This window comes from Sphingomonas taxi (genome assembly GCF_000764535.1).
GTDB classification, from domain to species: domain Bacteria; phylum Pseudomonadota; class Alphaproteobacteria; order Sphingomonadales; family Sphingomonadaceae; genus Sphingomonas; species Sphingomonas taxi.
Window position 1 is genome coordinate 3,410,001 of the sequence record NZ_CP009571.1, and the last position, 55,408, is coordinate 3,465,408.

The window sequence follows — 55,408 nt, forward strand, 5'->3', positions numbered from 1 at the left end:
CTCCGTACCTTCGGAAGAAGGAGGCCCAACATAGGCGCAAGCTCTTGTTGGGGGCACAGGCCAGGGGGTAGCGACTGTTTAGCAAAAACACAGGGCTCTGCTAAGTCGGCTTCAAGACGACGTATAGGGCCTGACGCCTGCCCGGTGCCTGAAGGTTAAGTGGAGGGGTGCAAGCTCTGAAATGAAGCCCAGGTAAACGGCGGCCGTAACTATAACGGTCCTAAGGTAGCGAAATTCCTTGTCGGGTAAGTTCCGACCTGCACGAATGGCGTAACGACTTCCCCACTGTCTCCAGGACATGCTCAGCGAAATTGAATTCTCCGTGAAGATGCGGAGTACCCGCGGTTAGACGGAAAGACCCCGTGCACCTTTACTGCAGCTTCAGAGTGGCATTAGGAAAGAACTGTGTAGCATAGGTGGGAGGCTTTGAAGCGTCGGCGCCAGCTGACGTGGAGCCATAGGTGAAATACCACCCTGTTGTTTTCTGATGTCTAACCTCGTTCCGTAAGCCGGAACAGGGACCCTCTGTGGCGGGTAGTTTGACTGGGGCGGTCGCCTCCTAAAGAGTAACGGAGGCGCGCGATGGTGGGCTCAGGCCGGTTGGAAACCGGCTGTTAGAGTGCAATGGCATAAGCCCGCCTGACTGCGAGACTGACAAGTCGAGCAGAGACGAAAGTCGGTCATAGTGATCCGGTGGTCCCTCGTGGAAGGGCCATCGCTCAACGGATAAAAGGTACGCCGGGGATAACAGGCTGATAACCCCCAAGAGCTCATATCGACGGGGTTGTTTGGCACCTCGATGTCGACTCATCACATCCTGGGGCTGGAGCAGGTCCCAAGGGTTTGGCTGTTCGCCAATTAAAGTGGTACGTGAGTTGGGTTCAGAACGTCGCGAGACAGTTTGGTCCCTATCTGCCGTGGGCGTCGAAATTTGAGAGGAGTTGACCCTAGTACGAGAGGACCGGGTTGAACGTACCTCTGGTGTACCTGTCGTCGTGCCAACGGCGCAGCAGGGTAGCTATGTACGGACGGGATAACCGCTGAAAGCATCTAAGCGGGAAGCCTCCCTCAAGATAAGATTTCATAGGACGGTCGGAGACCACGACCTTGATAGATCGGATGTGGAAGTGCGGTAACGCATGGAGCTAACCGATACTAATTGTCCTATTCGCGCTTGAGAGTCTCACACCATCAATGACAATCCTGGGTCACCAGCGAAACGTCAGCGACGGCGTGGATGATACAAGTCGAACGCCAGAACATACCTTCACAAAGGTGCATCGATTTTGAAAACCCGTCACAATGCAAATTGCGACGGGTTACCCCCAAGCCCGCTTCGCATCCGCCCGCTTCATTGCCTGGTGGCTATAGCGTCGGTGTCCCACCCGATCCCATCCCGAACTCGGCCGTGAAACCCGACTGCGCCGATGGTACTATCGCTCAAGCGATGGAAGAGTAGGTCGTCGCCAGGCATTGCAGCCGGCGGATACGAAGCAACACGCTTAGGGCAAAGAACCCATACACAATTCATCATCCGGTGACGGATGCCAACACCCCCGCCCAAACAGCGGGGGCGTTCGCGTCACAACCCTGTCGCGGGGTGGAGCAGCCCGGTAGCTCGTCAGGCTCATAACCTGAAGGTCACAGGTTCAAATCCTGTCCCCGCAACCAAATTCCACGAAAGCCCCGGCCGATAAGCCGGGGCTTTCTGCATTTCGGGCACATCACCGTGGTCATCTCCGCCGATGGGCTCGTACGGCGCTCGCGCCGAACAGACGCAGCGGGACTGCTTCTCCCATCGTACGATAGCCCGCTTCGTTGGGATGAAGGTGATCGCCGCTGTCATAGGCCGGCAACAGCCGATCCGGATGCGCCGGGTCGCGGATCGCCGCATCGAAGTCGATGACCGCGTCGAACACGGCCGACCGGCGGATCATCGCGTTGATCGCCTGCCGAGTGGCTTCGGTTTGCGCCGAGGCGTGGTAATAGTCGTTGCCGACGAGCGGGGTTATTGTCGCGCCGATCAACCGGATGCCATGTGAGCGCGTACGGGCGGCGAGTTCGTGGTGGGATGCGGTGATTTCGGCGATCAATGCACGCTGCGTGGCGGCGTTTGCGGGGGCGTCGCGGGTCAGGACGCCGAGGTCGTTCACGCCCTCCAGCACGATCGCATAGCGGACGTTCGGCCGCGCGATGACGTCACGATCGAAGCGCGCCATGAGGCTGGGACCGTTGCCGTCGAGCAGGATGCGGTTGCCGCCGATCCCGGCATTGACCACCGAGAGGCCCGCCGTCCCCGGGTTCGCAGCGAGGCGGCGGGCAAAGACGTCGGTCCAACGCGCGTTACCGTCGTCGCGAACGCCGCGGCCGTCGGTGATCGAATCGCCGATCGCGACGATCGCGCCTGCCGTGCCGCCGCCGGCGACCTCGACGTCGGCGAGATCCCACCAGCCGCCAATCTTTTCGGGCGCCGCCAGCGTCGCGGCCGCACTCTGGTCGCCGCGCACGAGGAAGGTCGTCGCGCGCGCGCCGGGGTGGCCGGTATGACGCGTCGCCGGCTTGGGCAGGAACAGGCTGATCGCCAGATCATCACCGGCCTGCGTCGCCAGCAGCACCGGATCCGAATAGATTTCCGCGCCAGCGGGGATGGTGGTCGCGGTGGCGCCGTTGAAGGTCAGCGCGCGATTGCCGGTGACCTGCGGCTGACCCGGTACGCCCCGCGCCAGCCATGCCGCACCAATCCGCAGCGGCGTGTCGCCCATCACGTTGGAAAGGCGGACGCGGACCATCGTGCCGCCGGCGGAGAGATGGACGATCTGGCGGATCGTCACCGGACCGATCGCTGCGATCCGCTCGGCATCCGCCGCTGTGGCCAGCATCTGCGCCGACCCCCAGGCGGGGACCCAGCGTAACGACGGCATCGCGCGCGCCGCGGGCCGCGGATGGAGCGACTGCGACGATCCGCCGGTTGCCAGTCCAGCCAGGACGATCGTCATCGTCGCAAAGCGCCACCGTTTCGTCATTCGCCGCTCCTGATCGCCATCCTCTTGTCCGAGGCTTCGTGTTAGCGTTATCACCAAGTGGCGTACCGCGACAACCGGCGGACGGGGAGAGGATATGCAGCTGCAGCGGATCATGATGGCGATGCTCGCCGCGGCCAGTCCGGCTGCGGCCGCCGCGGCGACGCCGGATTGTGCAGGGCTAGTGACGGCGTGCATGCGCGCGGCACCGGGTGCGGTTGCGCTGCTCGCGCCGGGGCGGCCGACGCTGATTGCGGTCGATGCCGGTGAGGATGCCGGGGTGCGGCGCGCGGCGGATGACCTGGTCGGCGATCTCGTCGCGGTCGGGGGCGGCACCGTGCGGCTGGTGGGCAAGGCGGACGCCGGCACCACGGTCATCGCCGGGACGCTCGGCAGCCCGCTGGTCGGAGCGCTGATCCGCGCCGGTAAGATCGACGTCCGCGGTCTCGACGGGCAATGGGAGGGCTATGTCGAGCAGGTGGTGGAGCGGCCGCTGCCGGGTGTCGATCGCGCGCTGGTGATCGTCGGTGCCGATCGGCGCGGCACGATCTTCGGCCTCTACGACATCAGCGCCAAGGCGGGCGTCAGCCCGTGGACCTGGTGGGCCGACGTGCCCGCGCAACGGCATCCGACGCTCTATCTCACCGCCGGCCGCGTCGCCGACCATCCGGTGGTCAAATATCGCGGCATCTTCATCAACGACGAGGAGCCGGCGTTCGGCGGCTGGGCACGCGCACGGTTCGGCGGGGTCAACCATCTCGCCTATGAGAAACTGTTCACGCTGCTGCTGCGCACCAAGGCCAATTTCCTGTGGCCGGCGATGTGGGGCAAGTCGCTGTGGCAGGACGATCCCGCCTCGGCGCCGCTTGCGCGCGAGATGGGCGTGATCCTCGGCACCTCGCATCACGAACCGATGGAGCGCGCCAATATCGAATGGCAGCGGCAGGGTGGCGGCCCATGGGATTACACCCGCAACGGCGAGCGGCTGCGCGCCTTCTGGCGGGCGGGAATCGCGCGGCGCGGCGTGTCGGAGGACCCGGTGACGATCGGCATGCGCGGCGACGGCGACGAGCCGATGACGCAGGGCACCGCGATCGGCCTGTTGCAGCGGATCATCGCCGACCAGCGCCGTACCATCGCCGAGGTGACCGGCAAGCCCGCCGCCGCCACGCCGCAGGTCTGGGCGCTCTACAAGGAAGTGCAGGATTATTACGATCAGGGGATGCGCGTTCCCGACGACGTCACCCTGCTGTTTGCCGACGACAATTGGGGCAACATCCGCCGACTGCCGGTGCCGGGCGAACAGCGCGCGGGCGGGGCCGGCGTCTATTATCATTTCGATTACGTCGGCGGCCCGCGCAACTACAAATGGCTCGACACCAATGCGGTGCCGCGGGTCTGGCAACAGATGGCGATGGCGCACCAGTTCGGCGCCGACCGCCTGTGGATCGTCAACGTCGGTGATCTCAAGCCGATGGAATATGCGACCAGCTTCTTCCTGGCGATGGCGTGGGACCCCAATCGGATGACCGAGGCGGCGATGCAGGCCTATCCGGCGCGCTGGGCGGCGCAGCAATTCGGTGCGGCGCAGGGACCGGCGATCGGCGCGCTGATCGTCGAATACGGCCGGCTCGCCAGCCGCCGCAAGCCCGAGCTGATCGATGCCGATACCTATGCCGGGACCGCGGGCGGCTGGGCGCGCGTGCTCGGCGAATGGACTGGGCTGGCGGCGCGCGCGGGGCGGCTGGCTGCGGCGATCCCGACGGAGCGGCGCGATGCCTATGACGAACTGGTGCTGCACCGGATCGATGCGATGACCAACCTGCATCGGCTTTATGCGGCGGTCGCCGCCAATCGCCGTGCGGCGCAGACCGGCGATGCCGCGGCGACGGCGCGCTGGGCGACGGCGGCGCGCGGCTATTTCGCCGAGGATGCCGCGCTGCGCCGCCGCTACGAAGGCCTGGCCGGCGGCAAATGGCCGGAGATGATGGCGCAGACGCATGTCGGCTATACCGGCTGGCAGCAGCCCGACGTGGACGTGATGCCGGCGCTGGCGACGGTGGCGGCGCCGCTGCCGGTGCCTGCGATGGCAACGCCGCCGCTGCGGAGCATCGCCGCGGATGCGGGCCGGGCGATCGACGGCGCCGGCGTCCGCTGGCAGCGCGTGGCGGGCTTTACCGCCGCGGGCGCGGCGATGATCGCGACGCCGGCGACCGCGCCGGCGATCGAGCGACCGGGCGGGGCCGGGCCGCAGCTCGCTTATGCGATCGACCTGCCGGCGGGGGCACGCCGCTTCGACGTGGTCGCCGCGCCGGGGCTCGACGTGCGCGGCACCGGGCGTCATCGGGTGGCGCTCTCGCTGGACGGCGGTGCGCCGGTGATCGTCGACCTGCTCGCCGGCGAAACCGAGGCGCGCTGGGGCAAGGCGGTCGCCGACAATCGCCGCGTCGCCGGCGCGACGCTGCCGGTGACGCGTGCGGGGCGGCACGTGCTGCATGTCTGGCTGGTCGACCCGCAAGTGGTGATCGAGGGGATCGAGGTGGCGGGCTAGGAGGGGTCGAGAGTGACGATCCGGTCCGTCGACGCTTCGGCCTGTTTGTCAGCCCGGCTTTGACTCGGGGGGCCGCTTTCCCGGTCGGCCTTTGTCGAGAACGTAGCGAGACCTTGGATCGAGTCGAGACCTTAGCAAGACTACCCCAGTGCTCCTGCGAAAGCAGGAGCCCAGGATCCAAATCGGTACAAGACGTTGCTTTGCTTGGCCCTAGGCTCCTGCTTTCGCAGGAGCACTGTGTCGTTCGCACCGGCGATGAGGACTCTTGCAAGGGATGAATCCAAGGCCGAGTAACGGCCGGACGTGTCGCGGTTGCGGCGCCGATCGGTGCGGGCGCGGGGTCACCGCATCGGTGCGGCCGCCAGTGCCGCGGCGATCGCGGCGCGCATCGGTTTGGGGTGGAGTGCGACGTCATAGGGGGTCGGGCGGCGCTTGACGCCGTCGGGGCGCGGTTCGAAGCCTTCGATCCAGCTGTGCGCGTCGCTCAAGCCCCAGCACAGCACGTCGCGCAGCTTGGGATAGGACAAAGTGATGTCGAGATAGGCGCGGGTGAAGTCCGCGACCGCGCGGTCGCGCGAGGGAATCGCGGCGGGCAGATGGTTGTCGCGGACGTCGAGTTCGGTGATCAGCAGGCCATAGCCCATCGCCGTCACCGCATCGAGGAAGCGTCGCCAGTCGCCCTCCAGCCGCGCGACCGCGGCGCCGGTATCGATCCCCTGGGTGACGAGGTGCGACTGGACGCCGAGCGCGTCGACCGGCACGCCCCGCCGCCGGAAGCCTTCGAGCAGGCGCAGCACCCCGTCGCGATGCGCGGCGTTGCCCGGCTCCCAGCTCATATAATCGTTGTAGACGAGCTGCGCCTGCGGCGCCGCCGACCGCGCGGTGTGGAAGGCGAGATCGAGCGTCGCCTCCGGGCCGCCCAGCGCCTTCGACAGGCTCGTGTCGTAGAGCTTGCCGTCTTCCGGCCGCACCGCTTCGTTGACGACGTCGTAGCTGGCGATGCGCCGGCCGTAGCGGTCGAGGACGGTGCGGATATGGGTGGTCAGCAGCGCTTCGGCGGCGGCATGCGGCTGCGCGCCGAAATCATAATCGTTGAGCCAGCGCGGAAACCATTTCGGCTGGTGCCACAGCAGGTTGTGGCCGCGCACCGCGAGATGCTCGCGTTCGGCCCAAGCCATGATCGCGTCGAAATGCGCGAAGGCGAAGGTGGTCGGCGTCGGGCGGAGATGCTGCCACTTCATCTCGTTCTCGGCGACGATCAGGCCGCATTGCGCCGCGATCAGCCGCGCATAGGCAGGATCGGCGACGGGCACGCCGTCGCGCCCGCCCGCCTGCCACGGCACCGCCGTGCCGAAGCGCAGTCCACGCCGCGCCGCAATGCCCTGCAGGCTGGCGGGGGCCGCGGCGGCGGCGAGCGGCGCGGCGGCGGCGAGCGGCGCGGCGGCAGTGACCGCCGCGGTCGCGACGGCACCGGCGAGCAGCTCGCGGCGTGACGGGGGCATAAGCAATCCTCTCGATCGTTGTTAGCGCGATCATTCGCGCTGGCGGTGCTTTGGTCAAGTCACCGTGGCGCAGAGGAAAACCGTGTTCTGCCCGTATCTTGCGGCGCGGATTGGGGCGGCGGGCGGATCAGGGGGCGAGGCGGCAGGCGGCGATGCGTACCGGGTTGCAGCGGGCCATCGCACCACCGGGCAAGGTGACGCGGAAGGCGAGGTGGGCGGGATCGGGCGCGCCGGGGTAATAATCGGTGCTCACCGCCTGCGCGCCGCTCGCCGCGGCGGCGGCGGCCTTGCCGAGGTCGTGCGCGCGCGCCTCGACGGTGTTGGCGTCGGTGCGGGTGCGGACGATCAGCCCCTGCGCGACCCAATGGCGGATCGCGGCGCCATCGACCAGCGGGTCCTGCACGATCTCGACCGCCGCCTCGGGCTGATCGTCGGAATACCAGCCGAACATCGCGCGGCCGGCGAGCGAGGGATGGCCGGCGCGATAGACGGCGGAGACCGCGTCGCGGACGTCGAGCAGCACGTAGACGCGGCCGCGCGCCGATTCGAGCGACGGCCAGCCGCGGGTGGTGACCGCGACGTGCAGCGTGGCGGCGGTCCCGCGCACCTCGTCGGGCGTGATCAGGCGCTTGCCGGGCAATGCGGCGCGGATTTCGGCGTCGAGCGCGTCGAGCAGTCCCGCGTCGTCGAGCGGCAGCGGCGGGCTGATCCGCGCATCCCTGCCCGGCGTGTCGGCGGCGTTGATCGTGACCATGATCGGCAGGTGGCGCGGATGTGCGCGCGACCAGGCGTCGATCTCGCCGAGGCAACGGCGCAGCGTGACGCAGGTCGAGAGATAGTCGACGTCGGGGATGTGGAAAACCTTGAAGCCCGGGCGCAGCATTGCCGGGCGGTCGAAACCGGTCGCCTCACCCGCGGCGCGGGCGATGCCCTCGCCCTTGGGATCGGCGTAGCGGCCGCCCTCGGGATCGGCGAAGACGTCGATCTCGAGCTGGCGCACGCCCGCGTCGAGCTGGCGCGCGAGCGGCAGGTGGTAATAATCGAGCGCCTCGGCAAGCTTCGGGTCGGCGGCGCGCAGCCGGGCCATCACCGCCGCCGGGATGCGCGCCTTGAAGCTGTTGTGCGAGCCGACGACCTGGATGTCGTTCATCGCCTGCGGCCGCCGTTCGGCGGCGCTGCCCAACGCGGCGAGTGCCAGCAACGGCAAAGCGAGGGTGCGGAGCCGCATCGATCAGAACTCCGCACGCGCGCCGAACAGGATCGTCCGGCCGTAATAATTGATCTCGCCGAAGCGCAGCGTGTCGTCATTGTAGGTATAGGCGCGGGCACCGGCGAGGTTGATGCCCTCGACGCTGAACATCAGCTGCGGGGTGACGCGCAGCGACAGATTGCCGTCGAGTGACCCGAACGGCGCGGTGAAGGTCGGTGCCTGGCTGGTGCTGCCGGTGCCCGACAGATATTTGTCGCGCCAGACGTAGGACAGGCGGGCGGACACCGGACCGTAATCGTAGAAGCCGACGAGATTGTAGCTCTGCTTCGACAGGCCGAGCATCTCGTTGCGCAACACGCGATTGCCGGCGGTGTAGTTCGCCTCCACCGACGTGTGCGTATAGGACGCCTGAATACCGAGGCCGTCGAGCGGCTTGGGCAGGAAGGTGAAGACCTGATTATAAGCGGCCTCGAAGCCGTAGACCTTCGCCTTGCCGCCGTTGACCGAGGTGCTGAGCAGCACGGTGCCGCGGTTGGGAATGTCGATATTGACGTTCTGCGCCGTGATATAGTCGTCGAGGTTCTTGTAGAAAAGGGCGCCGGTGAGCGCGCCGCGACGGTTGAAATACCATTCGAGCGAGCCGTCGAACTGGGTCGCGAGGAACGGGTTGAGCTGCGGGTTGCCGCCGCTCGCGGTCGCCGCATCGGTCGAGACGGTGATGCGCGGTGCGGAATCGGTGATGTTGGGGCGGGTCAGCACGCGGCTCGCGGCGAGGCGGGCGACGAGCTTCGGCGTCAGCTCGGCACGCAGGTTGAAGCTCGGCAGTATGTTGTCGAACGTCTTGGGATAGCTGACCGCCTGGGGGGTGCTGCCGGTGGTCAGGGTGCCGCTCGCGACCTGATCGGTGTGGACGTAGCGCGCGCCGATATTGCCCGTCACCTCGACCGAACCGAGCATCACGCCGTAATCGGCGCGGACATAAGCGGCGGCGATCTTCTCGCTGGTGACGAACGACGACCGCCGGTCCGCCGGGGTCAGCGCCGCATTGGCGATCGCCGGGGTGAACAGCGCGTCGTAATAGGCCTTGGTGACGGGCACCAGCCAGGTGCGCGGGCTGTTGCCGGTGACGCCGGCGAGGAAGTCGTCATAGGGCAGTTGCTGATAGGCGCCCGAGCCGAGCACCGACAGCGGCTGGCCGGTGACGGTGTTGATGAGAAAGTCGCGGCGGCGATAGTCGCGCTTGCGCCAGTGATATTCGCCGCCCGCCGCGATCTTGCGGAGCAGGCCGTCGCCGACGTCATAGCTTAGGTCGGCGCGGCCATAGGCGTCCCAATCCTTGCTGTTCTTGGGCGCGATGTTGAAGGTGGTGACGGCATAGTTCGCCGGATTGGTCAGGTCGCGGGTGGTGGTGAGCGTCGGCAGCACCTTGTAGCCGCCCGAGGCGTCATAGGTCAGCGGCGCGATGAACTGCGCGCGGCTGCGCACCGTGCCCTCGGCGTTGCTCGGGTGGTAGCTGTGCGCGGTCGACCAGCTGCCGTCGGCCGAGGCGTGCCAGCGACCCTGGTCGAAGCTCTGGCGCAGCGCGACGGTGAGCAGGTCGTGGCGGTTGAGGCTGTATTCGCGCGACGCCATGAAGCGCGCGTTGTTGATCGTCGCGCCGACCACGGTGTTGCCGCTGATCTTGGTCGAGCCGGGAACGATGGCGGCCGGATTTTTCTTGTCGCCGGAATCGTCGGGATAGATGTCGATGCCGAATTCGTCATAGGCGACGTCGAGCCGCGTCGCGATCACGTCGAGCGTGGTGCGCAGGGCGGGCGTCGGCTGCCATTGCGCGGAGACGATGCCCGACAGGCGCTTGCGATCCTCCGTTTCGATCGTCGGGCGCGTCCGCGTCGGCGTGTACAGGCCGCTCGCGCTGCCGAGCAGATTGGTGTTCCAGCCGAAGTTCATGAAGCGGTCGTTGCGGACCTGCTTGCCCCAATATTGCGCGCCGGCGAGGATGCCGACCGTCTCGTCCGGGCTGCGGTAGCTGGTCAGCAGCGTGGCATTGGGCTCGACGCGGTGCGTCTGCGCGGTGAAGGTGTAGCGCGAATTGAGCGTCGTGCGCGTGCCGATATCGAGCGGGTGGAAGGTCTTGACGTCGATATTGCCGCCGAGCGCGCCCTCGTTCATGTCCGGCGTCGGCGTCTTGACGACGTCGATGCTCGAGACGAACTCGGCGGGCAGCATCTCGAAGCGGAACTGGCGGCCGTTGGCGCCGCCGTTCTCGATCAGGTCGTTGAGCGCGACGGTGCGGCCGTTGACCAGGGTGTTCTGGAACTGCGGGCCGAGGCCGCGAACGCTGACGTACAGCCCCTCGCCGCGTGGCCGGGTGATCGCGACACCGGGCACCACCTGCAACGCCTCGGCGACGTTCTGCGCCGGGAATTTGCCGATGTCGGTCGAGGCGATCGAATCGAGGCCGTAGGCGGCCTTGCGTTTGGCCTCGGTGGCGGTGGCGATGCTGCGCGCATAGCTGCCGGTGACGACGATCTCGCCGTCCTGCTCCGCATCGCCCGTCGGCGCGTCGGTGGTGCTGGCCGGATTGGTCTGTGCGAGCGCGGCCGGCGTGGCGAGCAGCGCCGCGAGCGTGAGCGGCAGCGTGGCGCCGATCAGGCGCGAAGTACGAAGCATGTGTAGTCCCCCTGGCGTTATGCCGTTCGCCACGCCGCTAGGTGGCTAAGGTTACAGGCCAAAGTAATACCAATTTCATTTTGATGACGGAGGCGGCTTTGGGTACTTCGCTGCGCCGCACAATTATCGTGATTAAAATATAGTCCGAGACAGACATAATTCTTGAGCTTGCGCTCGACATCGCAACAACGGCGGCTGGCGTATTGATCGACATCTATACGACCAAACAGTTTGGGGCCGATGCGATAATGCTGGAACGGAACCGGCGATTGAATGTTGCTGCTCTCAACACAAAGGGGAGTTCTCAGCGTGAGTCACGATGTCAGTCCGATCGACGCGCTTGCGGCGCATGCCGAACAGCGCAAGGACCGAAGGGCCTTTTTCAAGGCGGCAGTAGGGGCGGCGGCCGTCGGGGCCGGCGCCTTTTTGGTAAGCAATCCCGCGCAGGCGCAGACCCTGACCGATGCGGACATTCTCAACTTCGCGTTGAACCTCGAATATCTCGAGGCGAACTTCTATTATTATGCCGTCTACGGTCGTGGCATCCCGGCGACGTCGATCACCGGCGTCGGTACGCCGGTCGCGGCGACGGGCGGCAAGCAGGTCATTTTCCAGGATTCGCTGCTCGCTGAAATGGCACGCGAGATCGCCGAAGACGAACTCGCCCACGTCAATTTCCTCCGCACCGCGTTGGGATCCGCCGCGGTCGCTCAGCCCGCGATCGACATCGGCGTTTCGGCGACCAGCGCGTTCAGCGTCGCGGCACAGGCGGCGACGCTCGTCCCGGCCGGCGGCGTCTTCGATCCCTATGCGTCGGATCTCGCCTTCCTCTATGGCGCGTTCCTGTTCGAGGACGTCGGCGTCACCGCCTATAAGGGCGCCTCGTCGCTGCTGACCAACAAGACCTATCTCGATGCCGCGGCGGGCATCCTTGCCGCCGAAGCCTATCACGCCAGCATGATCCGCACGACGATCGATCAACTCGGCGGCAACGCCGGGCTGAAGGCATCGACGATCCGCGGCGATACCGAGCTCGTCTCGAACGCGCGCGACAGCCTCGACGGCACCAGCGACCTCGACCAGGGCATCGCCTATGTCAGCTCGGGTGCCGGGGATACCTCGAACATCGCGCCTACCGACGGCAACGGCATCGCTTTCGGCCGTACGACCGGGCAGGTCCTCAACATCGTCTACCTGAACAAGGCTCAGGTCACCGCCGGCGGCTTCTTCCCGTCCGGTGTCAACGGCACCATCCGCAGCAGCGCCAACAACGCCTGAGCCTCGGGTTCAAAGGGGATATCCTATGATCGATCGTGAAACGCTTCTCGAAGTGTTCGACATCGCCGAGCGCCGGCGGAACGAACGCCGCCGCTTTATCAAGATGGCGGGCACCGCCGTCGCCGCGACCGCCGGAGCTTCGATGCTCGCCGCCTGTGGCAACGATGACGACCAATATGCACCGCCGGTCACGCCGACGCCCACGCCGACGTCGACCGCGGGTCTTCCCGCAGGCGATGTCGACGTGCTGAACTTCGCGCTGAACCTCGAATATCTCGAAGCGAATTATTATACCTTCGCGGCGTTTGGCAGCGGCATCAACTCGACGGTACAGACCGGAACCGGCACTCAGGGTACGGTAACCGGTGGCGCTAAAGTGCCGTTCGCCGATGCATCGGTCGCGGCCTATGCCCGCGAGATCGCCGCGGACGAGAATCAGCACGTCGCGTTCCTGCGCCAGCAGCTCGGTTCGTCGGCGGTGGCGATGCCCGCGATCAACATCGATGGCGGCGCCAATGGCGCATTCACTGCCGCGGCGCGCGCCGCCGGCGTGGTCGGCGCGACGGGGACGTTCAATCCCTATGCGTCGGACGAGAACTGGCTGCTCGGCGGCATGCTGCTGTCCGACGTCGGCGTCACCGCCTATAAGGGATCGGCGTCGCTGATCTCGAACAAGGTCATTCTCGACGCGGCGGCCGGCATCCTTGCGGTGGAGGCCTATCATTCGGGCCTGCTGCGCACGTTGCTGTACCGCAAGGGGCTGGCGATGCCGGCGCTGCGCACCAACGCAGACCTGATCTCCAATGCCCGCGACACCGTCGACAACGGCTTCGACGACGATCAGGGGATCAGCCCGACGACGATCAACGGCGGCGCGGCATCGAACATCGTGCCCGCGGACAGCAACGGCATCGTATTCGGCCGGACGGCGGGCGACGTGCTCAACGTCGCCTACCTCAACGCCGGTGCGGTGAGCAGCGGCGGCTTCTTCCCGGCCGGCGTCAACGGCAACATCAAGACCTCGACCGCCGCATAACGGCAGGGGTCAGGTCGCCGGCACGCGCATCGCCTGCGCGTGCCGGTCGACCAGCACCGCGCTCGCCGCGTTGAGGCCGACCACCTCCACGGCGATGCCGTGGCGGCGCATTCTGGTCACCACCTCTTCGAGCGCACCGACCGCGGTCACGTCCCACAGGTGCGCCTGCGTCAGGTCGATGCGGACGTGCCGGGCGGTATCCGCCAGATCGAACCGGTCAGCGAAGATCTCCGCACTGGCGAAGAAGATCTGCCCGGCGACGCGATAGTCGCGCGTATCCGTCGCCGCATCATAGGCGACCGTCACCTGCATCAGCCGGGTGACCTTGAAGGCGAAGAAGACGCCGCTCAGCAGCACGCCGACCGCCACCCCCGCCGACAGGTCGTGTGTCGTCACGGTCACCGCGACGGTGGCGAGCATTACCGCGCCCGACGTCTTGGGATGGCGGACGAGGTCGCGCAGCGATCCCCAGGAGAAGGTGCTGATCGACACCATGATCATGATCGCGACCAGCGCTGCGACCGGCACCTGCGCGACCCAAGGGCGCAGCGGCACCATGACGACGAGCAGGAACACGCCGGCGACCAGCGTCGACAGCCGGCCGCGCCCGCCATAGCGGACGTTGCCGACGGTCTGGCCGACCATGCCGCAGCCGGCGATGCCGCCGAACAGTCCGGCGGCGATATTGGCAAGGCCGAGACCGCTGCATTCGCGCGCCTTCGAACTGGTCGTCTCGGTAAGGTCGTCGACGACGCTGGCGGTCATCATCGATTCGAGCAGGCCGACCGCGGCCATCGCCAGCGCGTAGGGCGCGACGATCGTTAGCGTCTGCCAGTCGAGGGGCACCGACGGCCAGCCGAACTGCGGCAGCGAGGCGGGCAGGCGGCCGAGGTCGGCGATCGTGCGCAGCGGCATCGGCAGCGCGGTGCTGATCGCGGTCAGCACGACGATGCAGATCAGCGGCGACGGGACGATATTGGTCACGCGCGGCGCCAGATAGATGATCGCGAGGCCAAGGCCGATCATCGCATAGGTGTGCCAGTCGACGCCGATCAGCTGCGGCAGCTGCGCCGAGAAGATCAGGATCGCCAGCGCGTTGACGAAGCCGGTGCGCACCGAGCGCGAGACGAAGCGCATCAACACGTCGAGCTTGAGCAGCCCGAATGCGACCTGGAACAGGCCGGCGAGCAGGGTCGCGGCGAGGAGATAGTGGAGGCCGTGCGCGTGGACGAGCGCGGCGGCGACGAGCGCGACCGAGCCGGCGGCACCCGAGATCATCGCCGGGCGGCCGCCGGCGATCGCGATGACGATGCCGATGACGAAGGAGGCGAACAGGCCGACTTCGGGATCGATGCCGGCGACGAAGGAGAAAGCGATGACCTCCGGGATCAGTGCGAAGGTGCCGACCATGCCGGCGAGCACGTCGCGGCGCGCGCCGGCGGGGCTCGAAAACCATTCGGCGCGGTAACGGGACAGGGAAAGACTAATCATGACTTAGAAATCCGCATGACCGCTCCGGCGCCGCCGGCGGCGACGCGTCAATGTTCGGGAGCGGTTGCGTTGTCCGGCGGATCGGCGGCCGGAATAGCCACCCGGATTTGCACCGGGTCCAGGCGAATGCCGGCCGCCTAGCCCGATCCGTGCTGCAGCGCAATAGGCGGGCTCAGTCGACCAGGCCGGGCCCCTCGACGATCAGCGCCAGCCCGATGGCGTGGCGTGCGGCGGCGGGCAATCGTACCTCCAGTGCGTCGCCGGTGCGGGTGAAGGGCAGCGGCGCGCCGTTGCCGGGCAACGACACGCGGCGCACCTCGCCGCGACCGACCGGATTGTCGCGGCCGAGCAGGGTCAGCCGCGCGACGCCGTCCGCGGGCCAGCCGAGCACCAGCGCGTGCAGCGCCTTGCCGCGGGTGACGTAGCGGATGTCGCGCGCGGTATAACCGGTGTCGCGGCCGCCCTCCGAGAAGCTGCCCGCGCCGGCGCCGCCTGGCCCCTCGCCGTGGATGCGCCACGGGCGGGTGGCATAGATCGCCGCGCCGTTGATCCGCATCCACGCACCGATCTCCCCGACGATCTGGCGTTCGCGCGCATCGATCGTGCCGTCGCCCTTGATCGGCACGCTGAGCATCATGTTGCCGTTCTTGGACACGACGTCGCACAATGTGTGCAGCACCTTGGCGGGGGTTTTGTAGAGGTTCTCGCGCTCATATTGCGCGCCGTAGAACCAATTGCCGAGGCAGGTTTCGGTCTGCCACGGATAGGGGTCGATGAAGCTCTTCTGCCCACGCTCGACGACGTCGACGAGGCCCATACGGCGCTGCGGCGGCGTCTCCTTGGCGGTGACGACGCCCTCCAGCCGGCCGCCGTGGCGCGCCATGTTGCGGTTGTAGAAATAGGCGGTGATGTCGAGCCCGGCCTGTTGCAACGGCAGATCGTGATTGTCGAAATAGAGCATGTCGGGCTCGTATCTGTCGATCAGCTCGCGGCAGCGCAGGGTCCAGCGGCGGACATAGTCGGGATCGGGCGGCACGCCCTCGTTCCACAATCCGTCGGTGGCGGCATGCCACGCACCGGCTTCGGCGAGCGAGCCGATGCCGTCGAGCATCGCCATCGACGCGCCTGTGTAGAGCTGTTGCGGGTCGAGCCCGTCCCACCATGCGCCGCGGCCCTGCGCGCGGGTCAGCGTCGCGGCGTCGTAGCGCTGGCCGCGACGCGGGCCGACGGGATCGTAGCCATAGGCGGGCTGGTTCCAGTGCCAGGCGTGGGCGCTGTGGTTGGAGACGGCGAAGCGCAGCCCGCGCTCACGCGCCAGCTTCGCCCAGATGCCGACGATGTCCTTCTTCGGGCCGACGCGCGTCGAATTCCACGGCTGGTGCGTCGAGGCGAAACAGTCGAGATTGTCGTGATGGTTGGCGAGCGCCATGAAATAGCGCGCGCCTGCGCCCTTGTAGAGGTCGAGCAGCTCGGCCGGGTCCCAATGTTCGGCGCGCCACCGGTTCTGGATCTGCATGAAGCCGATGTCGGCGGGATGGCCGTAGGTCTTCAGATGATGGTCGTAGGTGGGGTGGCCCTGAAGGTACATGTTGCGCGCGTACCAATCGTCGCCGATGCCGGGGACCGAAGGCGCCGCCCAATGCGCCCAGATGCCGAACTTGGCGTCGCGGAACCAGTCGGGGGCGGAATAGCCGGCGGCGAGCGACCCCCAGTCGGCGGTGAAGCGTGGCGGCGGCGCGACCTTGGCCGGGCGCAGCGCCGCGTGCGGCGGCGCGGCGGCGGCGATGCCCGGTGCCGCCTGGGCGAGGCCGAGCGCGGCGCTGCCGGCGAGGAAGCTGCGGCGATCGACGCTCATCGACCGCCCCCCAGCGTCTTGGCGACCGCGGCGAGCGCGAGCGGACGCATCACCGCATAGCCCGCCGGGGTCGGATGGACGCCGTCGCTGGCGAGGCCGGGCTTCATCCCGCCCTCCGCCGTGGTCAGCGCGGCGTGATAGTCGACGTAGGTATAGCCATGCGCCGTGGCATAGCCGCGCAGCCAGCGGTTGAAGGCGAGGATCTGCGGCGCCGGGTGCTTCTCCGGGCTCCACGGAAAGGCGGCGGCGGGCGGGATCGAGGCGAGGATCACCTTGATGCCGTGCGCGTGCGCCAACTCCGCCATCGTCTCGATATTGCCCTGCACCGTCTCCACCGTCGCGGCGCCGGTGTTGCCGGCGATGTCGTTGGTGCCGGCCATGATGTGCACCGCCTTGGGGCGGAGCGCGATCACGTCCTGGCGGAAGCGCAGCAGCATCTGCGGCGTGGTCTGGCCGCTGATGCCGCGATCGACGAGGCCGTGCGTGAACAGCGACGGATCGGCGCCGATCCAATTGTCGGTGATCGAGTCGCCCATGAAGACGACGCGCGCCGGCTCGGTGAGCGCGGCATTCTGTGCGCGATAGCGGCAGAGCTGGCCGTGGTCGCGCGTCAGCATGTGGAGGTTCCACATCTGCCAGCCCTGGCCGTCGGCGGGTTTGGAGTGCGCGGGGCACGGATCGGCGACGATGCCGACGGGGTCGCCGGCATAGGGATCGCCGGGCACGTTGGTCTGCGCCGAGACGGCGGAGGCCGTCAGGCACAGGCCGGCGGCGAGAAGCTTGGGATAGCGCATCAGAGGGTCCTCTTCGTCTTGCTGGCCAGCGCGGCCGCGATTGCGGCGCGGGCGACCGGCGCCATGCGGGCGTAGCCGGCGGCGAGCGGATGGATGCCGTCGACGGTATAGTCGCGACCCATCAGCCCGTTGTCGTCGGCGAGCGCGGTTTCGTAATCGGCGAAGGCATAGCCGCGCCGCTTGCAGAAGCCGCGTAGCCATTGGTTGAGCGCGTGCAATTCGGCGGGCTTGCGCTCGCGCACCACGTCGCGCGCGGCGGGGGTGTAATCGTTGACCGGCAGCAGCGCGCCGAACACCATTGCGATACCGTGGCGGTCGGCGATGTCGGCCATCGCCTGCCAATGGTCTTCGATCTGCTCGGGGGTCTCGCGTTGCAGCACGCCCTGCACGTCGTTGACGCCGGCGAGGATCACCACGGCCGCGGGCCGCAGGGCCACGACGTCGGGCAGGAAGCGCAGCAGCAATTGCGCGGTCACCTGCCCGCCGATGCCGCGATTGACATAGGGCTGGCCGGGGAAGCTGGCGGCGAGATCCCAGCGGTCGGTTATGGAGTCGCCGAGGAAGACGACGCGCTGCTCACCGGCGCGCGGCGGTGGCAGCGCCGCATTGGCGGGCGCGTAGAGATAGCGTTCGCCGAAATCCTCCATCAGCACCGGCACCAGCCGCGCGCGATAGGGACCGAGCCACGGACCCCAATCCTTCTCGACTGCAGTGCGACGTGGCGGCGCGCTCTGATAGTCGCGCCCCCGCGCGCCGCCGGCGAGCAGCAGCGCCGCCAGCGCGAACGGGATGGCCGCCATCCGGCGGTTCATGCGGTCTCGGCCGTGCCGGCGAGATCGCCGAGCGCTGGATCGAGCGCCGCGGCAATGGTCGCGGCGGCGGCGCGCAGCACGTCCTGCGTTTGGGCGATCGGTACCAGGCTGCCGGGGCCGTCGACGAATGGCACGGTGAGCGCGGCGCGGGCGGCGCCGAACGACAGGATCGGGACGGACAGATCGGTGATGCCGTTGAGCAGCGGGCTCGGCGACGTGCCGCCGCCTGCGGCGAGGATCGCGGCGAGCTGGGTGGCGAGCGCGGCGTCGTCGATCGTGTCACCGGTTGCGCGGACCTCGTCGAGCATCGCCGCACGCGTGTCCTCGGGCTGGAAGGCGAGCAGGATGCGGCCCGAGGCGGAGCGGTGGAGCGGCCGGCGATAGCCGACGCGCACCGCGAAGCCGGAGAGGCCCGGCGCCTCGACCCCGGCGATCGCCACCATCTCCGCGCCCGAGACGACGACGAGGTGGCAGCTCTGCCCGGTTTGACGTGCCAGCGTGCGCATCACCGGCAGCGCGGTGGAGACGAGATCGCGCACCGGCGGCTGTCCCATGCTGAGCGCGAAGAGCCGGTTGGTGAGCCGATAGCCGTCGTCGCCACGCGCGATGTAGCGATGCGCCTCGAGCACCTGCAGCATCCGGAAGATCTCGCTGACCGAGCGGCCGAGCGCGGTCGAGACGTCCGACATGGTGAGCGGCACGCTCGACGCGGCGAGCAGCTCGAGGATTTCGAGCCCCTTGGTCAATGCGGGCGCCTGATAGCGCACTTTGGTCGTCATATGCCCTCCCCCGGGTCGTCGTTCTTACGTTGCGGCTTGCCGCCGTTCTTCGTCCACCCGTCACCCCGTTCCCGGGGCCACCGGGCCACCGGGGAGGTGACGGAGCAAGTGGGCGACGACGTGTCCCTCGTCCTGCCGATGCGCCATCCCACCTCGTAAGTGCGCAGCGTGGCAAGGAAAATCCGCAGATGAAAGTGATTTTTACATTTCATATCGCGGCGGGAGGGCATAGACCCTCGGTCAAATCCCGCGAACCGCGACCGTTCGTGGAGAGAGTGGGAGAGGTTTAATGAACCCGAGCGTCGCCGTACAGGACGATGATGGCGCAATGCCCGCCGGTCGCGGCGCGCTGCTGCTGACGATCGGCCTGTTCTTCCTGTGGGGCATGGCCAACAATCTCAACGACATCCTGATCGCACATTTCCGCGCGGTGTTCACGTTGAGCGATCTGCAATCAGGCCTCGTCCAGTCGGCCTTCTACCTCGGCTATTTCTGCTTCGCGATTCCCGGCGCGATCGTGATGCAGCGGTTCGGCTACAAGACCGCGGTGGTGCAGGGGCTGGTGCTGTTCGGCATCGGTGCCTTGCTGTTCTGGCCGGCGTCGCTGATGCTGAGCTACGGCTTCTTCCTGCTCGCGCTGTTCGTCATCGCCAGCGGCCTCGCCTTCCTCGAAACCGCGGCCAATCCGATGGTCGCCGCGCTCGGCAGCGCGGAGACCGCGGAGCGGCGGCTCAACCTCGCGCAGGCGTTCAATCCGTTGGGTTCGATCGCCGGCGTGACGCTCGGCGCGACCTTCATCCTCGCCGACGAGCGCGCGGGCGACGTCGCCGCCGCCTCTGCGGTGCGGTTGCCGTATCTCGTCATCGCCTTGCTCGTCTTCGCCTGGGCGGCGGTGATCGTCGTCACGCGCTTTCCCGCGGTGGCGACGCGGCCCAGCGAACCGGAGGCACGCACGCCCGGCGCCTATCGCAAATTGCTGGCGTCGCCGCGCTATCTCGCCGGGGTGGGCACGCAATTCCTCTACGTCGGCGCGCAGGTCGGGGTGTGGAGTTTCCTCATCCGCTATGTCGCGGTCGAGCTGCCGTCGCTCGGCACGCAGCGCGCGGCGTGGCTGCTGACGCTGTCGCTGGCGTTGTTCATGGCCGGACGGTTCGTCGGCGCGGCGCTGATGGCGCGTATCTCGGGCGCGCGGTTGATGCTGATCTTCGCGGTCGTCGATGCATTGCTGTGCGCGGTCGCCGCATTCGTCGGCGGGCCGGTCGGCGTCGCGGCGCTGGTGCTGTCGAGCGCGCTGATGTCGATCATGTATCCGACGATCTTCGTGCTGACGCTGCGCGGGCTCGGTCCGCTCACCAAGCCGGGGGCGTCGCTGCTGGTGATGGCGATCATCGGTGGCGCGGTGCTGACCGCGGTGATGGGCTATGTGTCCGACATCGGGTCGATCCGCTTCGCGATGCTGGTGCCCGCCGCCTGTTTCGTCGGCGTCGCGCTGTTCGCGCGGCTGCATCGCGGCACGGCGGTGACGGCATGAGCGTGGCCGCGCTGCCGCGTTTCGGCATGGGAACCGCGGCGATCGGCAACCTGTATCGCGTCGTCGGCGATGACGAGGCGATGGCGACGGTCGCCGCGGCGCTGGCGGCCGGGATCGCCTATTTCGACACCGCGCCGCATTACGGCTTCGGCCTCGCCGAGCGGCGGCTGGGGGCGGCGCTCGCCGCACACGACCCGGCGGGGCGGGCGCTGGTCTCGACCAAGGTCGGGCGGCTGTTGGTGCCGACCGAGGCGCAGGGCACCCGGCACGGCTTCGTCGATGCCGATCCGTTCGAGCCGGCGTTCGATTACGGCGCGGACGGCATTCGTGCGTCGTTCGCGGCGAGCCTCGCGCGGCTGCAACGCGAGCGCATTGATCTGTTGTTCGCGCACGATCTCGGCCGGATGACGCATGGCGACGATCATCCCCGGCATCTCGCCGCCTTCCTCGACGGCGGGCATGCGGCGATGGTTGGCTTGAAGGAGGCCGGCGCGGTCGGGGGAATCGGCATCGGCGTCAACGAGATCGCGGTGTGCGACGAATTGCTCGACCACGTCGATCTCGACGTCATCCTGCTCGCCGGACGCTATACGCTGCTCGACCGCAGCGCGGCGCGGCTGCTCGATCGTTGCGCCGAGCGCGGCGTGCGGGTGATCGTCGGCGGGCCGTACAATAGCGGTATCCTCGCCGCCGACCCCGCCGAGGCCGATCCGCAGCGGCTGCATTACGATTATGCGGCGCCCGACGCGGCGATCGTCGCGCGGACCCGGGCGCTGGCCGCCGCCTGTGCGCAGGCGGGGGTGGCGCTGCCCACCGCGGCGTTGCATTTCCCGCTGCGCCACCCGGCGGTCGCCTGCGTCGTCGCCGGGCTGGTCGGCGAGGATCAGGTCGCGGCGATGGTGGCGCGGATCGCGACGCCGGTGCCCGCCGCCGCCTGGCCGCTGCTCGATCCCCTCCCGCAACCGGAGCCGACGTCTACCGTGACCAACCAGTTGATCCTGCTCCACCCCGACGACAACGTCCTGATCTGCGTCGCGCCGATCGCGGCGGGCGACGTGCTGCCGATCGGCGGCGGCACCGTGCCGGCGCGCGAGGGCATCACCGTCGGCCACAAGATCGCGCGGCATCGCCTCGCGCTGGGCGACAAGGTCATCAAATATGGCGCGCCGATCGGGTCGATGACCGCGGCCGCCGACACCGGCGATTGGGTCCATATGCACAATATGAAAAGCGACTATATCGCCAGCCACACGCGCGCGACGATGACCGAGGCACGGGCATGATCCGCGGCTATGCGCGCGCCGACGGCCGCAAGGGCATCCGCAACACCGTCGCGGTCGCCTATCTGGTCGAATGCGCGCATCACGTCGCGCGGCGGATCGTCGACAAGGCGGACGATCCCGACGTCCATCTGATCGGCTTTCCCGGCTGCTATCCTAATGCCTATGCCGCCAAGGTGATGGAGGCGGTGGCGACGCATCCCAACGTCGGCGGACTGGTGATCGTCTCGCTCGGCTGCGAGAGCTTCGACCGCGAGCGGTTGCAGGCGCTGGTCGCGGCGAGCGGGCGGCCGGCCGAGCTGCTCGTCATCCAGCAGACGGGCGGCACCGCCGCGACGATCGCCGCCGGCCTCGCCGCGGTGGCACGCGTGCAGGCGGAGATCGCCGGCGTGGAGCGCGTGGCGATGGGGATCGACGAATTGGTCGTCGGCACGATCTGCGGCGGCTCGGACGGCACCAGCGGCATCACCGCCAATCCGGCGGTCGGCCGCGCCTTCGATACGCTGGTCGGGGCCGGCGCGACCTGCATCTTCGAGGAGACGGGTGAACTCGTCGGCTGCGAGGGGATCATGGCCGATCGCGCGATCACCCCCGAACTGGGCGAGGAATTGATCGCCAGCGTCGCCAAGGCCGAACGTTACTATACGATCATGGGCTTCGGCAGCTTCGCCCCCGGCAATGCCGAGGGCGGACTGACGACGCAGGAAGAGAAATCGATGGGGGCCTATTCCAAATCGGGCTCCTCGCCGATCAGTGGCATCATCAAGCCCGGCGACGTGCCGCCGGCGGGCGGGCTGTATCTGCTCGACGTGGTGCCCGACGGCGAGCCGCGCTTCGGCTTTCCCAACATCTCCGACAATGCCGAGATCGTCGAGATGATCGCGTCGGGCTGTCACCTGACGATCTTCACCACCGGGCGCGGCTCCGTGGTGGGATCGGCGATCGCGCCGGTGATCAAGGTGTGCGCCAATCCCGAGACCGCGCGGCGCCTCGCCGCCGACATGGACATCAACGCCGGCCGTATCCTCGAAGGCGCGGCGACGCTGGACGAGGTGGGCGCCGAGATCGTCGATGCGGTGCTTGCCGTCGCGGGCGGGCAGCGCAGCGTCTCCGAAGAGCTGGGCCATCGCGAATTCATCCTCACCTACAAGGCTTTCGACCCGATCGGCCCGGCCTGCCTGCCGATCGCCCAACGCAGGACTGCAGCATGAGTAAACGACTGGACGGGAAGGTGGCTTTGGTCACCGCAGCGGCGCGCGGCATCGGCCGTGCGACGGCGGAGCGATTCGCCGCCGAGGGGGCGCGGGTGATCGCCACCGACCGCGACCTCGACGCGCTCGACGGGATCGTCGGTTGCGAAACGCGCGCGCTCGACGTCACCGACGGCGCGGCGGTGACCGCGCTGGCGGCGGAGATCGGGCGGATCGACGTGCTCGCCAACGTCGCCGGCATCGTCCACGCCGGCACCATCCTCGATTGCAGCGAGGCGGAATGGGATCAGGCGATCGCGATCAACATGACCGCGATGTACCGCACCGTCCGCGCCTTCCTGCCGGCGATGCTGGCGGGCGGCGGCGGCGCGATCGTCAACGTCTCGTCGATCGCCAGTTCGGTGAAGGGCATTCCCAACCGCTTCGCTTACGGCGCGACCAAGGCGGGCGTCATCGGCCTGACCAAGGCGGTCGCCGCCGACTTCGTCGGCCAGGGCATTCGCTGCAACGCGATCTGCCCCGGCACGATCGACACGCCGTCGTTGCAGCAGCGGCTGCACGACACCGGCGATTATGCGGCGGCGCAGGCGGCGTTCGTCGCACGCCAGCCGATGGGGCGGCTCGGCCGGGCCGAGGAGATCGCCGCGCTGGCCTTGTATCTGGCGAGCGACGAGGCGGCGTTCACCACCGGCGCGGTGCATGTCATCGACGGCGGCTGGGTGAATTGAGCGGCGGACCGTCCTCCCTCGGCATGGCGGCTAAACCGCGGATGAACGCCGCATTCCGGCTCGGTTCAGCCCGACTCGCCTAAACGACATGCAACACGCTCGCCGCTCTGTGCGTTTGGACCAGATACTCCGAGCGTCGTGTTAGAGGAGGTTCGACGTGATGAATGCGATGTTGAAGAAAGCAGGTCTGGGGATCGCGCTTGCCGCGACCGCGCTGACGGCGGCGGCGCCGGCGGATGCGCAGCGTTGGGGCGGCTATCGCCATTACCACCGTGGTAACGGCGGCAGCGTCGCGGCGGGCGCGTTGCTCGGCGGCATCGTCGGGCTCGGCATCGGTGCGGCGGTCGCGGGCAGCAACCGCGATCGCTATTACGACCGCGGCTATTATTACGATGCGCCGCCGCCCCCGCCGCGGGTGGTCTATCGCGACGAATATTACGCGCCGCCGCCCCCGCCGCCGCGCGTGGTGGTCCGCGAGCGCTATTACGATTACGGCCCGCGCTACGGATATGGCTACGGCTACTGACGCTTGCGGCAGTTTCGTCGGGAAGGCGGCGCGGACATCCTTGTCCGCGCCGCTTTTTCGTAGCGGGGCCGGGGCGATGCCGCTAAGCGCGGCGCCATGACCGATACGCCCCCCGATCGCCTGTCGACCGATCCGTCGAGCCCCTATTTCGACCAAGCCGCGCTGGAGCGCGGCATCGGCATCCGCTTCAAGGGCGCCGAGCGCCGCGACGTCGAGGAATATGACCGCCCCGCCGGCTGGATCCGCGTCGCCTTGGGCAAGAAGGTCGACCGCCACGGCCGTCCGCTGACGCTGAAGCTGTCGGGCGAGGTCGAGGCATGGTTCGAGCGGCCGGGCGCGGATGCCGCGGGTGAGGACGACGTCGAGGGCTGAGCGCCGCCTCAGGATATGCGGACGGCGTGGGGGGCGACTCCCGCGCCTTTTTCTTGCCCGGGATCGTCAGCCCGCGGCGGGCGGGGGGCGGAGCGCCGCCCAATCGCCGGCGATGGCATCCAGCGTACGACGCGCGGCGTCGAGCGCACCGGGCTTGCTGCGGTAATGGGTCTCGCGGCCGAGCCGTTCGACGGTGACGAGGCCGGCATCTTCGAGCACGCGCAGATGCTTGGTGACCGCTTGGCGCGTCATGCCGGCATTGGTGGACAGCCGTGCGATCGAGCGGCCGGGGCCGCTGCGCAGGATGATGAGCAGCGACAGCCGCGTCGGGTCCGATAGCGCCGCAAACAGGCGGGCGGCCTGCACCGGCTTCGGCATCGGCGTGGAGGGAGGCATCGGCAACCTTTCGGCTGCGCCTGTCGCAACCGGGAAGTTGCTTATGATTGGAAGGATTTAAGTGCAACCGCGATGTTGCGCGAGGCAAACGGTGCGGCCGACCACCGATCGGAGATGACGAGTAGCATGCGTTGGCTGCGATGTCACGGAGCTGCTGTCATCCGTCCGTCATGCCGGACTCGATCCAGCATCCCGCTTTTCGTCACCGACGAGAAAGAAGCGGGACCCCGGCGCAAGGCCGGGGTGACGGGAGGATAGCGGAGGCCTGACACGCCGCTCATGCTTCGCGCGTTCGATGCCGTCGTGACCGTCCTTCAACCTTACGGAGCAGGCTCTCCGTTAAGCCGTCTCCAGCGCCTCGGTCGCTTCGAGCCACGTCGCTTCCGCCGCCTCGATCTGTGCCTGCACGTCGGCGCGGCGCTTCATCAACTCGCCCATCGCCAGCTTGGCGTAGCGCGGCTCGGCGGTCTTGGGATCGAACATCGCGCGGTCGATCGCGTTGCGGTCGGTGGTGAGCTTGGCGATCTCCGCCTCGCAATCGCGGATCGTCTTCCGGCGCGCCTTGTCGGCGTCGCGGTCGATCGGCTTGCCCTTCTCCTTCTTCGCCCCCGATTTGCCCTTGGCCTCGGGTTGTTTGTCGCCCGCCAATACGAAGGCGATGTAATCGTCGAGGCTGCCGTCGAACTCCTTCGCGGTGCCGCCGTCGACCAGCACCAGCCGGTCGGCGGTCATCTCGAGCATGTGGCGATCGTGGCTGACCAGCACGACCGCGCCGGTGTAGGAATTGAGCGCCTGGATCAGCGCCTCGCGCGCGTCGACGTCGAGGTGGTTGGTCGGCTCGTCCAAAATCAGCATATGCGGCGCGTCGCGGGTGATGAGCGCCAGCGCGAGCCGCGCCTTCTCGCCGCCCGACATCTTGCCGACCTTGCCAACCGCCTTGTCGCCTGAGAAGCCGAAGCGGCCGAGCTGCGCGCGCACCGCGGCGGGGCTGGCGCCGCGCATGATGCGGGTCATATGTTCGAGTGGCGTGTCGTCGGCGTCGAGTTCCTCCACCTGGTACTGGGTGAAATAGCCGACCTTCATTTTACCGGAAGCGTTCATCTCGCCGTCCATCGGCGCGAGCTGCGCGGCGAGCAGGCGGGCGAGCGTGGTCTTGCCGTTGCCGTTGCGGCCGAGCAGCGCGACGCGATCGTCGGGGTCGAGTCGCATGTTGAGCCGCTTGAGGATCGGCGTCTCGGCATAGCCGACGCTCGCCATGTCGAGCGTGATGAGCGGCGGGCGCAATTCGCTGGGATCGGGGAAGTCGAACGACAGCGACGGATCGTTGGCGAGCTCGGCGATCGGCTGCATCTTGGCGAGCATCTTCTGCCGGCTCTGCGCCTGTTTGGCGGTCGAGGCGCGCGCCGAATTGCGCGCGACGTAATCCTGCAGCTTGGCGCGCTGCGCGTCCTGGTTGGCCTTGGCGGCGGCGAGCTGCGCCATCCTCTCGGCGCGCTGGCGCTCGAAACTGTCGTAGCCGCCGGCGTAGAGCGTGATCTTGCCGTTCTGGAGGTGGAGGATATTGTCCACCACGTTGTTGAGGAAGTCGCGTTCGTGGCTGACGACGACGATCGTCGCCTTGTAGTTGACGAGGAAATCCTCGAGCCACATCACCGCCTCGAGATCGAGGTGGTTGGAGGGCTCGTCGAGCAGCAGCAGGTCGGGCTGCGAGAAGAGCAAGGCGGCGAGCGCGACGCGCATCTTCCAGCCGCCCGAGAAACTGTCGAGCGGGCGCTGCTGCATGTCCTCGTCGAAGCCGAGGCCGAGCAGGATCTGCGCGGCGCGCATCGGCGCGGTATAGGCGTCGATCGCGATGAGGCGCTCGTAAACGTCGCCGAGCCGGTCGGGGTCCTCGCTCGTCTCCGATTCGATCATCAGCGCGGCGCGCTCCTTGTCGGCGGCGAGCACCGTCTCGAACGGCGTCGCGGTGCCCGAGGGCGCCTCCTGCGCGATATAGCCGAGGCGTGCGCCTTTCGGCATGTCGGCCGAGCCGTCGTCGGGTTCGAGCATGCCGGCGATGACGCGGACGAGCGTCGACTTGCCGGCGCCGTTGCGGCCGATCAGCCCGATCCGCCCGCCGGGCGGCAGCGCCGCGGTCGCGCCGTCGAGGATCGTGCGGCCGCCGAGGCGCACGGTGATGCCGTTGAGGTTGAGCATAGGCGCGCCTGTAGCAGATGTTGCGGTGCAGCTAAAGCGGGTCGCTGGCCCGGAGATATGGTTCACGCGAAGGCGCGAAAAAGAGGCATGATCCCGCAGAGACGCGAAGTGCGCGCCGGTTCAGCCTTGTCGGCTGCCATTCCCGCTTGCCCTGAGCTTGTCTAAGGGCCTGAGTCTCACCTGCCCTTCGACAGGCTCAGGGCGAACGGCTTTTTTCTGGGGGTACAGTAACCGGCTATGACTTCGCGTAAAATCACAGCGTGCGGATCAGTCGCGAGGCTTGTGCCAACCACGCTGGTGACGTGATCGACGTCGGGCGTGCGTTGGGGGTTAGCGGAAGGAGCAGCAGCGCGTCGCCGTCGCGGCCGATCAGGCGGGCGAAGAGGAAGCGGCCGGCGGGGAGGGGGACGAGGACGTCGCGGTTGAGCGCGTGGCCGAAATGCTCGGGTGTGCGCAAGTCGCACCATAGCGCGTCGCCGGCGCGATAGTCGCCGATGCTGCCGGTGACGCTGATCGCGACGCCACCGGGGGCGGGCTGCGGCGGGACAAGGGTGAGCGGCTGGCGCGGGGCGTGCGCGCCCTCGGCGTCGAGCGTCGCGGCGACGGGCAGTGTCGCGCGGTCGGGGAGCGTGACGAGATCGGCGGGCGCGACCTCCAGCGCGGCGGCGATGCGGTTGAGCCACCCCACCGAGACGGTGCGCGTGCCGGTCTCGAGCCGGCCGATGGTCTGCGCGGTCGTCGGCGGGTCGCAACGGCGGGCGACCTCCTCGAGGGTCAGATTCTTCGCTCTACGCACCTCTCGAATGGCCGTGATCATCTCTGCGTCCTAACCGCTGCGGTTATTTCTCTGTCCTACAAAGCTGACGTTGTGGCAAGCCGGTTTGCGACTCGGATGGAGGCGACGATGCGGGAATTGGTCGAACGGACGGCAGGCACGGGGCGCAGCGTGACGGTGAACCTCGCCGAATCGCCCTTGGGCTGGTTGCGCGCGCGCGGGCTGGTCGATGCGCGCCAGTTCGAGGCGGGGGAGCGGTTGCGCGGCGATTACGAGACGGCGGCGCTCGGGCCGCGGGTGACGATGCGCTGGGCGGCGCGCGTCGACGGCGGTGGCGGCTCGGGGCTCGACCCGACGACCGCGCAGATCGCCGCCAAGCGGCGGTTCGACGCCGCGCTCGCCGCGGCGGGCAAGGGCCTCGCCGATGTCGCGTGGTGGGTGATCTGCGCCGGCGAGGGGCTGCCCGCCGCGGAGAAGGCGCTGGGCTGGCCGGCGCGCGCCGGACGGCTGGTGCTGACGCTGGCGCTCGACCGGCTGGCGGATCATTATCGTTTGCCGTGACCGGCACCGCGGGTGTATCGGCGCCGCCGGACGAGAACATAAGCGGCCCATAAGGGCGGCAGTGGGATGGATGTGGTGCAGTTCGATTTCGTGAAATGCCATGGCTCGGGCAATGATTTTCCGTTGATCGACGCGCGAGCGCTCGATCTGTCCGCGGCCGAATGGGCGGCGGTAGCACGGGCGCTCGCCGACCGCCGTGGACCGGTGGGCGGTGACGGTCTGCTTCTGCTTGGTCAAGGCGCTGAAAATCATCAGTTTTCCATGGTGATGCTGAATTCGGACGGGAGCGAGGCGGAGACGTGCCTCAACGGGCTGCGCTGCGTGGCGCGGCTGGGGTTCGAGGCGCTGGGGATCGAGGCGGCGCAGGTGAAGCTGAAGACGTCGAGCGCGGCAGTGGTGCGTGATGCCGAGCTGGCACCGGGCGTCTATACGGTGCGCGAGACGGCGGGGCCGGCGGGGCTCGACGCCGCCGCCTGGCCGCTGCACGGCGCAGGGGCGCGGATCGTCGATGCGGTCGTGCCGCCGCTGGGAAGCGAGCGGCTGTTCACCGCGGTCGCGATGCCTAATCCGCATCTGGTGACCTTCGTCGATTGCGTCGACGAGGCGGAGCTGGTCGCGCTGGGCCATGTGTGCGAGGCGGCGCCGGACTGGCTGCCCAATCGTGCCAACGTGTCGTTCGTCGAGGTGCGCGGGGCGGATCTGTTCGTGCGGACGTTCGAGCGCGGCGTCGGCCTGACCGACAGCTGCGGCAGCGCGATGGCGGCGTCCGCCTTCGCCGCGTGCCTGACCGGGCGGTTGGCGTATGACGCGCCGATTACCGTCTTCAACAAGGGCGGGCTGGTGCGCGCGCAGGTGGCGCGCGATGCGATGGTCAGCCTGTCGGGGAATGCGACGTGGGAATGGCGCGGCACGGTGACGGTCGACCTGGCGGCGGAGCGTGCGGGCGAACTGGTCGTCCACGGCCATGCCGATGCGGAGATCGCCGCCTGGGCGGGTCTCGCCGATGCGGCGAGCCGTTGACCCGATCGGGCGGATCGACGCTGCCGCAGCGGCGCTGCCATTGATCGGCGGCGCGGCTGCCACCCTATAGACTTCGCGATCCACGTATCGCCTGAAAGCCACGGACATGCGCGACGACACGACTTATTTCTATGCACGGGCGGAGACCGAACTGGAGCTGGCGCAGCGCGCCACCCACCCCGAAGCGGTTCGTGCGCATTACATCATCGCCAACCATTATCTCGACCGCTGCTACGGCGGCGGCGAGGCGGCGGTGGCCGACGGCGATGCATCCGGCGGGGACGGCGACGCTGCCGGCGAATCGTCGGAAGGGCCGGCACCCCGCGACTGAACCAGTGGCCGCGCCGTTCGTTGGGGGGATGGACGAGGGCGGCAATCATGGACGGCAGCGGCATCGGCAAGGACGAAGACGACGAGCGGTGGCGCGGGCAGGATGCCAAGTTGCAGCCGCTGGGTCAGGCTTTGCGTGCGACATTCGATGCCGACAACCATGCCAGCCTGTCGAAGGACGTCACCGGCCTGATGCTCGATCTGGCGCACGTACCGTTCGAACCGCATGAATTCGAACCACTGCCGGGCGATCAGCAGCGGGTGCCCGTACCGCGTGGATGGCTGGCGCGGGCGCGGCTGGCGTTGCGGTCGCGGGCCGCGATGCGGTCGCGCTGAACAGGCAGGAGCGGCGATCTTCCGTCAATTCTCCCCCTGCCAAGGCAGGGCGATGGCATGTGGCTACGGTCATGAGGCTCGATCGGTTTCCTCATCAGATTCGGCACCCCGGACTTGTTCCGGGGTCCACGGAGCCGCAGGAGAATGGCGTCACCTCAAACCGTTCTCCTCGCCGCAGGGTGGACCCCGGAACAAGTCCGGGGTGACGGGGTGGGTTTGGAACACAAAGCCCTCACACAGAACGTCAGATGCGATAGCCTTGTCCTCCAAGGCGAAGATTCGACTGAGTGAGCGTCGATCCTAGGCTTCGACGGGCGCGCCCTGCGCGACGGCGAGGAGCGAGCCGAAGATCGCTTCCAACATCGTCAGTGCCTGCGGACTCAGCCGGATCGGCGTGTCCGCCATGATCGGGCCGGGCCGTTCCAACTCGATGAAGCCGGCGTTGCCGAGCGCCAGCAGCCAGCGGCGCGCGAGCTGCCAGTCGACCGCGATCCGTTCCGCGACCTCGCCGCCCAGGATCGCCTTGGCCTCCGCCTCCGCCACATAGGCGCTGAGCAGGATCTCGGTCGCGGGGTTGCCGATGAGCGCCTGGCCGAAGGATTGCTTGCCGCTGCGGATCGCGCTGAGCAGCAGCCGCGCCATCCGCCATTGCGATTCGACGGTCGAGGGCGAGGTGGTCTGTTCGCGCAGCGGCTGGCACGTCACCACCAGGCGGCGGTCGTCGCCAACGCCCATGCGCGAGACGTGCAGATTGACCCAGAGCGCGCTGCCGTCGGCACGGACGTGGCGCTGGGTGAAGAAGCGCGCCTCGCCGGTGTCGAGGATACGCTGCAATTGCCGCTCGCCGGCTTTGCGATCGCCGTCGGCGAGGGTGTCCAACACCGAGCGGCCGACGAGCGCGTCGCGCGGCAGGCCGAGAATCGTCTCATAGGCCGAATCGACCTCGATCACGGTGAGGTCGCGGCCGATCAGGCCATGCGCAGCCGGACCCAATGCCATCCTCATAAAAAGCCTTTTCCATTCAGCGATGTACGATGGTTGGTCATTGCCGAATGGCCCGTCCTGATCGATGTGCCGGGAACCATGGCGGGTGCAGAATTGCGCAAGACGACGGTCCGGCAGACACATCCTGTGCTGCGATACACCCGTTTGTGACACAATTTGTTGGACAGGTCGATGCGCGAATGCGTGTGATTATCGCATGTTACCGCTTTCAGCTTCAACCAGTGCAAAAGTACGAGCACGTATGAAAATTGTGCTATCCTATTTGGTACAAGAGGCTTGACATCGTCACGCTCTTTGGGTACATAACGGGAACGATGAGGAATTGCGGGTCGGGCCGGAGCGGTCGGGGTGATGCCTCGTCGCTGCCGGCCCGATCGCGTTTCGGCGAACGGGGGGGCGGACGATGACAGGGCGTATCGTTGCAGACCAAGACGGGGCGACGTGCGATCGGCGGGAGACGCTCACGATCGTACTGCCCGAACGCGGCCGACGCCTGCGGTGGACCGCGGCGCTGACCGGCGCGTTCATGGATCACCTGTCGCGCACCGGAAACATCAGCGCGGCGGCGCGCCGGATCGGGATCGATCCGGCGCAGGCCTATTACCGGCAGCGGACCAACGCCGCCTTCCGCGCCGCCTGGCGCGCGGCGCTCGACGCGGGCTATCTGACGATCGAGACGCAGGCGATGGCCTATGTCCTGTCGGGGGGCGAAGCGGCGGCGGACACCGGCACGGGCCGCTTCGACTGGGAGCATGGGCTGCGGCTGCTCGTCTGGCACGACCAGCGGCGGGCCGGGCGCGAGCAGCGCGGCAAACCACCGCGGCAGGTGACGACGCGCGAGGAAAGCGACGCGTTGATCCTCCGGCGGCTCGCGGTGCTCGCCAAGCGCAAGCAGGGCGAGACGGCGGCATGAGCGAGGCGACGAGCGATATCATCGCGACGCTCGCCGGACTGTCCGAAGCGGAGCGTACCTGGCTGGTCCGCTCGCTGCCGAGGCCGGTGCGGCGCGAAGTCGCGGAGCGCTGGGTGGGCGGCTGGGCGCAGGACGGGCAGGCGCCGCCGGCGGCGGGCGACTGGCGGATCTGGCTGATCCGCGCCGGGCGCGGCTTCGGCAAGACGCGCGCCGGCGCGGAATGGGTGACCGCGGTCGCCGGTGCCGACGGCGAGGCGCAGATCGCGCTGGTCGGCGCGACCGCGGCGGACGTGCGCCGGGTGATGATCGAGGGGCCGAGCGGGCTGCGCGCCGTCGCCAAGACCGGACAGACGCCGCGCTATACGGTGTCGCGGGGCGAGATTCACTGGCCCAATGGCGCGATGGCACGGATCTATTCGGCGGATGCGCCCGACCAGCTGCGCGGTCCCGAACACAGCGCCGCCTGGTGCGACGAACTGGCGAAATGGCGGCGCGGCGATGCCGCCTGGGACAATCTGCTGATGGGGCTGCGGCGCGGCGTGCAGCCGCGGGTGGTGGTGACGACGACGCCGCGGCCGACCGCGCTGATGAAGCGGCTGCTGCGCACGCGCGGGCTGGTCGAGACGCGCGGGGCGACGCGCGACAATCCCTTCCTGCCCGCGGTCTTCGTCGATCACGTCGAGGAGGCCTATGGCGGCACGCGGCTGGGCCGGCAGGAGCTGGACGGCGAGATGATCGAGGACCTCGCCGGTGCCTTGTGGTCGCGGGCGCGGATCGAGGCGAGCCGCGGCGTCGCGCCCGAGGGGCTGGTGCGCGTCGTGGTCGGCGTCGATCCGCCGGCGGGCAGCGACGCCGGCGCGGGCGACGCCTGCGGGATCGTCGCGGTCGGGCGCGATGGCGATGGCCTCGCCTATGTGCTGGAGGATGCGAGCGTCACGGCGGCATCGCCGGAGGGCTGGGCGCGCGCGGTCGCGGCGTGCGCGGCGCGGCATCGTGCCGACCGGGTGGTGGCGGAGGCCAATCAGGGCGGGACGATGGTGCGATCGGTGCTGCTCGCCGCGGACGTCGCGCTGCCGGTGACGCTGGTGCACGCGAGCCGCGGCAAGGTGGCGCGCGCCGAGCCGGTGGCGACGCTCTACGAGCGCGACCGGGTGCGGCATTGCGGACGATTCGCGGCGCTGGAGGACGAGATGTGCGGGCTGGTCGCGGGGGGCGGCTATCACGGGACGGGGCGGTCGCCGGACCGGGCGGACGCTCTGGTGTGGGCGCTGAGCGAGCTGATGCTCGGGCGGCGCGCGCGGGCGGGGGTGCGGGGGTTGTAGGGGGGCGCCTGCGGTGAGCCTTCTAACTCCTCTCCCGCCAGGGGGAGGTGGCGCGCCCGAAGGGCGTGACGGAGGGGGAGGATACGGCACGTTCGCCGTATGTGGAAACGCCCCCTCCACCACCGGCCTGCGGCCGGCGGTCCCCCTCCCCCGCTAAAACGAGGGAGGAATGGGGCCATCCTCTACATCACGGGAGACAGTCATGCGGTTATTCGGACGCAGGGGTTCGCGCGAGGGCGCGCGGCCGGCTTTGTCGCGTACGGGGACGGGGGTGGCGCTCGGCGAGTGGCCGCGGTCGTATGAGGCGCAGGTGCGCGACGCCTTCGCCGGCAATGCGATCGCGCAGCGCGCGGTGAAGCTGGTGGCGGAAAGCGTCGCGGCGGCGCCGATCGCGGCGAGCGCGCCGGCGCTGGCGACGCTGGTCGCAACGCGGTCGGGCGGGCAGGCGCTGCTGGAGAGTGCGGCGGCGCAGCTGCTGCTGCACGGCAACGCCTACGTCCAGTTGCTGCGCGACGGGGCCGGCGAGACCGGCGGCGTGGCGGCGCTCTATGCGCTGCGACCCGAGCGGGTCACCGTCGAGCTGGACGCGGGCGGCTGGCCGACCGCCTACGTCTATCGGGTCGGCGAGCGGCGGACGCGGCTCGATGCCGAGGGGCTGCGGCCCGACGTGGTGCATATCCGCAGCTTCAACCCGGTCGACGACCATTACGGCATGGGCTGCCTCGGCGCGGCGGCGGGGGCGGTCGCGGTGCACAATGCGGCGGCGCGCTGGAACAAGGCGCTGCTCGACAATGCGGCGCGGCCGTCGGGCGCGCTGGTCTACGATCCCGGCGACGGCGGCGCGCTGGCGCCCGACCAGTTCGAGCGGCTGAAGGCGGAGATGGAGGCGGGCTTCGCCGGCGCCGGCAATGCCGGGCGGCCGATGCTGCTGGAAGGGGGCCTGCGCTGGCAGCCGCTGTCGCTGAGCCCCGCCGACATGGATTTCGTCGGGCTGAAGGCGGCGGCGGCGCGCGAGATCGCCCTCGCCTTCGGCGTGCCGCCGATGCTGCTCGGGCTCCCCGGCGACGCGACCTACGCCAATTACCGCGAGGCCAATCGGGCGCTGTGGCGGCTGACCGTGCTGCCGCTGGCGGGGACGATCCTCGCCGGGCTGGCGCAGGGGCTGAGCGGCTGGTTCGAGGACGCGACGCTGACGGTCGATCTCGATCGGGTGGCGGCGCTGAGCGAGGATCGCGAGCGATTGTGGGCGAGCGTCGCGGCGGCCGACTTCCTGTCGGTCGAGGAGAAACGAACCATGGTGGGAGTAGGACGATGAGCGAGGTTCTGGCGCAACTGATGGCGCAGGCGGCGCGCGAGGGCAGCAACATCGCGACGATGCGCGCGATCGCCGAGGAGGCGGGCGAGCTGTCGGCGATGCGCGCGCTCAAGCGGCTCGGGCTGGGCGACGAGGAGGCGCAGGGCGACCTTGCCGCGCTGCGCGAGCTGCTCGGCGCGTGGCGCGACGCCAAGCGCTCGGCATGGAAGGCGGCGGCGGGGTGGCTGCTGCGGATCGCCGGGGCGCTGCTGCTCACCGGGCTGGCGATGAAGCTGGGGTTCCGCGCATGGCTGGAGTGACCGCGCCGGTGCGCTTCACGGGCTATGCGGCGCTGTTCGACCGCGCCGACCGCGCGGGCGACGTGATGCGCGCGGGCGCCTTCGCCGATGCCGGCGCGGTGCCGCTGCTGTGGCAGCATCGCGGGCGGCCGGTGGGGCGGATCGTCGCGATCGACGAGGATGCGCGCGGGTTGCGCGTCGTGGGCGAGGTAGACGATCCGCACGTCGCGGCGCTGGTTCGCCAAGGCGCGATCGACGGGCTGTCGGTCGGCTACCGGCCGCTGCGCGTGGCGCAGGGCGCGCGGCGCGAATTGCTGCGCGTGGCGCTCGCCGAGGTGAGCCTCGTCGCGGTGCCGATGCAGCCGGGGGCGCGGATCGACCGGATCGACTGAGCCGGGCGGCAAAAGTTTTCAACCAAGGAGAATGAGCATGGACGTGGTCGATCGGCCGGCGTTGGACGGCGCGCGCGTGGTGCCGGCGGACGGAGCCTTCGAAGGCTTCGTGCGGCAAGGCGCGACGCTGGAGATGAAGGCGTTCACCGGGGTGAGCGGCGATGCGGGCGGCTATGCGGTGCCGCGCGAGATCGATGCGGCGATCGCACGGGTGCTGACCGGCGCCTCGCCGATCCGCGCCATCGCCAATGTCGTGCAGGTCGGATCGGCGGGTTATCGCAAGCTGATCACCACCGGCGGCACGCCGTCGGGCTGGGCGAGCGAGACCGGGCCGCGGCCGGAGACCGCGACGCCGGTGTTGACCGAATTGGTGCCGCCGATGGGCGAGCTGTACGCCAATCCCTCGGCGAGCCAGGCGATGCTCGACGATGCGGCGTTCGACGTCGAGCAATGGCTGGCCGAAGAGATCGCGGCGGAATTCGCGAAGGCGGAGGGCGCGGCGTTCGTCAACGGCAATGGCGTCAACCGGCCCAAGGGGTTCCTGACCCAGGCGGTGTCGACCGCGAAGGACGGCGCGCGACCGCTGGGGACGCTGCAATATCTGCCCTCGGGTGCGGCGAGCGACTTCGGCGGCGCGCCCGACGAGCGGCTGGTCGACCTGATGCAGAGCCTGCGCGCGCCCTACCGGCAGGGGGCGAGCTGGGTAATGAACGCCAATACGCTGGCGCGCATCCGCAAGCTGAAGGGCAGCGACGGCCATCCCCTGTGGCAACCGGGGCTTGCCGAGGGGCAGCCGGCGCGGCTGCTCGGCTATCCCGTCGTCGAGGCGGAGGACATGCCCGACATCGCCGCCAATGCGCTCAGCATCGCCTTCGGCAATTTCGCCGCGGGCTATCTGATCGCCGAGCGCGCCGAGACCGCGATCCTGCGCGATCCCTACACCAACAAGCCGTTCGTCAGCTTCTACGCGACGCGGCGGATCGGCGGCTGCGTCGCCGATAGCGAGGCGATCAAGCTGTTGAAATTCGCCGCGGCCTGAGCGCGCGGGGGAAGGGGGAGCATATGGAGGGGGCGATACCGGCCGCGGCGGCGGCCGCGGCGGACTATCTGCGGCTGGGGGAGGCGGAGGCGGTGCTCGTCCGCGCCACGGCGACCGCGTTGGCGCTGGCCGAGGCGTTCTGCGGGCAGCGGCTGATCGTGCGCGGCTTCGAGCAGACGCTCGTCGCCGCGCCCGGCTGGCAGCGGCTCGCGGAGCTGCCGGTGCGGGCGATCACCGCACCGGCGGCGGGGGCGGCGATCGACATCGACGGCCACGGCATCGGCTGGGTGCGGAGCGGGGCGGCGGTGACGGTCGCCTATTCCGCGGGGCTGGCGGCGAACTGGGACCTGCTCGCCGCGCCGCTGCAACAGGGGGTCGTGCTGCTCGCCGCGCATCTGTTCGAGCATCGCGACGGGCGGGCCGAGCCGCCCGCCGCGGTGGCGGCGCTGTGGCGGCCGTATCGGCGGATGCGGCTGGCGGCGGAGGCGCGGCCATGAGCGCGGGGGCGGTGCTGTACGCGGCGACGCTCGCGCATTTGCGGCGGCGGACGCGGGTGTTCGCCGCGCCGCCGCTGCGCGCGGCGATGCCGCGGGTGACGCTGGACGATCCGATGCTGGGTGCGGCGGACGCGAGCGGCGTCAGCGGCCGGGTGGGGACGATCGCGGTGACCTATACCGACGTCGGCGAGCAGCCCGAGCGGCTGCGCGCGCTGATCGTCGCGGTGGAAACGGCGATGGAGACGATGCCCGCCGACCTCGGCGCGGAGGGGTGGCGGCTCGCCGGACTGCGGCTGGCGCGCAGCCGGCTGGTGCGCGGCAAGGCCGAGCATTGGATCGGCACCAGCACGTTCGCGGTGCGGATGTTTCGGATCAACTGAAGGAGACAGGCGATGGCGGTGGAACGGGGCAGTGCGTTCCTGCTCAAGGTCGGCGACGGCGCGGCGGTGCCGGCGTTCGCGACGGTGGCGGGGCTGCGCACGACGCAATTGAGCGTCAACGGCGAAGCGGTGGTGGTGACCAACAAGGATTCGGGCGGCTGGCGGCAATTGCTGTCGGGCGCCGGGGTGCGCAGCGTCAGCGTGTCGGGCGCGGGGGTGTTCACCGGCTCCGCCGCCGAGGCGCGGATCAAGGCGAGCGCGCTCGCGGGGACGATCGACGATTACCGGCTGAGCTTCGAGAGCGGCGACGCGATGACCGGGCGCTTCCTGGTGACCAAGCTGGACTATGCCGGCGATTTCAACGGCGAACGATCCTATACGCTGAGCCTAGAGAGTTCCGGCCCGGTGGTGGCGTCGTGAGCGCCGCGGCGAACCCGGCGCGCGGCGAATGCGCGCTGCGCGTCGACGGCTGCGAGCTGGTGCTGCGGCCGTCGTTCCAGGCGTTGGTCGCGGCGGAGCAGGAGCTGGGCTCGCTGTTCGACCTCGTCGTGCGCGCGACCGACGGCAAGCTGCGCATCGGCGAGCTGGTGGCGTTGTTCTGGCACTGCCTGCGCGAGCTACCCGAGGGGATGACGCGCGAGACGCTGGGCGAGGCGCTGATCGGGGTCGGGCTGGCCAAGCTGACGCCGGTGCTGCGCGACCTGCTCCACCAGATACTGGCGGGGCGGTGAGCGATTTCGCGGCCGGAGCGGTGCGGCTGGCGGGGTCTGCCGGGGCGGTGCTGGGGTGGAGCCCCGACGCCTTCTGGCGGGCGACGCCAGCCGAACTGGCGGCGGTGGTGGCGGCGGCGGCCGGCGGCGGTGCGGTGGCGACGCCGCCCGACGCCGCGACGCTGGCGGCGATGCGGGAGGCGTTTCCGGATGGATGAGGTGGAGCGGATGGTGGTCGGCGTCCACGCCGACACGGCAGGGTTCGCGCGCGAGGTCGAGGCGATGCGCGGGACGCTGGAAGGGGCGCTCGGCGCCGGCGCGGAGCGGGCGGGGCGGTCGATCGAGGGCGCGCTGCTGCGGGCGGTGCGGAGCGGCAAGTTCGGCTTCGAGGAGCTGAAGGGCGTCGCACTGGCGGCGCTGGCGCAGATCGCCAAGGCGGCGCTGCATGCCGGGGTCGGGGCGGTACTGGGGGGCGGCGGCATGCGCGGGGATGTTAACTGGGGCGGCGAGCGGCCGGGCGACGCGACCGGCGGGGGAGGGGCGATATCGCTGCTGAGGCTGATGTCTTCAGGTCTGCCCGGCCGGGCGACCGGCGGGCCGGTGGCACCGGGGCGCGGCTATGTCGTCGGCGAGCGCGGGCCGGAGCTGTTCGTGCCGACCGCGAGCGGGCGGGTCGAGGCGGCACCGGCGGCGGGCGCGCGCGACGTGCGGGTGACGATCCACGTGCAGGCCGGGGCGGGGGAGGCGCCGGCGGCGATGGAACGGTCGAGCCGGCAGGTCGCGCGGGCGGTACGCGCGGCGCTGGAGGGGTGAGGGCGGTGGCGGGGGCGTCACTTTCCCTTTCGTCATCCCGGCGCAGGCCGGGATTAACGGTTGCGGAATGGGCGCGGTGGCGCACCGCCATCGGCGTTGCGGGTCCATGGGTCCCGGCGTTCGCCGGGATGACGAACGGGGGCGTGGTCCCGCCGTCGATTCGATGGAGATCCGATATGGCGCATTGGCTGTGCTCGCGGCGCGAGCAGCAGGTGGAGGGGGTCGTGTCGCGGTTCGATCCGCGGTTCTGGACGGTCAATTTCCCGCGGCCGATGATGGCGGCGGTGACTACTCCCGCGGAAGATGCGATGCGGGTCGATGCGGTCTTCCAGACACGGGCCGACCTCGCCGGGCTGATCTGGGAGGCGGAGGACCGGTTCGATCATCCGTTGCTGCGCTACGCCACCGATCGCGATTTCCGCGGCTGCCGGTTGCGGTTCCGCTGGCGCTCGGCGGGGATCAAGGCGCTGGATGCGGTCAACGGGCCGACCCTGACCATCGAGGGACGCGATGCCGGCGGAACGGCGCGGGCCTGGTACGTCAGATTGTGGAACTATGCGGTGGGCACGCCAGAGGATGCGGTCGTCACGCTCGATTTCGCGCATCTGTCGGGCGGGTTCCGGTTGCCCGACGACGCGCAGCCGGTGTGGGCGGGGGATGTCGACCGGCTGTTCGTGTCGCTGGTCGCGCCCGATTACGACGGCAGCGCCGCGGCCCTGCCGGCGGCGTGCGAGGGCTGGGTCGAACTGACCGGCGTCGTCTGCGAGGGGCCGGGGGCGGTGCTGGCGATCGGCGATGCGGTGCTGCCCGAACACGGCTTCGCGATCGCCAGCGGCTATGACGACAGCTACAATCTCACCCCGGCGCGGCTGCTGCGCAACGCGCTCCAGCTCGGCTATCGCGGCGCGATCACGCATTACGTCGGGATGAGCCATTATTTCCGGCTCGAGGCGCTCGACGGCGGCTTCTACGCGAGCCTGCGCGGCGGCGTGCTCAACGTCGCCTGCGCCGCGTGGCATCGCGATTTCGCAACCCGCGCCGGGGCGCTCGGCTACGACGTCATCTGGTCGCTGAGCTACGAGCTGTTCGACGCGCATTGCTGGAACGACTGGAAGCAGCGTGCCGCCGATGGCGCGCCGGCGCGGACCGGGTGGGAGCCGCCCTCGACGCTGCTTTCGCCGTCGCACGACGGGGCGATGGCCTATCTGCGGCAGGTCGCGGCGGCGTTCGTCGGCATCGGCGTCGGCGCGGGGCTGGCGCCGATGGTGCAGGTCGGCGAGCCGTGGTGGTGGACGATGGCGGACGGGCGGCCGTGCCTCTACGATGCGGCGGCGGTGGCGGCGTTCGCGCCGGTGGCGATCCCCTCGGTCCGCGGGACGCTGAGCGAGGCCCAGCGGGCGACGCTGGATCGCGCGGGCGCGGCGCTGGCCCGCTCGACCGCGGCGCTGGTCGACGCGGTGAAGACGGCGTTTCCGGGGTGTCGCAGCCATCTGCTCACCTATCTGCCGACGGTGCTCGACGCTGCCGCGCCGGAGCTGGCGCGGGCCAATCTGCCGCTCGGCTGGGCCTCGCCGGCGTTCGATGTGCTGCAGCTCGAGGATTACGACTGGGTCACCGCGGGCGATGCCGCGTCGACCGCTCGCGGCGTCGCGGCGGTGCAGGCGCGGCTCGGCTATCCGCCGGCACGGCAGCAGTATCTCGCCGGCTTCGTGCTGCGCGGCGACCAGGCGGCGGCGCATTGGCCGCGGATCGAGGCGGCGGCGCTGGCGGCGCGGGCGCGCGGCGTCGCGGCGGTGGTGCTGTGGGCGCTGCCGCAGGTGATGCGCGACGGATTCGTCCATTTCGAGGGGGAGGATGACGTGCAGGATTACGACGACGTGCTGTTCCCGATCGCACTGGGACGCGAGGCGGCGGTGATCCCCGGCTTTGCGACGACGATTCTGACCGCCGCGGGCGGCGCCGAGCAGCGGAACGCCGGCTGGGCGGAAGCGCGCACCAGCTACGATGTCGGGCCGGGGGTGCGCAGCGAGGCGGATATCGCGACGCTGCTCGCCTTCTTCCGTGCGCGGATGGGTCCGGCGCGCGCGTTCCGGTTGCGCGATCCGTTCGATGCGGCCGGCACCGACGAACCGCTCGGCAGCGGCGACGGCGTGCGGCGGCGGTTCGCGCTGGTGAAACATTATGATGCGGCGACGCGGCGGATCGTGCGACCGGTGGCGGGCAGCGTGCGCGTCGCAGTGGACGGCGTCGCGACGCAGGGCTTCGGCGTCGAGGCGGGGGGCGTCGTGCTGCTCGACAGCGCACCGGCGGCGGGAGCGGTGGTGCGCGCGAGCTTCGCCTTCGACGTTGTCGTCCGCTTCGCCGAGGACCGGTTGCGGGTGAGCCGCGCGACCTTCCTCGCCGGCGAGGCGGTGTCGGTGCCGCTCATCGAGGTGCGGCCATGAGCGCGCTGTCATGCGTCGCCTTCTGCTGGCGGATCGAGCGGCGCGACGGGGTGGCGATCGGGCTGACCACGCACGACCGCGATCTCGTCGTCGACGGGCTGGTGCATCGTGCCGCGCCGGGGATGACACCTTCGGCGATCGAGCGCTCGGCGGGGCTGGAGGCGGATACGATGGACGTACGGGGCGCGCTGACCAGCGCGGCGATCGGCGAGGCGGACCTGCTCGCCGGGCGCTGGGACGGGGCGCGGGTGCGCGTGTTCGCGGTCGACTGGGAGACGGGGGCCTTGGTCGCCGAGCTGGGCGAGGGGCGGATCGGCGCGGTCGAGCTGGGTGAGGACGGTTTCACCGCCGAGCTGGCGGGGGCGAGCGCCTCGCTCGACCGGCCGGTGGTCGAGGAGACGTCGGCGGAATGTCGCGCCGAACTGGGCGATCGGCGCTGCCGCGTGGCGATGGCGGGGCGGCGGCGGTTCTCGCGCGTAGTGGCGGTGGCGGACCGGGTGGTGACGCTGGATACCGCCGAGCCGGTCGCGGGGGCCTATGCCGGCGGATTGCTGCGCTGGTTCGGTGGCGCGAATGGCGGGCTGGTGCAGGCGATCGGCGCGTCGGCGGGGGCGACCGTGACGCTGCGCGCCGCACCGGCCTTCGCGGTGGCGACGGGGGCGCTGGTCGAGCTGATCGAGGGGTGTGACAAGAGCTTCGCCACCTGCGCGGCGCGGTTCGGCAATGCGGCGAACTTCCGCGGCGAGCCGCATCTGCCGGGGGTCGACCTGCTGACCCGCTATGCCGGTGGGTGAGCGGGTCGCGGTGGCGGCGTTGGCGCTGGTCGGCGCGCCGTTCCGGCTGCACGGGCGCGACGTGGCGAGCGGGCTCGACTGTATCGGGGTGATCGCGGCGGCGCTGCGCGGCGCCGGGTGGGTGGGCGAGGTGCCGAGCGGCTATGCGTTGCGGGGCGGCGATCCCGCCGCGGTGATCGCACGGTTGGATGTGGTGCTGGCGCGGGGCGACGGCGGCGCCGCGGGCGATGTGCTGCTGTTCCGCGTCGGGCCGGGGCAGATCCATGGCGCGGTGCGGACAGGCGCCGGGATCGTCCATGCCGATGCGGGCCTGCGGCGGGTGGTCGCGCGGCCCGGGGTGCCGGACTGGCCGCGGCTGGGCGCCTGGCGGTACGAGGGGAGGGGCTGATGGCGACGCTGGTGCTGAGCACGGTCGGGCAGATGGTCGGCGGGCCGATCGGCGGTGCGGTCGGGGCGATCGTCGGGCAGGCGATCGACGGGCGGCTGTTCCGCGGCGCGGCCCGCGAGGGCCCGCGGCTGACCGAACTGGCGGTGCAGACGTCGAGCTATGGCACGGCGCTGCCCAAGGTGTTCGGAACGATGCGGGTCGCCGGCACGGTGATCTGGTCGACCGACCTGATCGAGACGCGCAGCAGCCAGCGCGGCGGCAAGGGGCAGCCGGGGACGAACAGCTACAATTACGCCGCGAGCTTCGCGGTGGCGCTGTCGGTGCGGCCGATCCTGGCGGTGCGGCGGATCTGGGCGGAGGGCAAGCTGCTGCGCGGCGCGGCGGGGGACTGGAAGAGCCACACCGGGTTCCGCCTCCACCTGGGGGGCGAGGATCAGCCGGTCGATCCGCTGATCGCCTCGGCGATGGGAACGACGCCCGCCTATCGCGGGATCGGCTATGCGGTGTTCGAGGGGATGCAGCTCGCCGATTTCGGCAATCGCATCCCGTCGCTGACCTTCGAGGTGGTCGCCGATGCCGCGGCGGTGGGGTGCGGCGACATCGCCGCGGCGCTCGCGCCCGAGGTGGTGGCGGCCGGCGGGCTGCCGCTCGGCGGCTTCGCCGCGTCGGGCGCGAGCGTGCGCGGGGTGCTCGATACGCTTGCCATGCTCGATGGCGGCTGGTGGCGGACCGCGGGGGCGCGGCTGGTGCGGCAGAGCGATACCGGCGCGGCGCTGGGGATCGCGGATGCGGGCATGGCGGCGAGCGGGCGGACGGCGCGGCGGCGGCGGACGGTGGCGGCGCTGGCGAGCGTGCCGCGCGAGGTGGCGGTGGCGCATCACGATCCGGCGCGTGACTATCAGATCGGCGTGCAGCGCGTCCGCCGGCCGGGGGCCGGCGAACGGATCGACCGGGTCGAGCTGCCCGCGGTGGTCGAGGCGGCGACCGCGAAGGGCGTTGCGGCGGCGCTGGTCGCGCGCGGCGAGATCGAGCGAACGCGGCGGCAGGTGGCGCTCGGCGTCGAGGGGCTCGCCATCGCGCCGGGGGCGATCGTCGCACTCGCCGACGAGCCGGGCCGCTGGCGGGTGGCGGCCAGCAGCGTGTCGGGGACGATGACGACGCTGACCCTCGTACCGATCGGCGCGCCGGCGGTGGTGACCGGGGCGAGCAGCGGGCGGGTGGTGGCCGCACCCGACCGGACGGTCGGGCGGACATGGCTGATCGCGGCGGAACTGCCTGGGCTCGGCGACCGGCCGCTGAGCGCGCCGCGGGTGAGCGTGATCGCGGCTGGCGAGGGGGCGGGCTGGCGGCAGGCGGCGCTGCTCTACAGCCTCGACGACGGGGCGAGCTGGACCGCGGCGGGCGCGACCGCCGCGCCGGCGACGATGGGTCGGATCGAGACGCTGCCGGCGGCGGCGTCGGCGCTGCTGGTCGATCGGCGCAGCCGGCCGGTGGTGGCGCTACGGCGGGGCGACATGACGCTGGGCGACGCCGATGCGGCGAGCCTGGCGCGGGGCGGCAATCTCGCGCTGCTCGGCGACGAGCTCATCCAGTTCGCGCAGGCGGAGCCGTTGGGTGGCGGGCGCTGGGCGCTGACCGGCCTGTATCGCGGATTGCGCGGCACCGAGGCGGCGATCGGCACGCAGGCCGCCGGCGATCGGTTCGCCCTGATCGAGCCGGACGCGGTCGCGACGATCGACCTGCCGCTGGCGGCGATCGGACGACGGCTGCGGCTGCTTGCCAGCGGGGTAGGCGATCTCGATGCGCCGGCCGAGGCGGCGGTGGCGATCACCGGCGCCTCCGTCGCGCCGCCCGCGCCGGTCCATGCCGTCACCGAGACGTTGGGTGATGGCGGGCTGGCGATCCGCTGGACACGGCGCAGCCGTGGCGGCTGGATCTGGTCCGACGGTGTCGACGCGCCGCTGGTCGAAGAGGCGGAGGCCTATCGGCTGACGCTCACCACCGCGGACGGCATGCGGCGGGTGATCGAGACGGCGGCACCGTCTCTGCGCCTCGCCGCAAGCCAGCGGCCGCCGGCGGGCACGACGATCGCGATCGTCCAGCAGGGCGCGCTGGCCGCATCGCAGCCGACACGCATTCTCTTTGTGGAAGGAGCAGGACGATGACCGATCAGATGAGCGCGCGGCTGGCGCTGCCGTTGCTCGCCGCGGGGCAGGCCGGCAAGGAGCTGACGCACAACGAGGCGCTGACCCGGCTCGACATACTGGTGCAGCCGGCGGTGATCGGCATCGGCGGCAACACTCCGCCGCAAGCGCCGCAGCCGGGGCAATGCTGGATCGTCGGCGCGGCGCCGACCGACGCCTGGGCCGGGCATGGCGATGCGCTGGCCGGCTGGAGCGGCGGCGGCTGGCGGTTCGTCGTTCCCGCCGAGGGCTTCGCGGTGTGGAACGCCGCCTCGGGACAGCCGGTCGTCTATCGCGACGGGCGCTGGCGCGAAGGCGAGGTGGTCGCCGGCCGGGTCGTCATCGGCGGCGTCGCCGTCGTCGGTCCGCGCGGCGGGGCGATCGCCGATCCCGATGGCGGCACCGTGGTGGACGCCGTGGCGCGAAAAACTTTGACAGGGATTCTCAATGCTTTGCGCCAACATGGTCTGATCGCGGGATGAAATTGGGTGTGGCATCCTTGCAACAGGTCCGACCTTTTGCATTCTTGCGTGGAAACCAACCGTCGGATAGTGAGTTTGCCCTGTCCGTAGTGACACTCAAGAAAGGGGACTCCTATGCGGAAGCTTGCCGTCGTACTGGCACTGGCATCCACCGCGCTCGCCACTCCCGCCCTCGCCCGCGACAAGTCGTGGTACGTTGGCGTCGAAGGCGGCGCGATGATCGTCGAAGACATCGATTATGACATCGGTGCAACCTCCAAGGCGGCTACGGTCGACCACAATTACGGCTATGACGTCGATGGCGTCATCGGCTACGATTTCGGCGGGTTCCGCGTCGAGACCGAAGTCGGCTACCGTTCGGCGACCGTCGACGGCTACAGCTCGACGCTGACCACCCCGGCGTACACCTCGACCGGCGCGCTGGTCTCGGTTCCGCAGGGCACCTATGACTATGCCGGTGGCAAGACCTCGGCGCTCAGCTTCATGCTGAACGGCCTGCTCGACTTCGGCGACGACGACGGCATCCAGGGCTTCGTCGGCGGCGGTGTCGGTGTGGCTCGCGTCAAGGCGAACTACGGCCTGAACAACCGCGGCAACTTCGTCGACGACTCCGACACCGTGTTCGCATGGCAGGGTCTCGCCGGCGTCCGCGCTCCGCTGACCGACCATATCGACGCGACGCTGAAGTATCGTTTCTTCAACGCCGACAACGTCAAGCTGGTCGATGCGACGAACCGTCAGTTCGATGGCCGTTTCCGTTCGCACAGCATCCTCGGTGGCGTGACGTACAACTTCGGTTCGCCGACCCCGCCGCCGCCGCCGCCCCGCCGCCCCGCCGCCCCCGCCCCGCCGCCCCCGGCGCCGGTTGCAGAGGCTCCGGTCTGCTCACCTGGTCCGTTCATCGTGTTCTTCGAATGGGACAAGTCGGACGTTACGCCTGAGGCCGCGTCGATCCTCGACAACGCCGTCAGCCAGTACCAGAGCTGCGGTAACGCGCAGGTCATGCTGGCCGGCCACGCCGATAAGTCGGGTTCGGCCAAGTACAACGTCGGCCTGTCGCAGCGCCGCGCGGACTCGGTGAAGGCGTATCTCACGTCGCACGCCATCCCCGCCGGTGTCATCTCGACGGAAGCGTTCGGTGAGAGCCGTCCGCGCGTCGACACCGCCGATGGTGTTCGCGAAGTGCAGAATCGTCGCGTGGAAGTCACCTACGGCCCGGGCGCCGGTCAGTAAGACCAGCTCCTACCGCAGGAATGCAAATCGGGAGGTCGGCGCGAGCCGGCCTCCCTTTTTGTATGTCGGCGATGCGGCGACCGCGACGCCGTTGCTTCACGGCCGGGCGCGGACGACTGTTCGTAGCAGCGGGAAGACTGGCAATCGGCGGGCGTTCGGCTAGAGAGCGGCGGGGTTCATCCCATTCGCCAAGAGGGTAATCGATGCGCATCACGATGATCGGTTCGGGCTATGTCGGCCTGGTGTCCGGGGCCTGTTTCGCCGATTTTGGCCATGACGTGATCTGCGTCGACAAGGACGAAGGCAAGATCGCCGCGCTCGAGGCGGGGCGGATGCCGATCTACGAACCGGGGCTGGAGGCCTTGGTGGCGACCAACGTCGCGGCCGGCCGGTTGACCTTCACCACCGATCTCGCGGCCTCGGTGGCCGGTGTGGATGCGATCTTCATCGCGGTGGGGACGCCGTCGCGTCGCGGCGACGGCCATGCCGATCTCAGCTATGTCTTCGCGGCCACCGAAGAGATCGCTGCGGCGGTGACCGGCCCGACGGTCGTCGTCACCAAGTCGACCGTGCCCGTCGGCACCGGCGACAAGGTCGAGGCGATCCTGCGCGAGAAGCGGCCCGACGTCGCGGTCGCGGTCGTCTCCAACCCCGAATTCCTGCGCGAAGGCGCCGCGATCGGCGACTTCAAGCGCCCCGACCGGATCGTCATCGGCACCGACGACGAGGCGGCGCGCAAGGTGATGCGCGGCGTCTATCGGCCGCTGTATCTCAACGAATCGCCGATCCTGTTCACCGGGCGGCGGACGTCCGAGCTGATCAAATATGCGGCGAACGCCTTCCTCGCGACCAAGATCACCTTCATCAACGAGATCGCCGACCTCTGCGAGGCGGTGGGCGCGAACGTCCAGGACGTCAGCCGCGGGATCGGCCTCGACAATCGCATCGGCGCCAAGTTCCTCCATGCCGGCCCCGGTTATGGCGGGTCGTGCTTCCCCAAGGATACGCTCGCGCTGCTCAAGACCGCCGAGGATTTCGAAAGCCCGGTCCATATCGTCGAGGCGGTGGTCAAGGTGAACGACAGCCGCAAGCGGGCGATGGGGCGCAAGGTGCTGCACGCCCTGGGCGACAGTCCGAAGGGCAAGACGGTCGCATTGCTCGGCCTGACGTTCAAACCCAATACCGACGACATGCGCGACGCGCCGTCGATCGCAATCGCACAGGCGCTGCGCGACGCCGGCGTGACGGTACGCGCCTATGATCCCGAGGGGATCGAGCCGGCGCGGCGGATGATGCCCGAGCTGACCTATTGCAAGGACGCCTATGAGGCGGCGGCCGGCGCGGATGCGGTGGTGATCGTGACCGAATGGGATGCGTTCCGCGCGCTCGATCTGCCCAAGCTGGCGTCGATCATGACCGCGCCGGTGCTGGTCGACCTGCGCAACGTCTATCGCCGCGACGATGTCGAAGGGGCGGGGTTCGCCTATACCGCGGTCGGGCGCTGATCCTCGGCGAGCGCTACGGCCAGCCAGTCGGGGCGCAGCGCATCGCCGATTGCCTCGACCCGGCGATGCTCGATCATCAGGCCGAGATCGGGATAGGTCGCACGGGTGCGATCACCCGCTTCACCGAGCGGGGCGACGACCAGGCGGCGGTTGACCTTGGCGCGATGATGCATCCGCGCGGTATTCTCCTGGCCGATATAGCAGCCCTTGGTGAAGCTGACGCCGTTGAGTTCGCGGGCGTTGCATTCGAGCCACAGGGTCTCGCCGCTGCCGAGCTCGCCGACGCCCTCGACGACGCCGAGCGACAGGCGGTGCGCCTGCCAGCCGGTCGCCGCCGCGGTGGCGGGCGCGATCCAGCGCCAGCCGAGGTGCGCGAGGCGCGGATCGGGATCGCCCTGGCCGGGTTCGCGCGACCAATGGACCGCGAGGCCATCGTCACGCGCGATCGTGATCGCCCGGCGTAGCCGGTAGAGGCCGAGGCGCCGGATCAATGCATCGACCTGCCCGGCTTCGGCGTCGAGCAACAGGTCGTCGCCATCCGCCCAGACGATGAAGTCGAACAGCGCCTTGCCCTGCGGGGTGAGGAGCGCGGTCCAGACCGGCAGCGCGCCGATCACGTCGTTGGTGACCAGCCCCTGGAGAAAGCCGCGGACGTCGTCCCCGCTGAGGCGGACGAGCGCGCGATCGGAAAGGGTGGTGTTCATCCGTCTTACCTAGTGTCCGATCGGGCGTCATCAAGCTGGCGGCGTCGGCCCGTCGCCGATAGGGAGGGGCATGACCGATCGCCTGACCATCCGCCGCCCCGACGACTGGCACGTCCATCTCCGCGACGGCGCGATGCTGACCGCGGTCGCGCAGCACACCGCGCGTCAGTTCGCGCGCGCGATCGTCATGCCCAATCTGACCCCGCCGGTGACCGATCTGGCGGCGGCGGCGGCGTATCGCGAGCGGATCATGGCGGCGCTGGGCGAGGGGGCGGACTTCACGCCGCTGATGACCTGCTATCTCACCGACGGCGCCGATGCCGGGATGATCGCGGAGGGCTATGCCGCCGGCCTGTTCGCGGCGTGCAAATTATACCCTGCGCATGCGACGACCAATTCCGCCCACGGCGTCACCGACATCCGCCGGCTGACGACCGTGCTCGAGACGCTGCAGCGGATCGGCATGCCGCTGTTGATCCATGGCGAGGTCACCGATCGCAGCATCGATATCTTCGATCGCGAGGCGGTGTTCGTCGAGCGCGTGCTGACGCCGCTGACCCGCGACTATCCCGCGCTCAAGATCGTGCTCGAACATATCACCACCGCCGAGGCGGCGGCGTTCGTCGCCGAGGCGGCGCATCCGATCGCGGCGACGATCACGCCGCAGCATCTGCTGATCAACCGCAACGCGATCTTCGACGGCGGCCTGCGCCCGCACGCCTATTGCCTGCCCGTCGCCAAGCGCGAATCGCACCGGCTGGCGGTGCGACGTGCGGCGGTCTCGGGCAGCCCGCGCTTCTTCCTCGGCACCGACAGCGCGCCGCATGTCGTCGGCGCGAAGGAATCGGGATGCGGCTGCGCCGGCATCTTCAACGCGCCTTATGCGCTGGAGGCCTATCTCCGCGTCTTCGACGAAGAGGGCGCGCTCGACCGGTTCGAAGGCTTCGCCGCCGAACATGGTGCGCGCTTCTATGGCCTGCCGCTCAACGGCGGCACGGTGACGCTGGTCCGCGCGCCCGTCACCGTCCCCGATCGGATCGGCACCGGGGAGACCGCGGTCGTGCCGTTCATGGCCGGCGAGACGATCGGCTGGCGGCTGGACGTCTGAGCCGTCGGCCGCCGCCCGATCAGAAAGGCATCCAGCGTGCCTTGCGCGTGATCTTCATATAGCCGACGTTGACACCGGCGCGATAACCGACGCCGAGCCGGATCGGGATCAATACGATATTGCCGCGGCGCAGATAGGTCGCGGCGAAACCACCGACGAAATACAGCCGCCCCTCGGCCGCGGGAAAGCGGTGGAACAGATCCGCGGTGTCGTAGAGATTGTAGACCAGCACGAACACCTTGTTGGCATCGCCGCCGGCGTCGAAGCCGATCGACGGGCCGGTCCAATAGACCGGCTGCTGGCCCTCGACCTTGTGGCTCATGATCCCCGAGCCGTAGCGTAAGCCTACCACAAACGCGCCCGCAGCCTCGCGCCCGGCGATATAGGCGTTGGGCTGGCCCTGTTCCTTCAGCACCTTCTCCAGCAGACCGGCGAGCCCCGCCGCGCCCTTGCCGAACACGCCTTCGCCCGCGGCGAGCAGGTCGTCGCGCTGATAGGTGTCGGCGGCGCGATTGACCGCTTCGACCCTTGCCTCCTCCGGCACCGCGGCGGCCGGCGGGGCGGACGGGGCGAAGCCCGGCTGCGGGGTGTCGTCTCGCGCGGCCGGCGGATCGGCGCGTCGCGGCGCCGATTGGGCGGGCGTACGCGCCGGGGCGGAGGTGGCGAGGTCACCGTCGATCGCGCGATTGGGATCGATCGTCGTCATCTGCGCCGGCGCACTCGCCGCCAGCAGGCTCGCCGCCGCCATGGAAAACCCGAACACACGCATGCCAACCCCCTCGGACAACCCGATGCGCGCGAGGTTAACCATCGTCGCGCTTGCCGGGCAATGAACGAATGGCGGGATGCCGCGAAATTCCGTCGGATCGCACGACCAAGCGCGGTTGATCCGCCCGCCCACCGCCGCTATAGCGCCCACTCTGCCGCATCCGGAGACGTGGGTGAGTGGCTGAAACCAACGCTTTGCTAAAGCGTCGTACGGGAAACCGTACCGAGGGTTCGAATCCCTCCGTCTCCGCCAGTGGCATAGCGCAAACCGTTGAAAGGTCTCGGTTTTTCGCTTTGCGTCGGCCAGAGCCCCACATTAAGCCCCACAGTCGTATTGCAACATAGCTGGACCTTTGGTCGCGGCATTGCGATGCGCTGACGCTGCGCGGGGCGATTGAGAGGCGGGGATACGATGCCGAAGCTAAACGCGGTTGAACCACCAAAGGACGAGCGGCCGGCAGGCGAGGCAATGTTTAATGTCACCAGCTTCGACGGCCGGTTTGTTATCGGGGTTGAGCCATGGGCATTCGAGACGAAGTGGAGCGGCGCAGGTCGAGGATCGGCTTACCTCTACAATGACCCTGCGGGGATCGAAGGCATCGCGGTCGCAGAGGGGATCGATAGGATCAGTCAGGTCACGCCTGGGGTGGTGGCCGCCGCCGATTTCACATCACGTGTCCAGACACTCGGGGTCGGGCAAGTTGCTTTGCTGCGGAACTCGGCAGGCTTCTACGCTGCGGTAGAGCCGCTGGAGGTCGGCTACTCGGCTACTCCGTCTTTGAACGTCATGCACCTGCGGTTCGCGATCCAGACGGATGGCTCGACGGACTTTTCGTCATTTGCGTCCATCTCCGACACCAGACAGGGGAGGACCGCTGAGCTTCTCGCCGCCGTCGCGGATGCCGAGCGCGCTCTGAGAGCTGTGCCCACAGGCAACGACGATGGCGATACCGACGGAGGCGTGGCTGGGATCGGCCACAATCAGCCGCCCCTTGAGTTCGCGATCTCGGAGGCTGACCGGGCGGAAGCTCTAACTGCACTGGCCGTCGTTCAGCAGGAAGCTGTGAGTACGACGCCATCGACTAGCAAGTTGCGCAGTGCTGGACAAACGATCGCACGATTGGCCGGCAAGGTCGCCAAATGGATCGGCGGCAAGGCTGATGCTGCCGCCGATGAGTTTGCTAAGACTGTAGGTAAGGCTGCCGCCGCTGCCTTCGTGGGAGTGCCTACGTGGCTGATTCTTGAAGGTAAGATCATGGCGCTACTTACCGCCCTAGCTAAATTCATAGGCTAGCTCTGTACCACTCGACCGTGCCTACAGAGACTCGCCCTTGCGTCGAGCCGGCTACGACGCCTAGCCTTCATCAGATCGATAGGGGCATGTCTGGTGGATCAAGAGGTGGTTTGGTGGCGTCGGTGGAACTGGTGGAAAGTCGCCTTCTTCGTCATGCTGCTCCTGTTCGAGGGGGCGCGCGAGATTGCGGTCATCCAGGCTAACTCACCAGCGTATCCTGCTACCCTCGCGACGGTAGTCAGCACGGGCGATCTGACTGTTGCCCAGGGGCGCTGGAACCGGATCGACGGCGGTAGCGCGCTTGTTCCAGGAGCCGTGCGGATCGAGTGCCGTCGTGACGAGGGGCGCTGTTACGAGGTCAGCTACAGCATCAACGACCAGTACGTGAACTCACCCGACCTCTCGATCTACCCCGCTACGTGGAGCGTCGATCAGGTCAGCTACGAGAACGACGATCCGGCCTGTGCACGTTACTCCGTCCGGGTCGACCAGAAGCTGAAGAAGGTGTTCGCCATCCGAGAGCGGAAAGACAAGCCCAGCATGGCGGGGTTTGACTGCACTAAGCTGGAGCGGCGGGTCGAGATGACGCTTACCGACGGCTCGGAGCCATTCGCGGACCCAGCAAAGGGGCACTCCCTGCCCGTTCTGTCGCTGCTCAAGGTGGTGTTTGGAAAATGAGAGTTACCGTTCTGCGCGCCTCCATCGGGGCTTTCCTCATTCTGGGCGGGTCCGCGTCGGCGCTGCACGCCCAGCGCTCGATGTACGAAATTACCGAGGCGCATGATGCCGAGGTCCGTGCCCGCAATGCTGAGACGGACTTCTTCTTCGTCAGCACTGTAAACGACGGCTTGAAACAGGTCCGCTTCTACGTTGATCGAAACACGATCAAGGATGCTACGCCCAGTCGTCTCGCTCGGGCTTGGGTCGATGTCTACGAGGTGGTGGACGGTAAGCGGCCGATCCGTTTGCAGCACTCGAAGTTCTTAGAAGAGGTTCGGTGTGGCGACGAGCCTCAGATGCGCATCAAAACGCTCGTGACCTATGCAACGGATGGCCTACCAACAACGCAGACAGAGAACGAAGCTCTGTCCGACGTGATACCCGGCACCAGCCAGGAAACGGTTCACCGTTTCATCTGTGCTTCCGAGCCCGCCAATGCCTACTATCCGGTGTTCAATGGCAATACGCCGGAGAAAGATGCCATGGCGTATTACGTGCGGCAGCCCAGGTAGAGCTGCTGGTAGCGGATGGCCAAGCCGCTCAGAGCGGCTCCGGCTGCCTCGGCTGATGGCCCTCCTGCTGCTTCTCGGCGTACCGGGCCCGCCGAGCCTCGATCGAGTAGCGCCCATGCTTCTGCCCGTTCTTATTGCCACGTGGTGGACGCGATCGGCCGCCGTGGAAACGGCAGCGGCCGTTCGGGCCGGCATAGTTGCGGCAGGGGCGGCCTGCCTGCCTCGCCCAGGCCCCGCACTGCTGACGGAGCGGGATCAGGCCCATCGCTGCGCACAGACCCGCGGGGAGCCCCCTGGACGTAGCGAGGCGGAGAAGCACCCGCCGCATCTTGCGGTCTTCGCCGTGCCTCCAGCAAAACTTGCGGTAGCTGGTGGACCCACGCTCATCCAGCGCCCGTAGCCAGCGCGCCCAGCCGGCCACGTCGTTCGGGTCGTCGGGCTGGCAGTCGATCGCATACCGGTCGAAGGGTGCGCGCGGCGGTGCCCAGCCGGGGGGCGGCGGAACACGAGGGAAGGTCGCGACCTCCGCCGGCGCGGACTGCAAGCGGACAGCACGAACGAAGTCGGATGCATCAAGTGCCGGAGCCGGACCTTCCATGGATTGGAGCGCGAACTCCTCGTCACTCCAACCATCTTCGGCCATGTCGTTGTTTTCTGCGACATGGCCTTCTACGTCGTGAAGCGCGCTCACAGGAACTCGCTCCCGTCGCTCACCACCGGCACGGCAAAGATTTGCCCAGGGGCGGCGGCGACCGTTTCAGCTGCTTCCTTTGCTCCAGTGCTTTTGTGCCTCCTGCCGACCCCGTTCTGCTCCGCTCCACTCCAGTCAATCCCTAAAGGGATTTGACTGGAGCGGAGCACCGCCTGGGGGCCGTCGTGCTCCAGTGCTCCAGTAGTGATTTCGACTGGAGCACGCACTGGAGCAGGCACCTCCTCTGGGCTACTCGCAGATTTTGCGAGTTGGGCTGGCGACCCCGATCCGACGACGATCCACCACCGCTTACGTCTGGATGCGTCGGGGCGTTCTTCACGCGCTAGCGTGCCGTCGTCGAGCAGGTCCTTCAGCACAGCCTTGATGCGGACGCGGTGGCCCTTGTCGCTGGCATCCAACCCCAGTGCCCGGGCAACTGCTTCGCCCGCCCACTGCTCGGCCTTGTCGCTCTCGCGCCATTCGCCCTGGGCGATCATCGCCTGCACGTCAGCGGCCATGGTCGGGGCCAGCGGCTCGGCTGCCCCAGCGGCCGGCGGGTAGTAGCGCGTCGCGACACCGACGCTGTCGCCGATCCACTCGTCACCCTCACCGTTGGGCAGGTCGACGCTTTCCATCCTATACCAATCCGATCCATCGGCAGCCGGTGCCCGGTTGGCTTTGTCGTCGAACGTGCGGAAGTAGCGCCGCGCGCCGCCCGCGTCGCCGGGCTCGGCATTCATGCCCAGGCCGAAGCGGGTGAACTCGTCGTCCGTCATGCGGTTGAGCACTGTCACCGAGCGCGCGGCGTTGGTCAGCGCGCTGGCACCGCGCGCCCGGTCGACGGTAACCTCCGCGCCGGCTGCCTTGGACGTGTGGTGCACGAGCACGATCACGCAGTCGGCCGCCGCCGCCACCTTCGCCCATTCCTTCGCCACCGCGTCGATCGCGCCATTGTCATTCTCGTTGACGGCATGGCTGCTCACAAAGGGGTCGACGATCAGGCAGTCGATCCGGCGTGCCATGATCTCATCAGTCAGGGCCTTGTAGACCGGCTGGAGCACGGTGAAGCCCTGCCGCGTGGCAACGGCCGTGCACAGGCTCTCGTCGGTCAGGCCGCTGTTGACGAACAGCCCACTGGCATCGGCTGGCGCAACGTTGTGGTACATCGCGGCAGCAATGATCGAGCGGTTCAGTTCTTCCCGCGCATCCTCCAGGTTCCAGAGCCACACACGCTTCGGCCCGCCATGCACCTCATGGCCCAGCAGCGGCCTGCCGCTCGCCATCGCCAGTGCCATGCCGACGGTCAGCGCGGTCTTGCCGGTGGCACCGGGGGCGACGATCGCGCCCACGTTGCCGCGCTGGAGCTGCCGACCGTACAGCCATCGCCGCGGCGGGATGCTGTGCGCCGCCGGCCATGCGAACGGGATGGCGCTGATCGCCGCCGCCGCGCGCTGTGCTTCGGCCAGCACTTCGAACCCGTCGCCATCCGCCGCGACAGCCGCTCGGGCGCGCTCGACCGCCCTGTGCGCCGCCCGCTCGGGGTTTGCCTGGGCGAGGCAGTGTGCACTGATCGGCAGCTCGGGGTCGAGCAGAACGGCGACGATCTGATCGGCAGTGAAGCCTCGACGGTGCATGTCGCACGCGGCGGCGTAGGT

At 69.0% G+C, this 55,408-nt stretch carries 53 protein-coding genes, 2 tRNA genes, 2 rRNA genes and 1 other annotated feature (2 of these 58 only partly in view); of the genes, 40 read left to right on the plus strand and 17 right to left on the minus strand.

The genetic code is table 11. The annotated features are described in order from the left end of the window. The 3 genes from MC45_RS15610 to MC45_RS15620 all read left to right on the plus strand — a co-directional run. A 23S ribosomal RNA gene (locus MC45_RS15610) occupies positions 1 to 1,179 on the plus strand (it extends 1,616 nt beyond the left edge of the window). A gap of 178 nt (positions 1,180 to 1,357) precedes the next feature. Beyond that, positions 1,358 to 1,472 (plus strand): 5S ribosomal RNA (rrf, locus tag MC45_RS15615). A gap of 122 nt (positions 1,473 to 1,594) precedes the next feature. Further along, positions 1,595 to 1,671: transfer RNA gene (locus MC45_RS15620), tRNA-Met, on the plus strand. A 62-nt stretch (positions 1,672 to 1,733) separates the two neighbouring features. Here the strand turns inward: MC45_RS15620 and MC45_RS15625 are convergent. Next, on the minus strand, positions 1,734 to 3,023 hold the full coding sequence (locus MC45_RS15625; protein ID WP_245640747.1) for an SGNH/GDSL hydrolase family protein: 1,290 nt from the start codon (positions 3,021 to 3,023) through the stop codon (positions 1,734 to 1,736). A gap of 94 nt (positions 3,024 to 3,117) precedes the next feature. Here MC45_RS15625 and MC45_RS15630 point away from each other — a divergent pair, with 94 nt between their 5' ends. Next, the gene (locus tag MC45_RS15630) at positions 3,118 to 5,571 is read left to right on the plus strand and encodes a glycosyl hydrolase 115 family protein (RefSeq protein WP_081974471.1); all 2,454 of its coding nucleotides are present in this window, start codon (positions 3,118 to 3,120) and stop codon (positions 5,569 to 5,571) included. 341 nt (positions 5,572 to 5,912) lie between these two features. Here MC45_RS15630 and MC45_RS15635 read toward each other — a convergent pair whose 3' ends face one another. From MC45_RS15635 to MC45_RS15645, 3 genes are all read right to left on the minus strand, one after another. Next, on the minus strand, positions 5,913 to 7,073 hold the full coding sequence (locus MC45_RS15635; protein ID WP_038665130.1) for an endo-1,4-beta-xylanase: 1,161 nt from the start codon (positions 7,071 to 7,073) through the stop codon (positions 5,913 to 5,915). A 127-nt stretch (positions 7,074 to 7,200) separates the two neighbouring features. After that, positions 7,201 to 8,301, minus strand: coding sequence for a Ca2+-dependent phosphoinositide-specific phospholipase C (locus MC45_RS15640; protein WP_038665133.1), 1,101 nt, complete (start codon positions 8,299 to 8,301; stop codon positions 7,201 to 7,203). Between the two features lie 3 nt (positions 8,302 to 8,304). Beyond that, positions 8,305 to 10,956: a TonB-dependent receptor gene (locus MC45_RS15645; protein ID WP_038665136.1), complete on the minus strand. Its 2,652-nt coding sequence runs from the start codon at positions 10,954 to 10,956 to the stop codon at positions 8,305 to 8,307. A gap of 309 nt (positions 10,957 to 11,265) precedes the next feature. On the opposite strand from MC45_RS15645, the gene MC45_RS15650 reads away from it, so the two are divergent. Then, entirely contained in the window at positions 11,266 to 12,234 is a 969-nt protein-coding gene (locus MC45_RS15650) for a ferritin-like domain-containing protein (RefSeq protein ID WP_052075705.1), read from the plus strand. A gap of 25 nt (positions 12,235 to 12,259) precedes the next feature. Further along, complete coding sequence (locus MC45_RS15655; RefSeq protein ID WP_038665139.1) at positions 12,260 to 13,270, plus strand: ferritin-like domain-containing protein; 1,011 nt, start codon at positions 12,260 to 12,262, stop codon at positions 13,268 to 13,270. A 9-nt stretch (positions 13,271 to 13,279) separates the two neighbouring features. Here MC45_RS15655 and MC45_RS15660 read toward each other — a convergent pair whose 3' ends face one another. The 5 genes from MC45_RS15660 to MC45_RS15680 form a co-directional block, all read right to left on the minus strand. Then, positions 13,280 to 14,758: a SulP family inorganic anion transporter gene (locus tag MC45_RS15660; protein ID WP_081974563.1), complete on the minus strand. Its 1,479-nt coding sequence runs from the start codon at positions 14,756 to 14,758 to the stop codon at positions 13,280 to 13,282. Positions 14,759 to 14,828: 70 nt separating this feature from the next. Then, positions 14,829 to 14,884, minus strand: a sequence feature (sul1 is cis-regulatory element that is thought to sense ions involved in sulfur or methionine metabolism; They are found in Alphaproteobacteria). A 49-nt stretch (positions 14,885 to 14,933) separates the two neighbouring features. Next, complete coding sequence (locus MC45_RS15665; protein WP_038665145.1) at positions 14,934 to 16,616, minus strand: alpha-L-fucosidase; 1,683 nt, start codon at positions 16,614 to 16,616, stop codon at positions 14,934 to 14,936. After that, the gene (locus tag MC45_RS15670) at positions 16,613 to 17,410 is read right to left on the minus strand and encodes an SGNH/GDSL hydrolase family protein (protein ID WP_156143854.1); all 798 of its coding nucleotides are present in this window, start codon (positions 17,408 to 17,410) and stop codon (positions 16,613 to 16,615) included. The genes MC45_RS15665 and MC45_RS15670 overlap by 4 nt, the downstream gene beginning before the upstream one ends. Continuing rightward, positions 17,410 to 18,210: a GDSL-type esterase/lipase family protein gene (locus tag MC45_RS15675; protein ID WP_038667636.1), complete on the minus strand. Its 801-nt coding sequence runs from the start codon at positions 18,208 to 18,210 to the stop codon at positions 17,410 to 17,412. Before MC45_RS15675 ends, MC45_RS15670 begins: the two co-directional genes overlap by 1 nt. Before the next feature lie 8 nt (positions 18,211 to 18,218). Beyond that, positions 18,219 to 19,001: an IclR family transcriptional regulator gene (locus MC45_RS15680; RefSeq protein ID WP_038665148.1), complete on the minus strand. Its 783-nt coding sequence runs from the start codon at positions 18,999 to 19,001 to the stop codon at positions 18,219 to 18,221. 289 nt (positions 19,002 to 19,290) lie between these two features. Here MC45_RS15680 and fucP point away from each other — a divergent pair, with 289 nt between their 5' ends. The 6 genes from fucP to MC45_RS15710 all read left to right on the plus strand — a co-directional run bounded on the left by fucP (position 19,291) and on the right by MC45_RS15710 (position 24,649). Further along, positions 19,291 to 20,532: an L-fucose:H+ symporter permease gene (gene fucP / locus MC45_RS15685; protein WP_052075706.1), complete on the plus strand. Its 1,242-nt coding sequence runs from the start codon at positions 19,291 to 19,293 to the stop codon at positions 20,530 to 20,532. Continuing rightward, positions 20,529 to 21,815 carry an aldo/keto reductase gene (locus MC45_RS15690; RefSeq protein ID WP_245640748.1) on the plus strand — a complete coding sequence of 429 codons (1,287 nt, stop codon included), beginning with the start codon at positions 20,529 to 20,531 and terminating at the stop codon, positions 21,813 to 21,815. Before fucP ends, MC45_RS15690 begins: the two co-directional genes overlap by 4 nt. After that, on the plus strand, positions 21,812 to 23,023 hold the full coding sequence (locus tag MC45_RS15695) for a UxaA family hydrolase (protein ID WP_038665152.1): 1,212 nt from the start codon (positions 21,812 to 21,814) through the stop codon (positions 23,021 to 23,023). Before MC45_RS15690 ends, MC45_RS15695 begins: the two co-directional genes overlap by 4 nt. Beyond that, positions 23,020 to 23,751 (plus strand): SDR family oxidoreductase, encoded by a 732-nt coding sequence (locus tag MC45_RS15700; RefSeq protein ID WP_038665154.1) that lies wholly within the window; start codon positions 23,020 to 23,022, stop codon positions 23,749 to 23,751. The genes MC45_RS15695 and MC45_RS15700 overlap by 4 nt, the downstream gene beginning before the upstream one ends. A gap of 160 nt (positions 23,752 to 23,911) precedes the next feature. After that, entirely contained in the window at positions 23,912 to 24,277 is a 366-nt protein-coding gene (locus tag MC45_RS15705; RefSeq protein ID WP_038665156.1) for a hypothetical protein, read from the plus strand. A 96-nt stretch (positions 24,278 to 24,373) separates the two neighbouring features. Next, entirely contained in the window at positions 24,374 to 24,649 is a 276-nt protein-coding gene (locus MC45_RS15710; RefSeq protein ID WP_038665159.1) for a DUF3297 family protein, read from the plus strand. 66 nt (positions 24,650 to 24,715) lie between these two features. On the opposite strand, the gene MC45_RS15715 is transcribed toward MC45_RS15710, so the two are convergent. From MC45_RS15715 to MC45_RS15725, 3 genes are all read right to left on the minus strand, one after another. Continuing rightward, entirely contained in the window at positions 24,716 to 25,045 is a 330-nt protein-coding gene (locus MC45_RS15715; protein WP_179944545.1) for an ArsR/SmtB family transcription factor, read from the minus strand. Positions 25,046 to 25,384: 339 nt separating this feature from the next. Beyond that, positions 25,385 to 27,241 carry an ABC-F family ATP-binding cassette domain-containing protein gene (locus tag MC45_RS15720; RefSeq protein ID WP_038665165.1) on the minus strand — a complete coding sequence of 619 codons (1,857 nt, stop codon included), beginning with the start codon at positions 27,239 to 27,241 and terminating at the stop codon, positions 25,385 to 25,387. Between the two features lie 253 nt (positions 27,242 to 27,494). After that, on the minus strand, positions 27,495 to 28,058 hold the full coding sequence (locus MC45_RS15725; RefSeq protein ID WP_038665167.1) for a helix-turn-helix domain-containing protein: 564 nt from the start codon (positions 28,056 to 28,058) through the stop codon (positions 27,495 to 27,497). An 87-nt stretch (positions 28,059 to 28,145) separates the two neighbouring features. Here MC45_RS15725 and MC45_RS15730 point away from each other — a divergent pair, with 87 nt between their 5' ends. The 4 genes from MC45_RS15730 to MC45_RS15745 all read left to right on the plus strand — a co-directional run bounded on the left by MC45_RS15730 (position 28,146) and on the right by MC45_RS15745 (position 30,263). Next, entirely contained in the window at positions 28,146 to 28,577 is a 432-nt protein-coding gene (locus MC45_RS15730; RefSeq protein ID WP_038667645.1) for a DUF6456 domain-containing protein, read from the plus strand. A 66-nt stretch (positions 28,578 to 28,643) separates the two neighbouring features. Beyond that, positions 28,644 to 29,597 carry a diaminopimelate epimerase gene (gene dapF / locus MC45_RS15735; RefSeq protein WP_038665170.1) on the plus strand — a complete coding sequence of 318 codons (954 nt, stop codon included), beginning with the start codon at positions 28,644 to 28,646 and terminating at the stop codon, positions 29,595 to 29,597. 106 nt (positions 29,598 to 29,703) lie between these two features. Beyond that, entirely contained in the window at positions 29,704 to 29,928 is a 225-nt protein-coding gene (locus tag MC45_RS15740; protein ID WP_052075707.1) for a hypothetical protein, read from the plus strand. A 47-nt stretch (positions 29,929 to 29,975) separates the two neighbouring features. Next, positions 29,976 to 30,263 (plus strand): hypothetical protein, encoded by a 288-nt coding sequence (locus MC45_RS15745; RefSeq protein ID WP_052075708.1) that lies wholly within the window; start codon positions 29,976 to 29,978, stop codon positions 30,261 to 30,263. Between the two features lie 300 nt (positions 30,264 to 30,563). Here the strand turns inward: MC45_RS15745 and MC45_RS15750 are convergent, their stop codons facing one another. Beyond that, complete coding sequence (locus tag MC45_RS15750) at positions 30,564 to 31,262, minus strand: PAS domain-containing protein (protein ID WP_052075709.1); 699 nt, start codon at positions 31,260 to 31,262, stop codon at positions 30,564 to 30,566. Between the two features lie 409 nt (positions 31,263 to 31,671). Between MC45_RS15750 and MC45_RS15755 the strand changes: the two genes are divergently transcribed. The 19 genes from MC45_RS15755 (at position 31,672) to MC45_RS15845 (ending at position 47,956) form a co-directional block, all read left to right on the plus strand. Continuing rightward, positions 31,672 to 32,181, plus strand: a complete 510-nt coding sequence (locus MC45_RS15755; RefSeq protein ID WP_052075710.1) for a hypothetical protein — start codon at positions 31,672 to 31,674, stop codon at positions 32,179 to 32,181. Beyond that, complete coding sequence (locus MC45_RS15760) at positions 32,178 to 33,503, plus strand: DNA-packaging protein (RefSeq protein WP_038665175.1); 1,326 nt, start codon at positions 32,178 to 32,180, stop codon at positions 33,501 to 33,503. The genes MC45_RS15755 and MC45_RS15760 overlap by 4 nt, the downstream gene beginning before the upstream one ends. 202 nt (positions 33,504 to 33,705) lie before the next feature. Further along, on the plus strand, positions 33,706 to 34,818 hold the full coding sequence (locus MC45_RS15765; RefSeq protein WP_038665178.1) for a phage portal protein: 1,113 nt from the start codon (positions 33,706 to 33,708) through the stop codon (positions 34,816 to 34,818). Next, the gene (locus MC45_RS15770; RefSeq protein ID WP_038665181.1) at positions 34,815 to 35,117 is read left to right on the plus strand and encodes a DUF6127 family protein; all 303 of its coding nucleotides are present in this window, start codon (positions 34,815 to 34,817) and stop codon (positions 35,115 to 35,117) included. The genes MC45_RS15765 and MC45_RS15770 overlap by 4 nt, the downstream gene beginning before the upstream one ends. Beyond that, the gene (locus MC45_RS15775; RefSeq protein WP_179944547.1) at positions 35,105 to 35,488 is read left to right on the plus strand and encodes an HK97 family phage prohead protease; all 384 of its coding nucleotides are present in this window, start codon (positions 35,105 to 35,107) and stop codon (positions 35,486 to 35,488) included. Before MC45_RS15770 ends, MC45_RS15775 begins: the two co-directional genes overlap by 13 nt. A gap of 37 nt (positions 35,489 to 35,525) precedes the next feature. Then, on the plus strand, positions 35,526 to 36,527 hold the full coding sequence (locus MC45_RS15780) for a phage major capsid protein (RefSeq protein ID WP_038665184.1): 1,002 nt from the start codon (positions 35,526 to 35,528) through the stop codon (positions 36,525 to 36,527). Between the two features lie 23 nt (positions 36,528 to 36,550). Continuing rightward, positions 36,551 to 37,024, plus strand: coding sequence for a head-tail connector protein (locus tag MC45_RS15785; protein WP_052075711.1), 474 nt, complete (start codon positions 36,551 to 36,553; stop codon positions 37,022 to 37,024). Next, entirely contained in the window at positions 37,021 to 37,404 is a 384-nt protein-coding gene (locus MC45_RS15790) for a gp17 family tail completion protein (protein ID WP_038665187.1), read from the plus strand. The genes MC45_RS15785 and MC45_RS15790 overlap by 4 nt, the downstream gene beginning before the upstream one ends. Before the next feature lie 12 nt (positions 37,405 to 37,416). After that, entirely contained in the window at positions 37,417 to 37,824 is a 408-nt protein-coding gene (locus tag MC45_RS15795; RefSeq protein WP_038665190.1) for a phage major tail protein, TP901-1 family, read from the plus strand. Further along, positions 37,821 to 38,135, plus strand: a complete 315-nt coding sequence (locus MC45_RS15800) for a gene transfer agent family protein (protein WP_038665193.1) — start codon at positions 37,821 to 37,823, stop codon at positions 38,133 to 38,135. The genes MC45_RS15795 and MC45_RS15800 overlap by 4 nt, the downstream gene beginning before the upstream one ends. Beyond that, positions 38,132 to 38,332 carry a phage tail assembly chaperone gene (locus MC45_RS15805; protein WP_038665196.1) on the plus strand — a complete coding sequence of 67 codons (201 nt, stop codon included), beginning with the start codon at positions 38,132 to 38,134 and terminating at the stop codon, positions 38,330 to 38,332. Before MC45_RS15800 ends, MC45_RS15805 begins: the two co-directional genes overlap by 4 nt. Further along, a complete protein-coding gene (locus tag MC45_RS15810; protein WP_038665199.1) occupies positions 38,325 to 38,927 on the plus strand; it encodes a hypothetical protein in 603 nt (200 codons plus the stop codon). Before MC45_RS15805 ends, MC45_RS15810 begins: the two co-directional genes overlap by 8 nt. Before the next feature lie 176 nt (positions 38,928 to 39,103). Next, positions 39,104 to 41,371, plus strand: a complete 2,268-nt coding sequence (locus MC45_RS15815) for a DUF2460 domain-containing protein (RefSeq protein WP_038665201.1) — start codon at positions 39,104 to 39,106, stop codon at positions 41,369 to 41,371. Next, complete coding sequence (locus MC45_RS15820) at positions 41,368 to 42,165, plus strand: DUF2163 domain-containing protein (protein ID WP_038665202.1); 798 nt, start codon at positions 41,368 to 41,370, stop codon at positions 42,163 to 42,165. The genes MC45_RS15815 and MC45_RS15820 overlap by 4 nt, the downstream gene beginning before the upstream one ends. After that, on the plus strand, positions 42,152 to 42,553 hold the full coding sequence (locus MC45_RS15825; RefSeq protein WP_038665205.1) for a hypothetical protein: 402 nt from the start codon (positions 42,152 to 42,154) through the stop codon (positions 42,551 to 42,553). Before MC45_RS15820 ends, MC45_RS15825 begins: the two co-directional genes overlap by 14 nt. Further along, complete coding sequence (locus MC45_RS15830; protein ID WP_038665209.1) at positions 42,553 to 44,718, plus strand: GTA baseplate fiber-binding domain-containing protein; 2,166 nt, start codon at positions 42,553 to 42,555, stop codon at positions 44,716 to 44,718. The genes MC45_RS15825 and MC45_RS15830 overlap by 1 nt, the downstream gene beginning before the upstream one ends. Next, positions 44,715 to 45,218 (plus strand): DUF2793 domain-containing protein, encoded by a 504-nt coding sequence (locus MC45_RS15835; protein WP_038665212.1) that lies wholly within the window; start codon positions 44,715 to 44,717, stop codon positions 45,216 to 45,218. Before MC45_RS15830 ends, MC45_RS15835 begins: the two co-directional genes overlap by 4 nt. Before the next feature lie 114 nt (positions 45,219 to 45,332). Beyond that, on the plus strand, positions 45,333 to 46,451 hold the full coding sequence (locus tag MC45_RS15840) for an OmpA family protein (RefSeq protein WP_038665215.1): 1,119 nt from the start codon (positions 45,333 to 45,335) through the stop codon (positions 46,449 to 46,451). A 203-nt stretch (positions 46,452 to 46,654) separates the two neighbouring features. Then, the gene (locus MC45_RS15845) at positions 46,655 to 47,956 is read left to right on the plus strand and encodes a UDP-glucose dehydrogenase family protein (protein ID WP_038665218.1); all 1,302 of its coding nucleotides are present in this window, start codon (positions 46,655 to 46,657) and stop codon (positions 47,954 to 47,956) included. Here MC45_RS15845 and ygfZ read toward each other — a convergent pair. Next, complete coding sequence (gene ygfZ / locus MC45_RS15850) at positions 47,935 to 48,660, minus strand: CAF17-like 4Fe-4S cluster assembly/insertion protein YgfZ (RefSeq protein ID WP_038665221.1); 726 nt, start codon at positions 48,658 to 48,660, stop codon at positions 47,935 to 47,937. The genes MC45_RS15845 and ygfZ overlap by 22 nt on opposite strands. A gap of 70 nt (positions 48,661 to 48,730) precedes the next feature. Between ygfZ and pyrC the strand changes: the two genes are divergently transcribed. Further along, complete coding sequence (pyrC, locus tag MC45_RS15855) at positions 48,731 to 49,768, plus strand: dihydroorotase (RefSeq protein WP_038665224.1); 1,038 nt, start codon at positions 48,731 to 48,733, stop codon at positions 49,766 to 49,768. 19 nt (positions 49,769 to 49,787) lie between these two features. Here pyrC and MC45_RS15860 read toward each other — a convergent pair whose 3' ends face one another. Further along, on the minus strand, positions 49,788 to 50,537 hold the full coding sequence (locus MC45_RS15860; protein WP_038665227.1) for a DUF1134 domain-containing protein: 750 nt from the start codon (positions 50,535 to 50,537) through the stop codon (positions 49,788 to 49,790). 162 nt (positions 50,538 to 50,699) lie between these two features. Here MC45_RS15860 and MC45_RS15865 point away from each other — a divergent pair. The 4 genes from MC45_RS15865 (at position 50,700) to MC45_RS15880 (ending at position 53,062) form a co-directional block, all read left to right on the plus strand. Beyond that, positions 50,700 to 50,789 (plus strand) — tRNA-Ser (locus tag MC45_RS15865). Positions 50,790 to 51,005: 216 nt separating this feature from the next. Beyond that, positions 51,006 to 51,830: a hypothetical protein gene (locus MC45_RS15870; protein ID WP_038665230.1), complete on the plus strand. Its 825-nt coding sequence runs from the start codon at positions 51,006 to 51,008 to the stop codon at positions 51,828 to 51,830. A 93-nt stretch (positions 51,831 to 51,923) separates the two neighbouring features. Then, positions 51,924 to 52,508: a hypothetical protein gene (locus MC45_RS15875; protein ID WP_038665233.1), complete on the plus strand. Its 585-nt coding sequence runs from the start codon at positions 51,924 to 51,926 to the stop codon at positions 52,506 to 52,508. Next, on the plus strand, positions 52,505 to 53,062 hold the full coding sequence (locus MC45_RS15880) for a hypothetical protein (protein ID WP_038665236.1): 558 nt from the start codon (positions 52,505 to 52,507) through the stop codon (positions 53,060 to 53,062). Before MC45_RS15875 ends, MC45_RS15880 begins: the two co-directional genes overlap by 4 nt. Before the next feature lie 28 nt (positions 53,063 to 53,090). On the opposite strand, the gene MC45_RS15885 is transcribed toward MC45_RS15880, so the two are convergent. Together MC45_RS15885 and MC45_RS18640 are read right to left on the minus strand one after the other, a co-directional pair. Then, positions 53,091 to 53,753, minus strand: a complete 663-nt coding sequence (locus MC45_RS15885; protein ID WP_156143855.1) for a hypothetical protein — start codon at positions 53,751 to 53,753, stop codon at positions 53,091 to 53,093. Continuing rightward, positions 53,750 to 55,408, minus strand: partial view of an AAA family ATPase gene (locus MC45_RS18640; protein WP_052075713.1) — the 3' portion only. Its footprint extends 768 nt past the window's final position; the window shows 1,659 of its 2,427 coding nt (coding positions 769-2,427); its start codon lies off the right edge, out of view; its stop codon occupies positions 53,750 to 53,752. Before MC45_RS18640 ends, MC45_RS15885 begins: the two co-directional genes overlap by 4 nt.

Coding starts and splice junctions, on each gene's coding strand:
- MC45_RS15625 (WP_245640747.1), bottom strand. CDS start 3,023: ATGACGAAACGGTGGCGCTTTGCGACGATGACGATCGTCCTGGCTGGA.
- MC45_RS15630 (WP_081974471.1), top strand. CDS start 3,118: ATGCAGCTGCAGCGGATCATGATGGCGATGCTCGCCGCGGCCAGTCCG.
- MC45_RS15635 (WP_038665130.1), bottom strand. CDS start 7,073: ATGCCCCCGTCACGCCGCGAGCTGCTCGCCGGTGCCGTCGCGACCGCG.
- MC45_RS15640 (WP_038665133.1), bottom strand. CDS start 8,301: ATGCGGCTCCGCACCCTCGCTTTGCCGTTGCTGGCACTCGCCGCGTTG.
- MC45_RS15645 (WP_038665136.1), bottom strand. CDS start 10,956: ATGCTTCGTACTTCGCGCCTGATCGGCGCCACGCTGCCGCTCACGCTC.
- MC45_RS15655 (WP_038665139.1), top strand. CDS start 12,260: ATGATCGATCGTGAAACGCTTCTCGAAGTGTTCGACATCGCCGAGCGC.
- MC45_RS15665 (WP_038665145.1), bottom strand. CDS start 16,616: ATGAGCGTCGATCGCCGCAGCTTCCTCGCCGGCAGCGCCGCGCTCGGC.
- MC45_RS15670 (WP_156143854.1), bottom strand. CDS start 17,410: ATGCGCTATCCCAAGCTTCTCGCCGCCGGCCTGTGCCTGACGGCCTCC.
- MC45_RS15675 (WP_038667636.1), bottom strand. CDS start 18,210: ATGGCGGCCATCCCGTTCGCGCTGGCGGCGCTGCTGCTCGCCGGCGGC.
- MC45_RS15680 (WP_038665148.1), bottom strand. CDS start 19,001: ATGACGACCAAAGTGCGCTATCAGGCGCCCGCATTGACCAAGGGGCTC.
- fucP (WP_052075706.1), top strand. CDS start 19,291: ATGAACCCGAGCGTCGCCGTACAGGACGATGATGGCGCAATGCCCGCC.
- MC45_RS15690 (WP_245640748.1), top strand. CDS start 20,529: ATGAGCGTGGCCGCGCTGCCGCGTTTCGGCATGGGAACCGCGGCGATC.
- MC45_RS15695 (WP_038665152.1), top strand. CDS start 21,812: ATGATCCGCGGCTATGCGCGCGCCGACGGCCGCAAGGGCATCCGCAAC.
- MC45_RS15700 (WP_038665154.1), top strand. CDS start 23,020: ATGAGTAAACGACTGGACGGGAAGGTGGCTTTGGTCACCGCAGCGGCG.
- MC45_RS15705 (WP_038665156.1), top strand. CDS start 23,912: ATGAATGCGATGTTGAAGAAAGCAGGTCTGGGGATCGCGCTTGCCGCG.
- MC45_RS15710 (WP_038665159.1), top strand. CDS start 24,374: ATGACCGATACGCCCCCCGATCGCCTGTCGACCGATCCGTCGAGCCCC.
- MC45_RS15715 (WP_179944545.1), bottom strand. CDS start 25,045: ATGCCTCCCTCCACGCCGATGCCGAAGCCGGTGCAGGCCGCCCGCCTG.
- MC45_RS15720 (WP_038665165.1), bottom strand. CDS start 27,241: ATGCTCAACCTCAACGGCATCACCGTGCGCCTCGGCGGCCGCACGATC.
- MC45_RS15725 (WP_038665167.1), bottom strand. CDS start 28,058: ATGATCACGGCCATTCGAGAGGTGCGTAGAGCGAAGAATCTGACCCTC.
- MC45_RS15730 (WP_038667645.1), top strand. CDS start 28,146: ATGCGGGAATTGGTCGAACGGACGGCAGGCACGGGGCGCAGCGTGACG.
- dapF (WP_038665170.1), top strand. CDS start 28,644: ATGGATGTGGTGCAGTTCGATTTCGTGAAATGCCATGGCTCGGGCAAT.
- MC45_RS15740 (WP_052075707.1), top strand. CDS start 29,704: ATGCGCGACGACACGACTTATTTCTATGCACGGGCGGAGACCGAACTG.
- MC45_RS15745 (WP_052075708.1), top strand. CDS start 29,976: ATGGACGGCAGCGGCATCGGCAAGGACGAAGACGACGAGCGGTGGCGC.
- MC45_RS15750 (WP_052075709.1), bottom strand. CDS start 31,262: ATGGCATTGGGTCCGGCTGCGCATGGCCTGATCGGCCGCGACCTCACC.
- MC45_RS15755 (WP_052075710.1), top strand. CDS start 31,672: ATGACAGGGCGTATCGTTGCAGACCAAGACGGGGCGACGTGCGATCGG.
- MC45_RS15760 (WP_038665175.1), top strand. CDS start 32,178: ATGAGCGAGGCGACGAGCGATATCATCGCGACGCTCGCCGGACTGTCC.
- MC45_RS15765 (WP_038665178.1), top strand. CDS start 33,706: ATGCGGTTATTCGGACGCAGGGGTTCGCGCGAGGGCGCGCGGCCGGCT.
- MC45_RS15770 (WP_038665181.1), top strand. CDS start 34,815: ATGAGCGAGGTTCTGGCGCAACTGATGGCGCAGGCGGCGCGCGAGGGC.
- MC45_RS15775 (WP_179944547.1), top strand. CDS start 35,105: ATGGCTGGAGTGACCGCGCCGGTGCGCTTCACGGGCTATGCGGCGCTG.
- MC45_RS15780 (WP_038665184.1), top strand. CDS start 35,526: ATGGACGTGGTCGATCGGCCGGCGTTGGACGGCGCGCGCGTGGTGCCG.
- MC45_RS15785 (WP_052075711.1), top strand. CDS start 36,551: ATGGAGGGGGCGATACCGGCCGCGGCGGCGGCCGCGGCGGACTATCTG.
- MC45_RS15790 (WP_038665187.1), top strand. CDS start 37,021: ATGAGCGCGGGGGCGGTGCTGTACGCGGCGACGCTCGCGCATTTGCGG.
- MC45_RS15795 (WP_038665190.1), top strand. CDS start 37,417: ATGGCGGTGGAACGGGGCAGTGCGTTCCTGCTCAAGGTCGGCGACGGC.
- MC45_RS15810 (WP_038665199.1), top strand. CDS start 38,325: ATGGATGAGGTGGAGCGGATGGTGGTCGGCGTCCACGCCGACACGGCA.
- MC45_RS15815 (WP_038665201.1), top strand. CDS start 39,104: ATGGCGCATTGGCTGTGCTCGCGGCGCGAGCAGCAGGTGGAGGGGGTC.
- MC45_RS15820 (WP_038665202.1), top strand. CDS start 41,368: ATGAGCGCGCTGTCATGCGTCGCCTTCTGCTGGCGGATCGAGCGGCGC.
- MC45_RS15825 (WP_038665205.1), top strand. CDS start 42,152: ATGCCGGTGGGTGAGCGGGTCGCGGTGGCGGCGTTGGCGCTGGTCGGC.
- MC45_RS15830 (WP_038665209.1), top strand. CDS start 42,553: ATGGCGACGCTGGTGCTGAGCACGGTCGGGCAGATGGTCGGCGGGCCG.
- MC45_RS15835 (WP_038665212.1), top strand. CDS start 44,715: ATGACCGATCAGATGAGCGCGCGGCTGGCGCTGCCGTTGCTCGCCGCG.
- MC45_RS15840 (WP_038665215.1), top strand. CDS start 45,333: ATGCGGAAGCTTGCCGTCGTACTGGCACTGGCATCCACCGCGCTCGCC.
- MC45_RS15845 (WP_038665218.1), top strand. CDS start 46,655: ATGCGCATCACGATGATCGGTTCGGGCTATGTCGGCCTGGTGTCCGGG.
- ygfZ (WP_038665221.1), bottom strand. CDS start 48,660: ATGAACACCACCCTTTCCGATCGCGCGCTCGTCCGCCTCAGCGGGGAC.
- pyrC (WP_038665224.1), top strand. CDS start 48,731: ATGACCGATCGCCTGACCATCCGCCGCCCCGACGACTGGCACGTCCAT.
- MC45_RS15860 (WP_038665227.1), bottom strand. CDS start 50,537: ATGCGTGTGTTCGGGTTTTCCATGGCGGCGGCGAGCCTGCTGGCGGCG.
- MC45_RS15870 (WP_038665230.1), top strand. CDS start 51,006: ATGTTTAATGTCACCAGCTTCGACGGCCGGTTTGTTATCGGGGTTGAG.
- MC45_RS15880 (WP_038665236.1), top strand. CDS start 52,505: ATGAGAGTTACCGTTCTGCGCGCCTCCATCGGGGCTTTCCTCATTCTG.